The following is a 57671-nucleotide window of genomic DNA, read 5'->3' as shown; positions in this document are numbered from 1 at the left end:
ACGGTGATCCGAGAAAGTAAGGAAAAATGATTCGGATCGGATCAGTCGAGATTCCCGGTTGGTTGGCCATGTCGCCCATGGCCGGGATCAGCGACAGCCCGACTCGGACAATGGCCAGAAGATACGGCTCCGCCTTTTCTTATACTGAATTCGTATCAACAGATAGCCTCGCAGTAGGTTCAAAAAAAGCCCTTTCTCTATTAAGATTTCGTGAAGAAGAAAGACCGATCACTTTTCAGATCTTTGGCAATAAATTAGAAATTATCGTAGAGGCCGCAAAACGGATTCGAGATTTGAATCCGGATATCATAGATCTAAACATGGGCTGCCCTGCTCGAAATGTTTCCATGCGTGGTTCCGGAGTCGGATTACTTCGAAAGCCAGTATATGCAGGAAAAATAATAGAAGAAATGCGCAAAGCCTTGGATATTCCGGTAACCGCAAAGATCCGATTGGGTTGGGATGATTCCTCTCGAAATTATATGGAAGTCTCTCGCATCTTGGAAGAATCGGGAGCCATGGCTATTTCCGTTCATGGTCGCACCAGAGAAATGGGATACTCCGGAAAAGCGGATTGGGACGCAATCGCCGATGTGAAATCGGAAAGAAAGATCCCAATCTTTGGGAATGGTGATGTATCTTCTTATGAGGATGCAGTTCGCAGAAAAAAAGAATCCGGAGTAGACGGAGTCCTGGTCGGAAGAAATTCCATCGGAAATCCTTGGATCTTTTCAAATAAGATCAGAGAAGAGTTATCTTTCTCCGAGATACTATTCACCACTTTCGATCATTTACAATTGATGAGAGAGACTTTCGGTGATAAGGTAGGACTTACCCTTCTTAGAAAGCATTTAGTAAGATACCTCCAAAGCAGAGAGCAGATTCAACCGATCCGAGTGGAACTTCTTAGAATGGAAGACCCGGATCTTCTCATTAGAACATTACAAGAATTGAATCGAGAGCCGGCGCTGAGCGTTTAACTCCTTCTTCTCCCAAGAATGGGATTGACAAAGGATTTTCAAAATAGGCAGATAATGAATTTCCCGAAGGAGATTCTTGGAATGGGAATTGGCAATAAAATTCTAACCGCATTTGTATTCGCGGCAATGATCGTACTATTCGTATGTAAGAAGGAGGAAGCTCCTGTTCCTCAAATCGTAGGAACAAAATACTCAGGATTTGATCAATCGATCTATAAAAAACCAGGCACAACTAGCAAGACTGAGTTCGTTACCACAGTGTACGGAATGGAAGAAGTTACTGGTCTTGAAATAGTGAATCACGAAGGACTGGATGCAAAAGGGAACAAAACTGTAACCGAATATCTAAAACTGAAAACGGTAGATAACAAAGAAGGATATGCTCCTTCTAAAAATTTCTTCGAGGCGGTTCTGTTTGCAGTTGGTGATGGAGACCAAGCATTTGTGAAGAATTCCTTAACTTCTCCTACCAAAGGAAAATTAGAAAGAGGCATGTATTGCTTCGAGATAGAATCCAACGGAGATTTTGCTAAGGTGAACTGCTACGGTTCCATTTTGAAAAATGGAAAGTTGAATAATCTCTTAGGAATTTGGATCCAACCGAACTCCCCTACATTATCTAAAGATCCATTGCTTGGAGATAGTCTTCGAAATCTAAAAGCAGCTAGCGCAACCTTGATCGAACTCGCAAAGGCGGGTGATGATACTGCTAAGCAGGATAAATTAAAGGCAGAAGCTTCTAAAACACTTAAGACAGTTGCGGATAAGGGAGATCAGTTCTTAGAGGATGCAAATGCTCTTGCAACAGAGTTCGGTTTGTCCTTAACCGAATAAAAATTTCAAATCGATCAGAATAGAAAAAGATTTAGGCAATAAAAAACCCCACTACTAAATTGAATAGTGGGGTTTTGCATTTAAGCAGACTAAAGTCTGGAAAATTAAATTATTTTCCAACCTCTTGTGCTTTTGCAACGAGAGCGTCGCGTCCGCCAGGGAACTTAGCGTAAATTACGCATTGGCACTCTTCCCAGTTGTCTTTAGAAACATCTTTAGGATCAGAACCAGCTCCAGTAGCTTTACACTCGTAAACTCCCACTCCTTTTACAACACCTGCAGATTGAGAAACGATTACAGAAGCAGTTGCCTCGCCGTCGGATACTCCGGAAGCGGATTCAACAGTCTCACCAACCATTTTCTTAACTACGTCGGAAGCGCCTTGTAGACGAGAAGCTTCGCGGCAAGTAGACTGCATCATTGCAGGGCTTTTTTTAGCGACTGCTTTAGCAGATGCGCGAGAAGAGAACTTCATGTAGTAATAATCTTTTGGATTAGTGTCCTTAGGAGTTTTACCGTCGTTTCTTTGCTCAGGTGGTCCACCCCAACCTTCGAAAGACCATCCTCCGTCACCTACGGAAGTTGCATCTTTTTGGGCAGTATTTGCTCCGCAATAGGTTAGTAATGCAGCGGATAGCGAAATAGCGATTAGTTTCTTGATCATCATTTTCTCCTTGATCAGATGGAATTGAGGAATATATCCGATAAACGGATTCCGCAAGCTATTTTTTAATGACTACGTTTAAATTTGAATTTGGTTCGCTTACGAGGAAAAATAAATTTATTCGCAACGCACAATTGTCAATAAATTTCCTTATACTCATCTTAGTTCTGTTACTTTTAACGACGAACGACGCAATAGCGACGACGATCGCTTTTCTTCCGGGAAGTTGGGAAGGTCAGGCACCTCAATCGATTGAAGGAACGGGAGAAAAGCCTTTTGAACTCGCAAGGTTGGGTCAGTTTTACGCAACGAGAATCTATTCTGTTCAATTAAAAGAACAGATGATCAATTCTTCCGATCCGGAAATAAAAGATTTTCTAATTCCGCAGCTGCCTCGGGACAAATTCAAACAAACTTGCTACAGACTAAAAGCGGATTATGTAGTAAGAGATATGATAGAGATCCACGAGAAGATTCGGATCGATCGGTCGGTTTATGACTGTAATTTATCGAAAATGGAAGAATACTCCGTAATCGGTCGAAAGGACGTGTTCGACACGATAGAAAGGTTGACCAAAGAATCCTTTCCTTTGGTTCCAAAGAAGCAAAAGAAAGAAATACATAATAAGGAATTAGTCAGAGCAAATAAAACGCAGATCTTCGTTTTGGATGCTTCTTATTCCTACGCGCCTGAGCGAAAAGAATTTATGTCGCAATTGGAAGCGATCTCTTGGCAACCGGAAACAAAATTTAGGCTCATAGTTTTCAGTGAGAACGGATCCAAAGTTTTTCCTGAATCCTCTCGTTCAGAATTCATCAAACAATGGAAGGATTTTAAATCGGAAGGTAAATCGGATACCGAACATTTAACCAACGCATTACTTAAACTTAGAAGGGTTTTAGCGTCGGAAGATTCTCCCGGAAAGAAAAAAGAACGAACTGTTACCATTCTTACCAATGCAAAAGCGGCGAATATGATCAATGGATATGGTTCTGCTATCGAAGGCTTGCGACAACTGGGAGCGCCTGTTTCTATTTTATATTCTTCTTATTCTGGGCCTGAATCGAGAAGGGAACATAAGGAAGCAGCGAAAAGAGGTGCTCAGTTCAATGAAATCACATATTTTCAAAGAGTGGCAACTACTCGAGATTCCAAGACACTTGTATTCAAAGAAGGAAAACTTTATACTACGCCGCAGACTCCCGATTCGAAAGTAAATTTGGAAACAACGGATATGGAGAAGGTCGAATTTGCCGGAAAATATTCGGTAGGAGAATTCTTAAATCCATGGAGCCTTTCCTCGATCTATGAAGAAGTCCGAAAGGAGAAGGTGCTTACATCGGAACCGGTTCGAAGTAATTTTTCTTCGCAGTTCGCAAAGATTGTAAGTCTTACTTCGAATTCGGAATATTTTGGGAATTTCCCGAAAGCGCTTATAAAATCAGGTTCTAAGGCATTTTGGATCAGGATTCCTCTGACCACCGGATTCGGAGAAGGTAAAAAAGGTCTTTGGGCAGCCACGTTTCTTTCGTCCTCTTTTTCATCGGAGGGGGTCGAAGTAATACCGGAATCATTGGAATCCTATCCCTTCTCACCGGCAAAGACATTAGAATGCGATCCTTCGATTGCCCGAAATTATTTTCGGAACACGGAGAAATTTAAATTCGATTGTTTGGTTAGAGGAGAGATCTTGGAAGTTTCTCAGCCGTAGGCAGAAGATGGACGAATCTAGTTTTATTGCATTATCCCCTCTGACTCGAAAGATCCTGGAGAAGATGAAACAGGCTGTATCTTCGGATCTTCCTCTTTTACTCCTTGGAGAGAGCGGGACCGGAAAAAGTCATATCGGTTTTGCTTTCTACTCTCTTTGCAAAGAACGATTTCCTCAGTATCAGTCTTACGATTTTTCTATCTCAGAATCCGAAGAAGAAGTTGGCGAATTCTTTACTAAGTTAGACGGGAAAGGTGGTAGTATAATCTTTCTAGAAGGAGTTTCTAATCTAGGGCCAAATTTCCAGGTGCAACTTCTTCAAAAGATCAGAAATGAGAAAGGAAAGAATCGTTATCTTCTCTCGGACAATCCTGATTTTGCGGAGAAGGTAAAGTCAGGTCAGGTGCAGGAATCTCTTTTTGTCGAGATCCAGACTTTGCAGGTGCGACTTCCTACATTAAGAGATCGTAAAGAAGATATTCCTGCGTTTACTCGTCTTTTCTTGGAGCTGGTAGGCAAGAGATACAATCGCAAGAATATTAAGATTTCGGAAAAGCTTGGACGCTTTCTCTTGGAATATGACTATCCAGGAAATCTCCATCAGCTCAGGAACCTATTAGAAGGAATGGTCTCCATGCATAATGTAAAGACCTTGGATACAAAGCACCTTCCTCCCGAATTATTCGAGACAGGCTATAGACAGAATAGCGATCTTTCCGTTAGAACGGGAATACCTCTGAGAGATTATGAAAGAGAGATTATACGTCGTAATTTGATTTTAGTGAACGGAAATAGAGAGAAAGCGGCGAGGATCCTCGGAATTTCAGAAAGGACAATCTACAGAAAGATTACCGAGTTCGAGCTATTCGACTCGCAGGATGGAAAAACTCCTCCATCTTCCTAAAGAAGTAATAAATGGTTTCTTCCTTTTCGGAGCTTGTTTTTACTTTCTGGTTTATCTCAATCAAGAATTCATAAAGTTCCTTGATCTCCATATCGGAGAAAGAGGAACTTTCTCTTCTCAATCGTTTGAATGTGTGATTCTTTCTTGCGGGAGAATAGCTTTCAATTCCCAATAGAGAGGATTGTTCTTTCTCGCTTAACACCTTGTCGTATAAACGCAGAATGATCTTATAAATTCTCAGTTGATCCAGATGATCTTTTAATAATGTAAGAAAGATCAGAATAGAATCCTTTCCTATCTTGAATTTCGAGAACTCTCTAGAAAATCTTCCATAGTCTTTTTCGAAAAAGTAATCTACTATCTCCGACGAACTAAATTCGGAACTTTGAAAGAGAACTTCTCTTAGATCGGCGATGCCGAAAGATTTCTTTCCAAGATAGAGTTTTAGTTTTTCAAGATTTCTTAAATAAGCTCCGGCGCTCGGGCTGACTTTTAAGATGAATTCTTCTTCTGCCTCTTCGTCTAGTTTAACTTCGACTTCCTTGCAGGCTCTTAGAAACGCGTCCTTTCGTTTGTCGGGATAGATCTTGGAGGATTTAAAATAGGAAGATCCTTGCCCGAAGATAGAAAGAAGTTCCTTCGGAACATCCCAATGATCGTAATGAACGATGACTCTCACGGATTCAGGTAGATTGATCGAATAGGACTTGGGAGAATTCTTGGATTTATTCTTTCCAAGCAACGGTTTAAAGAAGGTGACTCCCGATTTGATAATGAATAATTTCTGGGCCGCGAACATATCCAGATTCGAAGCTTCACTTTGAAAATTCTCCAAATCTCCAGGTTCCGCTACAAAGACAACGATCTCATACGGATCAGCATTCTTCTTATAAGCGTTTTTATACAGGTCGCTAACCACTCCGAATTCGTAAGAATCTTGTGAAACCACAAAAAGAACTTGGGGAAGCGCCTCAATACTTGGCTTGGTCTTATGAAGAAAATCGATCAGATTCTCGTAAACGGTCGCTTCCTTCGGATTGGCCACGGAAATCATACTGGATCTGTTTCCTTCTCAGTCAAGCCTAGATCCTATTCTTTTCCTAAAGTGAATTACCAGTTTTTCCGATATATTTCTTAAGGCATCGCTTTGCCGGGAGGGAATATGAGGATCAGTGACGGCGTTCAGAGAATTTCCACACCGGAAGATTATCTTACTTATATCAAACCCATCCTGAATAAGTCGGAAGTGCCTGCGATAGAACCAATCCGCCAAAGGGATTTCTCAGATCTTGGAAAAGCTCTCCAGCTTTATGGTAAAGAAGGAGAACTATCAGGAAAAGAATCTTCTGCCAAAGGAAGATTTCTGGACTTCTACGCTTAATCTTTAAATTATTTTATATTTTTATAATATACTGACCACTATCTGCGATCAGTAAAATGCTTCTCTCGTCTTTCGAATCCTAAGATTCAATTTAGAGAAACCTTCCCCAAATCGAATGGTATAAAAAGAATTTCCGGATCGGAAATCCTAGAATATTACTATAAGACCCTTTATAAGATTTTGCGGGTGAATTCTTATCTTGGATTCCATACGCTCCCGCCTTATCAAAAGGTTTTGCTTCCAAAATATATGAGAGTATCTGTTTCTCTGTCCATTCATGGAACTCTACTTCTGAAGAATCATAATCAAAGATCTCTTTATCGGATGTGCGAATTCCTAAACCGGAGTATACGATATGAGATTTTCCGCTTAATGAGGATAACATCCGCAAGGCTTCCTCTTCGTTTAATGGTTTTTGTAAAATTTGATCCTGATAGACTACGATAGTGTCTGATGAAACGATCACCTGTTCGGTATTTGTAGGGACAGGTCCTAACTTTGAGAGAGTTACTCTCTGCAAATATTCCAGAGGCTTCTCTCCATCTCGACTCGCTTCATCTATTGGTAAGGGCGAGACTTGAAAATCGAGACCTAGAGAATGTAAGATCTCTTTTCGTCTCGGAGATTGGGACCTCAAAATCAACATATATCCAATCTAAAAGAAAAGCCTTGCCAGACACTCCTTTTCCCAGTATCAATGTCAGCACGGATTGATTCGATGAATTTCTTTTATAAGCGTTTTACGATATTCTTAAAATTTACGATCGGCATTTTTCTTTTGATAACTATAAATGCTTCCTTGTTCTCGCAAGAAGCAAGCAAGCCTCAAACAAAAGAAGGACAAGAAGCAAAGCCAGCCTCCAATCCAAATTCAGATCCCAAATCAAGAGCGTATTCCCTTCGTAAGAAGACTTGGATTTCTCTTCGATATCTTAGGACTAGCCTGCTGAACTTCGGTAAGAAGGCGGACTGGGATTCTTCACTTAGCGAATACTCTAAAGCTGAATCTTCCTTTCAGAGAGGAGAATGGGATTCTGCAGGAAATCAATTCCAAGTCTTGAAAACAAAGCTAGATCAGATTGCAGAAACTCAGGCGAAAGATGTCTTCTCTCGTTCAGAGGCATTAGAGAAGGATATCCAACCCAAAGTAGTGGATATGAAGCTGAACACTGACGCTCCCGGTAGACAGTACATTCCAGTGATGGAAAAACATCTGCAGATCTATAGAGACACTTGGCTTGCAGCTAAATTAGAAAGAGAGAATGGGAACCAAGGACAGAACTTATACTTGGCTAAGCAGGGACTTCTTCAGTTATATAAGGCTAAAATTCTTATGGAGAAAGCAAAGGAAGGTAAGCTGGAATCCGAAGAGAAATTATCCAAGAATCGCGTTTTAGAAACGGATTATTTAAGTCAGGAAGAAGTTAAATACTGGGATGACTGCTTGGAAGTTCTTAACGAACAAGAAGAGAAGAATCGATCAAAAGAAAAGCAGGCCATTCGAAATGTATACCAAGACCGAAAGGGCAAGAAACCGGAAGAATCTAAGAACCAGCCCGAATCTTCTAAGCCCTCTGCTTCCGAAAACGGTAAAAAATAAGGAAAGAGAGTGATCCTTCCGAAGTTAAGGATAGAGAACATGAAATTTTATAAGATCTTACTTCTCCTATCTATTCTAAGCACAAGTTCCTGTAGAGGATTCAATCTTCAAAACTTTAAGAAGAATACGGTCAAGGCGACTTGCGGTTGGTTAAATATTTTCTGCGATCAAGTCGTAGTGATCCCGGACCTCTCTGATTGCGATCCGTTTCACGAAGAATACGACGGATATTCTCATTACATCGATAGAGGTGTATTAAAAAACGATTATAAGATTGAAGAAGAAGCTAAGCAGGAAAAAGGACCTGAGGATCCTACTGAACCTTCTCCCAAGAAACAGGAAAAGATCAAGGCAAGGAATACCGACTACGGCCATAATATGAGAATAGATTCTAAGAAACTATTCGAGAGATATGATATCTCCGCAGGTAGAAGATCCGATAAGGACAAATCTAAACATCCTTGCAGCGTCTTGCAGAATGGCGGCAAACCTAAAGTGTATTATTCAGATCCGGATACGAAATCGAACGGGAGGGAATTTTGAAAAACGTATTTGATTTAAGCGGCAAAACAGTATTGGTCACAGGTGCAACTCGGGGCATAGGAAGACAAATCGCACAGGGATTTTTAGATGCAGGAGCAACTGTTTATGGAACAGGATCTTCTGCAGAATCTATTAAACGTTTAGAAGGCTCAGGCATTGAAGCATTTGCAGCAGATATTCGTCTGGTCGGTGCGATGGATCCGATTATCGAATCTATCGGAAAGAAACACGGTAAATTGGACGTTTTAGTCAACAATGCCGGAGTGGCTGCCAATCTTCCTGCTGCCTTTTTTAAGGAAGATGATATCCAAAATGTTGCTCAAACGAATTTTGTGGGAGTTTTTCGTTCCTGCCAGGCATATTACAAGATCCAAAAGAAAAAAGGTGGGAACATTATCAATATCGCCTCAGTCTTAGGACTAGTCGGAACGAAATTTGCCTCCGTGTATTGCGGAACCAAAGGAGCGGTGATCAATATGACTCGAGCTCTTGCGGTAGAATGGGCAGGTTCCGGTTATCGAGTCAACGCAATCTGTCCCGGATTTATAGACACCGACATGACGGATATGATCAAGGAAAGACCGGAAGTGTTACAGCAAATGAAAGCTAGAATTCCATTAGCAAGACTGGGAAAACCGGAAGACTTAGCCGGAGCCGCAATCTTTTTATCTTCGGATGCAGCAGCTTATGTAACAGGACAAGCCATAGTTGTGGATGGAGGTGTTACCTCCGGTATATGATCCTTGAATTACACCCCCAGAATCCGGAGAAGAGGATACTCGGACAGATCTCCAAGAGATTGTCCGAGGGAGGGGTGTATATATTTCCGACCGATACTGTATATGGTCTGGTCGCAGATTCTCAATCCCATGCTGGGGTAGAGAAGCTTTATAAACTAAAGAATATTTCTAAGAATCAACCTCTCTCCCTACTCTGCGGAGATATTTCTACGGCTTCTAATTATATGGAACAGCTTTCTAATGAAGCTTTTCGTTTGATGAAGAGGATTACTCCGGGGCCGTTCACTTTCGTTGTGAAAGCGAACAAGCATCTTCCTCGTGTTTCCTTTTCCAATCAAAAAGAAAAGAATATAGGGATCCGAATTCCGGATTCTAAGTATCTATTGGCTTTATTGGAGGTACATCCAAATCCTCTTACCTCAACTTCCGTTTTCTTTAAGGATGAATTTGTCATCGATGTAGACAGAATTGAAGAAGAATACGGCAGCAGAGTGGATGGCATCATAGACGGAGGAATTTTAGAGTTGGAGCTTTCTACCATTCTAGATTGTACCGATGACGGCATTTCCGTTCTTAGAGAAGGAAAAGGAATGGAACTCATTAATAATTTATAAAATAGATCCTGGAGGCGTTATGCAAAAAAGACAATTAGGAAAAATAGGTCCTTTGGTTTCCAGCCAAGGTTTAGGCTGTATGGGTATGTCCGATTTTTACGGACCAAGAGATGATTCCGAATCATTGGAAACCATTCACAGAGCTTTGGATCTGGGAATAAATTTCTTCGATACTTCCGATATGTACGGTCCACATACGAATGAACTTCTTGTGGGCAAGGCACTGAAAGGAAAAAGAGATCAGGTTGTGATCGCAACTAAGTTCGGGATCGTAAGAGATCCGAATGATCCTACGAAGAGAGGGTATAACAGCAAACCAGAATATATCAAGGCGGCTTGCGAAGGAAGCTTAAAGAGATTAGGTATTGAGCAAATCGATCTGTACTATCAGCATAGAGTCGATCCCGATACTCCTATAGAGGAAACTATCGGAGCAATGGCTCAGCTTGTAAAAGAAGGAAAGATTAAATACTTAGGACTCTCCGAAGCTGGTGAAGAAACCATTCGTCGTGCTCATAAGGTCCATCCGATTAGTGCCTTGCAAACTGAGTATTCTATTTGGACAAGAGATCCAGAAGATGGAATTCTCCAAACTTGTAGAGAACTTGGAATAGGCTTTGTAGCTTACAGTCCTTTGGGCCGTGGCTTCTTGACCGGACAGATCAAGAAGTTTGAAGATCTGGATGCTTCCGATTTTAGAAGAATGTCTCCTCGCTTTCAAGGAGAGAACTTCCAAAAGAATTTGGAACTTGTAGACAAGATCAAAGAGATAGCTGGAGAAAAATCAGTAACTCCCGGACAACTCGCACTTGCTTGGGTGCTCGCTCAAGGAGAAGATATTGTTCCCATTCCAGGAACTAAAAGAAGTTCTTATTTGGAAGAGAACGCGAAAGGCAGCGATGTTCGCTTAACAAAAGAAGAGTTAGATCGGATCAATTCCGCTGCGCCAAAAGGAGCGGCCCACGGATTGCGTTATCCTGCTGCAGCCATGAGCTCGTTAGGAAGGTAAGCTCCTATTTTTTAGATAAAGCGGTCTTCCATTCTTCTTCTTTGAAGCCGATGAGGCCGAAACCTTCTCCAAGAACGAAGGGCCGCTTTACTAAATTTCCATTTTGGGACAAGAGTTCAAATTGCTCGTCCAGACTCATCTTTGCGAGTTTATCTTTGAGTCCTAGCTCCTTATAATCTCCGCCAGAAGTATTGAAAAGTCTCTTGGAATCTCCATCCAAGTAACCGAGCATTTTCTTCAGCTCCGCCTTGGTCGGTGGAGTCTCTCGGATCGCCTTCTTTTCGAATTCTATCTTTTTGGATTCCAGATATTTGAGAGCGTTTCGGCAGGTACTGCAGTTTTTGTATTCGTATACTTTCAGTTTCAAGGCAGGTTCTCCTACGGGAATGGGTCCAGCTTGGAATTTTATGTCGTGTTTGCAAGCGGGAAGCGGAGAAAAACTTTACCTTGAAAATTAGGATTTTTGCCGATAATATCTCGTAGGACGCGCTCACTGTGCTGAATAAGAAAACTAGTCTAACCGGAAGACAAAAAGCGGCTATCTTTCTGATCGCCGTCGGATCCGAAGTATCCTCCGAGATTTTCAAACATTTACGTGAAGACGAGATCGAGCAGATCACGTTTGAGATCGCACGTCTAGATAAGATCACTCCGGAAGACAAGGAGAAGGTCCTTGTAGAATTCAACGAGCTTATGATGGCTCAGGAATTCATCTCGAACGGAGGTATTGACTTCGCTCGCGGACTTCTCGAAAAAGCTCTCGGTAACCAGAAGGCAATCGATATCATCAACCGTTTGACTTCGAGTTTGCAGGTCCGACCTTTCGACTTCATCCGAAGAACTGACCCTCAGCACTTATTGAACTTCATCCAGAACGAGCACCCTCAGACAATCGCATTAATTTTATCTTATTTGGATCCTCAGAAAGCGTCTAGCATTCTGTCGGGGTTGCCGCATACAATCCAGGCCGAGGTTGCGAAAAGGATCGCAACCATGGACCGGGTTTCGCCTGACGTTCTTCGCGAGGTAGAAAGGGTTTTGGAAAGAAAGCTCTCTACACTCGCAAGCGAGGACTATACCTCTGCCGGTGGTATCGATTCGGTGGTTGAAATCCTCAACCTTGTTGACAGGGGAACTGAAAAGACCATCATCGAAGCTCTTGAAGAAGAAGATCCGGAACTTGCAGAAGAGATCAAGAAACGGATGTTCGTATTCGAGGATATCGTTCTACTCGATGACCGAGCGATTCAAAAAGTATTGCGAGAAGTGGATAACTCAGATCTCGCAAAAGCTTTGAAATCGGTAGATACAGAAGTGCAAGAGAAGATCTTTAAGAACATGTCAAAACGTGCCGCGAACTTACTTCGAGAAGATATGGACTTCATGGGTCCTATCCGTATCAAAGACGTGGAAGACGCTCAGCAAAAAATCGTTAACATCATACGTAAACTGGAAGAGTCCGGAGACATCGTCGTTGCTCGCGCTGGCGAGGACGAACTCGTAATGTGAGGTCCCGCACTTGGACCTTCTTCGTTCCAGACAATTCTTGTTCTTTCTGTGCGCTGGGCTATTGATAGCCCAGTCCGGTTGTTTGCAGGAAGAAACTGCTGAGAGAAAAATAGATTTTTCTGAGCTTTCTTGGAAAGGGCGCTTGCTCACTAAGAAACTGGAGAATCAGGATTCTAAACCGGAAGCTAAGAACAAAAAGCAAATCCAACCAGAAGAAGAATGGATCGAGATGCCTCCGATCCCTTGGACCTTCAATACCATATTTAAAATTCCTCCGAGAAGCGGACTTCATCAAGTTGATGTAAGATCCGAGTTCAATTTGAACAAAGATGATCTGCTCTTAAAGGTCCCGGCGGGATTCTATTTTCCTGATATAGGAGAGAACTGGAAGATCGAGTTAAACGGAACAATCCTTAGGGAAGAATGGTTTCCAACGAAAGAAGGTTCCTTAACTGTAAATCGTTCTTTGAAAGGTTTAGTAATTCCTGTCAATACTGGGATCTTAAGGCCAGGAAAAAACGAGATCAAAATTCAATTTGTAGGAGAAGCGGATAGCAATCCATTTAAGCCGAACGATCATTTCGGTTTCTATCATCCTAAGAATTTCAGGATCTCCTCTTTAGAAGAAATATATAACTCCAGCTCGGAGTACTTCGATATTTTTCTGTTCGGGATCTATTTTATCTTCGGGTTCTATCATGTTCTGTTCTTTGTCACAAGAAAGCAGGACATTTATTATCTTTACTTTGGATTATTCTCCCTACTCTCTTCCGTTTACTTTTATCTAACTACGTATCATTTATATAATAAATTCATTAATTATCCGGGAGGGCCGGATACGGAATTCTTCTTTAGAGGAGAAATCTCTGCCCTGATTCCGATCGTTCCTATATTCATGCTATTCGCAAAGGATTTCTTTTATCAGCAAGAAGGAAAGTTCTGGATGATACGGATCTTTTGCTGGTTGAGCCTTGTATCTCTTCTTGCGAATTGGTTTCTTCCTTTCGAATACGTACTGCCGAACTTGCTTATATATCAGGTCTTACTTCTTCTGATGCTTTCGTATGTGATCATATTTTCGATCAACTCCATTCGTCAGAGAAAACCAGATTCTATCAAGCTTGCGATCGGGATCGGTGTTTGCGGAATATTCGGACTTTGGGATACCTTGGATGCGATGACTAAGATCGTCGGATTCCATTATCCTTTCTTTAAGATCTCGTTCTCAGTTTTTATTCTAGTGATCATCAGTCTTTTAGTTTCTCGTTATGTGAGTTTGTACAAACAATCCCAAGCATTGAACCAGGAAATTTCCAAACAGAGGGACGCTTTCTACAGATTCGTTCCTTCTGAATTTATTTCAATCTTAGATCGGGAAAGCCCAGTAGAGATCAAGATCGGCGATTCGAAAGAAAAGACTATGTCTGTTTTCTTTGCCGATCTAAGAGGTTATACGACTGTTTCCGAAAAGTTGAGTCCGGACGAGAACATCAAATATCTAAATAAGTACTTCTCCGCCTTTGAAGATATTATCTTTAAGAATGCCGGCTTTGTGGATAAATATATCGGAGATGCGATCATGGCCTTATTCTCCGATCATAGTGAAAGGGCGGAGAAGGATAATTTCAACTCTGCCGACAACGCATTGCAGTCGGCGATCGATATGGTTCGTCATGTGGAAGCCTTGAACGACGGGATCGGCATTGGCGCAGATCTAGGGATCGGAGTGAATACTGGTCCTTTGATCTTAGGAACTGTGGGAAGCGAGAGAAGGATTGATACCACTGTCGTGGGCGATACGGTAAATCTTTCCTCTCGTGTGCAAAGTCTTTCCGGATTCTATAAGGCTCGTATTTTAGTAACTCATCATACATTTCTTAGATTAAATTTGCTTTCCGAGATTAGGGCGAGAGAAATCGATACAGTCATTGTGAAAGGAAAGACCCAACCAGTGATCCTGTATGAAGTTTTTGAAGCTGATCCCCCTGAAACGGCTGATCAAAAACATGATACTAAGGGAAAGCTAAGCGAAGGAATCACCTTATATAAAGCTGGTCAGTTTCAGAGTGCTTTCTCTATCTTCAAAGAATTGTATAAACGAAGTCCTCTAGACAATATCGTGAGATTGTACGCTAAACGAACTAAGTTGGCTTTAAACCAAGCTCCTTCCAAAGATTGGGATGGGATCTTTCGATTACATAGAAAGTAAGAGCTTCCTTCTCTAATTTCTGAAATTTAAAAAATATTTTTGAAACATGTAATTTTTTCCGCTGTCTTATGTGGATAATAAATAGTTGCCAAGACTTTTCTTGAGAGTCTTTGCTTCCAGAAAGTTATAAGAATGAAGAAAAGAAGTTTGGTATTCTTACTTTTGTTTTTGCCTACTTTTCTTTTCTCGGATTCTCAAGTTCAGCTACCTAGCTTCCGGCTTCCTGATCAAAAAGGACAGATCTTTGCATCCGATTCTGCAAAAGGAAATACCTATTTCCTTTTAGGTTGCGGCTTTAAAGACGTAGTTCTCTGCAGAAAGCATGGACGAAAGATCTATTGGAAAATGCAGACTCTCCTGAAGGATGAGGACAAAGTACTCTTCTCCGGATATTTGAATCTGAAGAATGCTCCTCAAACTGTTTTCGATTATATTCTAAAAGAGAAAGATAAGGAGTACGAGAGCATTCTTTTGGACAAGGAAGGAATTCTCTCTCGAGGACTAACGGATGGGAGATCTTACTTAAGAGTGTATTCCCCAAAAGGAAATCTGATCCATACAGAATACTTTCAAACGGTAGATGATTCTAAGGTCTTGGAACTTTTCGAGTTTGTAAAAAAGGGAAGAAGGAAATGAATCGAAAGAATAGAATTTATTCCTATTTAGTTTTAATTGTCGGTTCTCATTCTCTCATAAATTGCGTGCATAAGAATCCACACGCCGCCGAGTATTTTGAGAAGTACTTTAGATACCAAGATATCATTCAAAAAGAATTTAAGGAAGATTCGACTCGCAATGTTCTTTCCGGGAATCCAGATAAGGATGCTCAGGAAAAGTTTTATAAGAAAGATGACCATCTAATCCTAGGGTTTCATCTTTCGGAGAATGGAAACGGATACAAGAAAGAACTCGCAGACTCTGCCTTTCCTGCGGGGCCTAGCAGTCCATATTCTATTTATGTGGATGCACAAGAGAACGAATTTCATTCCAAAAAAACATTCAAGATCAAAAGGACTGTGGAGATGATCTCTCCCGAAGCCAGTGTGTTCGATATGTTCCCAATGATAGATGAAACCATTCATCATCTAAAAACATCGAACGCAAAAAGCGTTGCCGAATATTCTGAATTGCAGAGTTTCTTGTGCGGCAATTTTGACTGCGATATTCGCAGAGAACACGAGATTACTTTCATTACTTATACCTTATCCGAGCGTATGAAAGAGAAATTCCCGATCACTTACAAAAAATGGCATAAGAGATTGGGCCAGCTCGCATTTAGATTTCAGCTGTTCCAACCAGGTGGCTTTGAAAAGGGTTTAGAATTCTATAACGAAGGACAAAATATTATATTGGGAATTCCTGATTCTCATAAAGGATATTGGTCTTCGCCAAAGGCATTGCACCTGAGGACATACGCTTATTTAAGCGTATACGGATTGAAAATAGACGTGAGAGGCTTAGGATACACATTCAAATTCCATAGAGCAGGAAATACGGATATAGTAACTGGAGAATTCACTAAGATTCCCGAAACAAACATTGGCGGAAGATTTTTATCCATTCTTCCTCCAAGCGCGATCAGTTTGTTCGTTCCGGGAGATATGGGCGAATATTTCGAAGACATGTTCGAGCTGCTTGTGAAAGGTTCTGATGGAAAAGGCGGCAACCGTCTAGAGACAAGGACTAAGAGAAACGGAAATCGAACTAAGGTTGTACTCACTTCTAGCTCCGAAATTTTCAGAGATAGATTTCTTCCTTTCAAATCCCAGGATGAGGAAGACGAACCTCCCTTCTTCTCTGAACTTGGCAGAGCACTTGTAAAAGACTTAAGAGGAAAATGATTTTTATATCTTCAAGTTAACTTGAAGATTGCAAAACGATTTTAGAAACTTTCTAAAACTGCTTGACTTAGCTCCTTCAACAAATAATTCTATTTGGGTTCGGCGTTATGCGCCGGAACTTTATTCTAGAACTGTGTGCGGAGGAATCATGGAATTCACCCTCTTTACTACTCAGGCGGGTCTCTACTTCTTAGTTAAGTACATCCACTTCTTAGCGGGAGTCACTTGGATCGGGTTATTGTATTATCTGAATTTTGTTCAGGGTCCTTTCTTTGCCGAGACTGATGCCGAAACGAAAAAGAACGCCACTCAAAAATTACTTCCTAGAGTACTTTGGTGGTTCCGTTGGGGAGCAATGTTTACTTTCCTTTCCGGTATTACTATGATCGCTCTTGCGTTGGGGCCTCTTGGTTACCCTCATAACTCTCAGTGGGTCGTTGTAATTCTAGTCGGTGCTGTGTTCGGGACCATCATGTGGGCAAACGTTTGGTTTGTGATTTGGCCGAATCAGAAAGTCGTTATCGCAAAAGCAAAAGGAGAAACTACTGTTGATCCTGCTCCGAATGCGAACAGAGCGTTTGTCGCTTCCAGAACGAACGTATTGCTTTCTATTCCGATGTTGTTTGCCATGGGAGCTGCTCGTAACCTTCCTTTAGCTTATAGCCCTGACGGTTTGAGAGTATTCTTAGGAATCATCGCATTGATCGCACTTCTTATCGAAGTGAATGCATTGGTTGCTGACCAAAACGGACCGACTATTAAGCCGATCAAAACAATCAAGGGAGTCATTACCAGCGGAGTGATCTTAGCTCTATTGACTTACATTCTGATGGAAGTTCTCTTAACGGTGAAAGCTGCTTAATGAGATCTCATCAAATTACTCTAAATGAGAGAAAGAAAAGCGGTATCCACCGCTTTTCTTTTTTAAGCCTGCTAGTTCTATCTTTCTTCCTTCAATTTGCTTTGAATTGTAAACCGGAGAAGCAACTTTCTCCTTTGGCAGAAGAAGGAAAGAGTATCTATATGGCGAACTGCATTGCTTGCCATAATGTGAATCCTAAGATAGACGGGGCAGTCGGACCTTCTGTAGCGAATTCTTCTTTTGCATTATTAGAAGCGAGAATGAAGGGTGAATACCCTGCAGGCTATACTCCGAAGCGTCCAAGTGCAGCAATGACTCGCTTCAATTTTAGCGAGTCTCAATTAAAGTCCTTGGAAGAATTTCTGAAGTAATCGAAAGAACTTCATCGGCGAGAGATGTTTGAATCCTCGCCGACCTTCTGTAATTAATTTCGTCCGATGGAGAGTCGGACGTTTCTCAGAATATCTATGATCTGTTTGTGGATCTTTCCGTTAGAGGCAACCACTTCGGCCTGACCAGAAAGGAAATGTTTTCCTTGGAAGTCAGTCAGCTTTCCCCCAGCTTCTGTGAGAATAACAGAACTTGCAACGGTGTCCCAGAGTTTTACACCCTTCTCCCAGATTCCATCTAATACACCTTCTGCAACCCAGCAAGTATCCAGAACAAAGGAGCCAGTCCTTCTCATGGAACGTCCACAACTGATGAACGCGGTAATATCAGAGATTACTTCGTTTAATATTTCTTTTCTGTTTGTTGGAAAACTGGATACGAGAAGGGATCGAGCCAGGGCATCCGTATTAGAAACATCTATCCTAAGTCCGTTCTTGAATGCGCCTTGGCTAAGAATGGCCGAATAACGTGTGTCGAGCTCCGGCGCGAAAACAACTCCTGCAACAGGAGTCTCTCTGTGTTCAAGACCTACGGAAACGCAATAGAGAGGGATTCCTCTCACGAAGTTCATGGATCCGTCGATCGGGTCCAAAACCCAACGGAAGGAATTGCTTCCTTCATAACGAAAATAGTCTTCAGAAATAATTGAATCGTTCGGAAAGTTTTGGCGGATGAAATCGATCAGGAATTTTCCCATCAGCTCGTCGGCCTTGGTAATTCTGTCTTTCTCTTCGGAGTCGCTAACGATTCCGAAGACTCGGATCTCTTTTTGGAGTTTTCTTGCGGATTCTAAAATGAGTCCGGATACTGATTGTACGGACTTGACTCGCTTTTTCACTTCTTCAAGCGGGAAGTCAATGGGTGGGGCTAACGATTCCATATCCGGGTCTTATGTCCTTTCCTCCCGCAATATCTTCCAAGCCATGTTTCCGGACGGAGAAATGATCCTTTCCGCCTTATGAGATCGAAGCCAAGCAAAGAAGAAGTTTCGGGCCGATTCTTCTAAGGTCATGCTGTCCGGTCTTAACAAAAGATCAACAACTTGGTGAAACGAAATAAAATCCTTTGCTATGGTCTCGACGGAGGCATCCAAGAAGCGGGCCGTTAAAGTAAGATATTCTACTGCTATCGGAGCGAAAATTTTCCCTAGGGTCCAATCTGCCGAGGTAATCCCTATAGTTTCGTGAATGATACCGACCTGCTTGGAATAATCCACCTCGTCAAAGATCTCCGAATAAGTGTGTCTTACCCCTTCATTCGCATCTCTGGAGATCTGCACCATAAAGTCCGACTCTTGGTATTTCTTAGGACTGAAATCGATCACTGCGCCTTCATGTACGGTAAGAGAGTCCAAGGGCACTACTCGAACGGAGAAATACACCCGCTTTGTATGCACGGACATTGTCTTTCCTTGGGCCGCAGGTTGAAAGATCTCCTCTTTGTTTGCGCCGCCCAGATGCATGAGATGAAAACTGGTCACCACTGCGTAGGGAGGAAGTTTATCCTTCCAGATGTCGGGAGAATTCTCTCTAAACATCTCTCCTTCCGTATAAAAAGGCTTTATTAGAAAAAGACGATCTATGTCTCTCTTGGGCCGAGGCTCAGGCAGTACTAGACAATTTGCAACTAACTCAGGAGCTAAATGTAAAAGTGATTTTAAGAATGACTCAGCCGCATGGAACTCTATCTCGAAAACGGACGTAGAAGGAAGAATATAAGTTTCCTCGAATTCCAAGAAAGACGTATGAAGATTATCCACATATAAGGATACCGGTTCGTTCTTCCCTTTGGTTGCGGTTAGTAAAAGCTTATTTAATTCTTTTATTTCATTAAGCTTCATTTTTTGTTTTGGGTAAGATCCTAACTTCGAAAGGCTTCAGTATCTTGAATCCGGCCAGACTCATTTTTCTAGAATGATTGATATAGATCTCGTAGTCCTTGGTTTTTCCTTTCCGAAAGGTCTTTTCTACATTCGGTCCGTAAAACCGGAACGGTATGTCGGCTAACCTTAGCACTCTCCTATATAAAAGCATGAGAGAGACAGGGCTTAAACTAGACCCTATGTATACGACAAAACCTTTTCCGAATTTATTGCAGGTGATTACTGGTTTTCCCTTATAGAATTTATTTTTATCTGTATATCTGGCCCAAACCTTGGCTGTTGTAGGCTCTAATATCTCACAAATCTTGGAACAAGTTCCGGGTAAGACCCTAAACCTAAACTTGACTTCTCTATTGGAAACTGCTTCGAATTTACGTACCCTTACCCCAGCCATTTCGGAGAAGGGACCTGGGATCTGAGAATCCAACATCCAAGAGTTTTTATCCTTTGCGCCGGCCCGATAACCTAGGACTAACGTTCCTCCTTTCTCTACAAACTCTTTCAAGCTTTGAACGATCTTATCATCGATCATAGAATAGAGGGGAAGGACGATGACTTCGTACTTACTAAAGTCCGTCTTTGAGATCGGAGAGAAATGAGTATTGACATTCAGTATATTCATTCCTGAAAACCAAGTAGCCATTTCAATATCATAGCCGACTTGTGCGAATGGAACGGGATTGTACTTCAGACCTGAAGAAACTGGCTGGTGTTTGAAATTACGAGAATTCTCTATGTCGTGAAGAATCGCTACATCTGCGGGAAATTGTTCCGAAGCAAAGTCTTGCGCATGAGGAAGAATTTCAGAGATTCCTTTTTGCAGCTCAAAATATCTTTCAGTAAGAGCCTTGTCATGATCTAGGATTCCATAGCAAAGCTGTTCTTGTCCATACCTTGCAGTTCTATATCTGAAGAATACGATCTGATCGGAGCCTTGAACAATTGCTTGCTTCATCCAAAGTTTGATCTGTCCGGGCGCGGGAAGATAACCTAGAAGATCATGGCCTTGAAAACCTGAGATCTGTTCCATTACCGTGAAAGACTGATTCTTTAAGCCGCGATTGTACTGATGCATTGCCGAAATAAATGGATGAGGAAAAGGCTCTGCCTGGTCTCCCCAAGTCGGATAATTATCCCAAGACACGTAGTCTAAATGAGTAAACAACTCAGACATATCGATTACCGGAAGAAAAGGGCTCGGATACAAATTTGTGGTCAATTTTCTTCCAGGAGAATGTTTACGAAGGATCTCGGCCTGCAGTTTCACGAAATCCACAACAGTATCCGAATGAAATCTATAAAAGTCCTGGATCATCGAAGGATTGTATCCCGCACTCACGTGAAGGCCAGGGATAGGAATCTCGTTCCAATCGTTAAAGATCACTCCCCAGAAAACATTTCCCCAAGTCTCGTTTAGATTTTGAACTGTCTTGTACTTGTTCTTTAACCAAACACGAAATGCTTTCAGAGAAGTATCCGAATGATCTATATCGGAACCTTCATGACCTATCTCATTGTCAACTTGCCATCCGATCACTGCAGGATGTTTGCCTAAAGCTTGGGCCATCTTGGTCACTACTTTAATGACTGCCTTTCTATAATTGGAAGAAGAGAAACATGCTTGGCGTCTAGTTCCTATACCTCTAAGAACTCCGTCTCGTACTTGAAGAATATCCGGATACTTCTTTGCTAACCAAGGAGGAAAGGTTGCAGTAGGAGTTCCTAGGATCGCATCCATTTTGTGTTTGTGGACTAAGTCTAGAATTTTCTGCCAAAAGGAAAAATTGAAATTACCTTCCTTCGGTTCTACAAGAGCCCAAGAGAATTCGGCTAAGCGAACTCGAGTCAAACCCATGTCTTTCATGATACGAATGTCTTCTTCCCAATCTTTGGAAGTCCATTGTTCGGGATAATAATCCGCTCCGAAAATCATCGGGCCCTCTCTAAGAAATAAAGTAGGACGATCTTTCATGAAGCGGGCGATCTTTCCAGAAAGAAAACCGGGAAATACGATTGAATTCGGGAAAAAATACTGTCTTTTCGATACGATTCGGAGAGAATAGATAGGAACTCATCCTACAAAGGTCGGGAAGCCTAAGCTTTCATGCAAAACCAAGATACGTATTATTATGGGATCCTTCCCGATGTTCATTTTCGTTTCTCCAGTGCAGAAATTTCTTATGCAGTGACTGCTGCGTCTAACTTGCATGATTTCGATGACACAGGTACTGAGCTTCTTGCAAGGACAATGCTGTCTGCCTTCTTCTTAGCTGACTTAGTGAAGGAAGAAACAAAGTTAAGTGTTCAAATCCGTTTCTACGACGATTCAGAAATTCATTCCGTACTCGCATACAGCACGAGAAACGGAAGAATGAAGGCAACTCTCAGACACCGTCCAGAAGAAGATGTCGAATCAGGCCAGATCTCAGAAGAGAATCTAGGCATATTAAAAGTCTTTCGTTGGAAAGACGGAGAATGTATTTATCAATCCATCGTCCCTTTTAGAAATCTAAGTTTCGAAGAGAATATTGAAAATTATCTGAGAGATTCGGAGCAGATACCTTCTTTCCTTATCGCTTATGTAAAGTTGGAAGGTCTGCATTGGAAGGTAAAAGGAATCTTACTCCAAGCGTTACCGGAAGCCAAGCAGGAACATATTGATGCAGTTAGAGAATGGGCCGGGGCTGTCGAAGCAAAGAAGAATCAGATATTCGATCAAAATGTTTCAAACGCATTAGAAGAATTAAAAGGTATTTGGAATACAAAGCTTGAGATCCTCGAAGAAGGCAGACCAGAATACAGATGCGATTGTTCCGAAGAGAAGATCAAGGAACTGATTCTAAACTTAGGAAAAGAAGAGGCAATGGATATCGCAGAGGAGCAAGGACAGATAGAGGTCACTTGCGAATTTTGTAATTCCATATATAGGTTTCCTAAGGACAGAGTACTAGAGCTATTTTAGAAGGCGGAATGCGGAAGCAATTTCAGAATCTCACATTAGAAAAACTTGAAATTCCCGCCCGAAGCATCTCCCGACTCGCTGGACAGCTTTGGAATCGAGGAAAATTTCCGATCCTTCTTCTTTCAGGAAAAATGGGTTCTGGAAAGACTACCTTCTCCTCACGATTCGTGAATTCACTACTCGATTTTCTAAAAGATAAAACGGATCGTTCGTCCTTGTTCGTGAATTCTCCCACATATACATTGATGAACGAATATCCTTTTCCGGAGATCCGAAATTCTTCCGGAGAATTTTTGACCGTTTATCATTTTGATCTATATCGTTTAGGTTCTGCAGAAGAGATATCCGATCTTGGTTTTGAAGAATACTGGGGAAGACGCGGCGTCTGTCTCATCGAATGGTGGGAAAAGGCTGAGTCGGAGCTAAAGAACTATAAATTTTTGATACGAATTTCCCTTGAAGAAGCGGACGAAGAAACCAGAAATATGGAAATGGAACTTCTTGGCTCCGAATGGAATGATCTCGATTTATCTTCCGAGTTTTTGTCCTCTTCGGAGAAATCTATATGAATAAAATCTTATTCTTAGACGCCACAAATACTTGGATCCTGATCGGATGTTATTCCAGAGATGAGGAAGGCAAGATCACAGTTCTCTCTAAATATGAAGAGTTGCATAATAGGGAATCTTCTACCGTTCTTATTACTGAGATACGCAATTGTCTGCAAAAAGCAAATTGGGAGAAACCGGATCTAATTGTAACTGCCTTAGGTCCCGGATCTTTTACTGGGATACGGATCTCTGTTGCGACTGCTCGTAATCTTGCTCAGATCTGGAATATTCCTGCAATCGGATTCGATAGTCTAGAGATCTATACCGCACACTACTATTTGGAGATCGAGACGGCAATTTCCGTTTCTATAGAAGCGAAGCAATCTAAAATATATTTCGGACTGAGAGACCAAAGAGGGTATTGTGGTACGCTAGATATTCCCCCGGATCTCATCGCAGAAAAGCTTCCTGAAGATAGATTAGGATCTTATATTACAGGATTGAAATTTACCGATTCTCCGGAATTGTATCCAGGCCAAAACATGAAGGAAACTCTTCCTTCTCCGATGGCAATTCTATTAGAAAAAGCGAATGAATTGACGAAGGCGCTTTCGAACCAGGCTGATTATTCTTATGAGCTACTGGTTCCCAATTATCTCCGTGGAACATACGCGGATGATAAACCCAAGGTATACTATACATGAAAGAAAAAAAGAAAACCGCTATATCGGTAACTAAAAAGAAAAAAACTACATCACCAAAAACGGAAACTACACTTAAGAAAGATCATTCTTCCAAAAAGAAGAAGGATCATAAAGCCTCCAAGTCTAAGAAATTCGAGATCCTTTCTACAGAAGAAAGAACTGCGAGTGCGTCCCCTTCTCCAAAAGAGAAGAAACAAAAGCCTGTTCAAAAAACAAAGGTCGCTCCTGTTGAAGTTTTGCCAGAGCCGAAAAGAAAAGAAAATCCATCTCCGAAATTTGCTAAGGAACCATTTTCTAAAAAGTTAGAAAAACCTTTTCGAAAAGACAAAGAATCTCATGTTCCAAGTCACCATTCTAAATTTTCAAATAGAAGATTTGGAGGTCAAGATTGGGAAAGAGAGAATGAACCGGGCCGCAAGCTTCTCAAATTCTTTAGAGCAAAAGCGGGCAAGGTTCTTTCTTTGCAGGAAGTCTATTCAAAGTTTATCGCTCATGCAGGACAGAAAAAAGGATATCGAAGAGAAAGATGGGAAGCTCAGGAACAAAAACGTTCTGCGGAAGAGATCTTAACCTTTTTTGAAAAAGAAGGTTTAGTCGAGATACAAAGAAAGAATATCATAGTTTGTGAAAGCCAAACCCTGCAAGGAACCATTTCCCTGAGCAAAAAAGGGGACGGCTTTGCAAAGCTTACTACAGGGACCGAAGTATTTATACCGAGCCAATACACTTCTTCTGCGATACAAGGTGACTTGGTAGAAATTCTTCCTACAGGCATTGGTCGCAAAGGAAAATTAGAAGGAGAAGTGGTCTCTATCATTCGAAGAGGAAGAGAACTCTATAGAATGAAAGTCATCGAGAAGGGTTTCAAATTCATCATCGGTTCCTTCTTGGATATGGATGGAGATCATAAAGAAGGGTTTCTTCCCCGCAAAAGCTTGTTACAGGATCTGCAAGACGAGATTTCCATCGGCGATATCATAGTAGTCACTCTGAAAGAGGATTCTGATCAGGAGAGAAATCTATACGAAGCACATTTCGTTCGATTCGAATCGGATACAAAAGAAGATACGGATCTGATGAGAATGCTAATGAAATACAATTATAATATTCTTTATCCTGAAGAAGTAAAACTAGAAGAGCTTCCTGACGAGGTTGAAGAATCCAATGTGAACAATTGGGGTTCTCGAGTAGATCTGAGAGAACTCAAATCAATTACCATAGACGGAGAATATTCTAAGGACTTTGATGACGCGATCTCTTTTATCGATGAAGGAAAGAAGATCCGCTTCTATGTGCATATCGCTGATGTGTCTCATTATGTGAGACCTGGCTCGGATCTGGATGTCGAAGCATACGGAAGAGCTACTTCCGTTTACTTGGGCAGTAGAGTTGTCCCGATGCTGCCGCCTGAGTTATCTGAAAATCTTTGTAGCCTCGTGGCTCAAAAGAATCGTTTGGCGTTCACTGTCGAAATGGAAGCGGATTGGAGCGGAAACATCTTCCATGCAAAATTCTATAAGTCGGTGATCAAGGTAGACGAGCGTTATACCTATACAAAGGCGGAGAAAGAGATCCAACAAGGAGATCCTAAGAACTGGATCTTCCAGATGATGAAGTTTGCCAATATTCTTAGAAAGAGGCGCTTGGATTCCGGAAGAGTGGATTTGAATCTGAAAGAGACCAAGGTTGTTACAGATTCCGAGCACAATGTGATCGAGATCAAACCTGTGGATCGATTGCAGGCTCATATTCTTATCGAAGAGTTCATGCTTTCTGCGAACATTAAAGTTGCAGAGTTTATTCGTAAGAAGGAGCGCCCTACTCTCTATCGTGTTCACGAACCAATGGACATAGAGAAGCTGGAAATGTTGAACTCATTCCTTCGTTTGAATGGGGTCAATACGCAACTCCATGATACGAGTTACGAATCCATTCGCTCAGTATTACGGGTATTGGAAGGAAGTCCTTCTGAGAGATTGTTTAATATCTCTCTTTTACGAAGCTTTATGCAGGCCTATTATTCGGGAGAGCAACTTGGGCATTGGGGCTTAGGCTTTAAGGACTATTGTCATTTCACTTCTCCGATCAGAAGGTATCCCGATCTTGTTTGTCACAGAGTTTTGGAAAGCATTCTTCTCTCCGAAGAAAATCCGTACGATGTAGAAGACATCAAAGTCATGGGATTGCATACCTCTCATGAAGAAAGAAAGGCTACGGATGCAGAGAGAGATTATTATAAACTCAAAGCTTGTAGATTTTTGGAGAAGACAGGTCTCAAAGAATTCACTGCTACTTTAGTTGGATTCAGATCTGCTTTTGCATTTGTAGAATTAAACAATCCTCCTGTCGAAGCTGTGATCCCAGCGATCGAATTTACGGACGAAGGAGAGCTACAAGCAGAGACAGACTTCTCTTTCTATTCAAAGAAATATACCAAACAGTATTCTTTAGGAGAAACTTTTGAAGTCGAACTAGATCGAATCGACTTTGAAGAAATTAAAATTTACGTGAAGATGAAGAAATTCCAAAAGAAAGGATAGACAAAAGTAAAACATATTCCAAAACATTCGTTACGATAAAACTCTGTTTTTCGAACAGAGTTGAGGAGTAAAAGTTGGAATCGTTTCTGGAAGAGAGAGTCTCTCGCAGTCGCTTTCTCAAATTCTTATTCAAAACCGCGGCAGTCTCCGCAATTCTCCTTCCTCAAGTTTCTTGTAAATCAGGCCCTGTTCCTAAGTTACATGGACTAAGTGATGATCAGTACTGGGCCTTTAAATCTTTGGAAGAAGTATTTCTGGAAGGAAATCCGATCCAAGGTTTCGATCTAGGCGTCGCAGCTGACAAGTATATCTACGGTCATCCTTATCCTATAGAAACGGAATCTGTTTTAAAGCTATTAGCATTCTTACCGACTTCCACGCTTGTTTCTTTCGCTCTGGACCTCTCTTTTACTTCTCTTGCAGGTCTTTCTAAAGAAGACCGTGAGAAACGACTTCTCTCTTGGAAGAGTTCTTCTCTTTCATTGAAGCGCGGGGCATACAATATCATGCGTCAGTTATCCTTCTTCCTTGTGTCCATGGAAAAAGATTATTCTAAACTAGTAGGCTACGAGGGCTAAGAAGATGGGCGGAATTCCTGCAGCAAACGATCAAATTATCACTCCGAACAAACATGCGGAGATCATACAGAAAGAAGGAATCAAAGACACTTGGAAGCTTAAGACCGAGGCAGTAGTCATCGGTTCCGGAGCTGGAGGAGCAGTGGTAGCTGCTACTCTTGCAAAGGCAGGATGGAAAGTGATCCTGATTGAAGAAGGTTCTTATTTTACTCCTGCTAAGTTCACCGGCGACGAATTCATCTCTCAGTCTCGTCTGTACAGGGATGCAGGTTTTATTATAACGGAAGAGCAAACTCTTTCTATCCTTCAGGGAAAAACAGTCGGTGGATCTACCACAGTCAACTGGCAAACTTCTCTCTATCCTCCCGACTATGTAACTAACGAGTGGGACAAGCGTTTCGGTTGGAAGAATTACGGAAGACAGGAAATGGATGCGTTCGTCTCCGAAGTTCACGAAAGGATTGGAGTGCACGAGGTACCTCCAAATCTAATAAACGCAAACAATAACACTCTGATGAAAGGTGGAAGAGCACTTGGTCTCCATCCTGAAGTATTAAAGAATAATAATAGAGGTTGTATTGGACTAGGCCGCTGCGGTTTAGGTTGTCCGATCAACGCGAAACAGTCCGCATTCTTGACTTGGATCCCGGATGCGATCGAAGCGGGTGCGACTGTAATCTCCAATATGAGAGCCCAGTACATCAAAGAAGACGGTAATATTAAAACCGTAGTCGCAGAATTCACTCCGGACGCTTACGAAAAGGCTCCAAATAAGATCATAGAAAAACTGGTGATCGATGCCCAAGTCGTAATCGTAAGCGCGGGCGCAATCGAAGGACCTGCACTTCTTCAGAGATCGGGACTCGGAAACGATTGGGTGGGAAGAAACCTGAAAGTTCACCCTACTAGCGTAAACTTCGCGATCTTTGACGATAAGATTAATATGTTCTCGGGACCTCCTCAGTCTGCAGTGATCAAGGACGGCCATAACCAAGACAATACTGGCTATGGCTATTGGCTGGAAGTTGCACCTTTCCGTCCTACATTGGCAAGCTCTCTTGTTCCTTATTATGGACAGAAGCAATTCGATGTGATGAAGAAGTATCCGAACATGAGCGGCGGTATCGTGCTTGTTCGAGACGGTGCTGACGGTGAGGCTAACGCGTCCGTAAAATGGTCCTTAGGAAGAAGAAAGGTATACTTTGAACTGACTCCTACCGATGGAAAAAACCTTTTGAAGGGATTGAAGTCACTTGCAGAAGTGCAGGTTGCCGCAGGCGCGAAAGCAATCGTATTTCCATTCCCTGATGTGACCGATCCAATTCCTGTAGATAAGAATTCTAAGTTTGATTGGATCCTGGATAAGAGTATAGAGCCCGGCAAGGTTCTAGTAGGCTCCGCTCACCCACATGGTTCTATCCAAGCCGCCGATTCTCCTGAAAGAGGAGCGGTTGACATGAACTTTCAACTCTATGGGCATAAGAATATTTTCGTAATGGATGCTTCTGTCTATCCGACAGGATTGTCCGTAAACCCGCAAATCACTACAATGAGTGTGAATTTGAGGGCTGCGAGAGCATTAGCTGCGAGAAAGGCGGAAGTTTTAGGAAATAAATAATTCCTTTTGGAAAGGCAGAAATTCCACTTTATTCGTGGAACTTCCTTCCAAAATTGGATAAATGCCTTCCATTTCTCGTAATCACCGAAGGAGAACCTGTAAACCGAACGCGGTCCGAATCGGAACAGGTATCCTCCTTCTATGTATGTTCTTTCTTTTGTCCGCACCGATTTTTGCGGATCTGAAAGACGGAAAGAAGGCTTATTCCAGAAAAGACTACGCAGAAGCCCTAAAGCAATTCCAGAAGTACAACGAAGGAAATCCAACTTCGGGAGAAGCTTGGATGTATATGGGCTATATCTACGAAAGCAAGAAGGATTATACCAAATCCATTCAGGCATTCAAGAAAGCCATTTCGTTAAACCTGCCTAAAAAAGATCTAGTGAACTCTCTTACTAAGATCATTCTTTATCATAATTACCAAAGAGAATATGGAGAAGTGATCTCCTATTCGAATCGTTTACTCAAGATCGATCCAGATCTAAGTCACATCCAAAAGATCCGGGCCGCTGCAGAAGAAAGATATTCTTCCGGAGGGACTCGCAGACCTGTATATCACGAAGAAGATTCGGAGCAGGAAAGTGTAGCAAGCCTGGAGAAGAAATTGAAACAGGATCCTCATAATAAGAGCATCCAATGGCCGCTTGCATTATCTTATTATAATGAAAAGGAATTTGCGAAATCGGAAAGATTACTTGCAAACCTGGTATCTGAAGAACCTGAAAATATTGAATTCGGATATAAGTATGGGGCTGTCTTAGTCCGTAATGGAAAATACGATGAGGCAATCGCGGTTCTAAATAAAGTAGAATCGAGAATTCCTTCTGAAAGAGAGAAGCTTTTACATTTCACTCATTTGACCCAGGCGGCCGCATATCATAAGAAAAGAGATTTTGAAGAAGCCGCCAAATATTATCGCAAGGCCTACAATAATAAGCATACAGTTCAACCGCTGATTGGTCTTACAAAGATCAAATGGCAACTCAAGGATTGCGAAGGTGCAATCAAGAACGCAGAAAAAGCATTAGAATTCGGAGAGAGAACCAGAGAGATCAAAATGTATATAGGCCTCTGCAAGATCCAACTCGGACTGAAGACAGAAGGATATGATCTTTTAAAAGAAATCGGATCTGCGATCGAAAAGGAAAATCCGGATATGAAGGATTTGCCTGAAGTATACTATGATGGGATTCTAAAGCTCGCTAGGTATTATACGAACAACGGAGAATACCAAAAGGCTCTTCGATATTTTCAATCCGTTCAACCTGACGAAGAAGAGCAGAGAGAGTATAGATTCTACTTAGGAAAGGCTTATTATTATACTGGTTCTCCGGATAAGGCAATCGCTCTTCTCGAAAAGGTAAACGATTCAGCGGGAGCATATTATTTGCTCGCGAAGTGTTTTGCAAGTAAAGGCGATGCTGATCAAGCAATGTCCTATATTAAAAAAGCGGGAAGTATCACTTCATCGTATTGGAGTGCCGCTGAAAAAGAAAAGGCTTTCCAGAAGTTTTCTAACGATGAGTCTTTTCGTAAATTTTTAGAGACTAGAGGCGGAACTAGAGATCCTAAGAAGCCGGATACAAATCATGATAGGGAAGAAGGAGAAGGTTCTTCCGACGATTGATTATTTGGATCTTTTTTCTAAGAGAGTTTTGAGATCGACTTGCCCAGGTGCCTTGGGCTCCCCTAAACAACAGTACGTAAACTGAGAACCTATCTTTTCAGGAAAGATCCTGTATTCTTTTCCTGCTTCTCCCATTAGAATTCCGCAGAAGCCGATAGGCATATTCAGCTTAGCACATTGAGAAGATATATAAGAACAAGAGTCTAAAAAGTCTTTGGCTTCCGTTTCGGATTTTGCAAGAGCAGCTACTTTGAAAATCCTTTGAAAAGGAAGTTGGGATTTGTGAGTCGCTAATACTTCTTCCATGACGGGACCTAAGTAGAATAGGAGCTCTTCTCTATTGGGTGCTGCAGAAAAATTATGAACGGAGCGGATAATCCCGAAACGACTCTCATCCAAATTCGTGAAAACCGAATTATCTTTGTCTAGTTCTAGATCTATATAATGTTTTTCTGATTCTAGCCCGTTTATGAGAGGCTGGACGCTGTCCTGATCCCAGAGGCCTACACTTTTCAAACTGGAATCTTCGGGCTGCCTGTATGTTAGTACGCAAGCAGCATTTAGTTTTTCGATTTGGTTTAGGATTTTTTCGGCATTTCCTTGCCTAGAAGAAAATTGATCTAAACGGATCTCTAAAAAATCTGCTGCAGGCTTCTTCTCTAAACCGAAAAATTCCTCTTCGTTTAAAGTTAATACGATATAGATTTTTCGATCCGAAGAAGAAGCCATGACCTTATCTTATAGACCTTTCTGTAATAGATCGTGGATAGAAACAATCCCCAATAATTTTCCTTCTTTGGAAACAATCGGGGCAACAGAAATCGGCTTTTCTCTTCTTTCCATAGATTGCAATACATCGTAGGCCATGATGCCACTCTCGAATACTGTAGGTTTCGAATTCATCATGTCTTTTGCTTTTGTATTCTTATCGAATTTTCCTTCTTTCAATATCTTGCGAATATCGAAATCAGTAATGAAGCCTAAAAGATTTCCTTCTTGGCTTACAACTCCTGTTGCACCTACAAGCTTAGTAGTGATCTCAGAAAGCACTTCATCCAAGTTTGCATCCGGATGGATCTTGGCGAGTTTCTCTCCTTTGCGCATCACATCGTCTACCTTTAAGGAAAGACGTTTTCCTAATCTACCTGCCGGATGATAGAGAGCGAAATCTTCTTTTTGGAAGTTTCTGAGCTCCATCAATGCCATAGCGATCGCATCTCCCAACATCAATGCGATGGTTGTGCTGGATGTAGGAGCGAGCTCTAACGGACAGGCTTCCTTTAAGACAGGAGTTAGAACTACTATATCGCAATCTAATGCAAGTCTAGATTGAGGATTTGCAGTGAGTCCTATAAGCTTTGCACCTATGCTCTTTATTGTTGGAAGAAGGTTGAGTAATTCTTCGCTTTCTCCGCTCTTGCCGATTGCAATGACCACATCATTCGGGGCGATGATCCCCGCATCTCCATGAGCCGCATCGGACGGATGAAGGAAATAAGAAGGAGTTCCGGTAGAAGAAAGAGTGGATGCTATCTTCTTTCCTACATCTCCAGATTTGCCTACGCCGGTGATGATGGTCTTTCCTTTAGAGGAGAAAATAAGCTCTATTGCCTTCTCCACATTCGGATCTAAATTCTCTCTGAAATGTGCAATTGCCTCTATCTCTGTATCTAAGGCTTTTTTAACTTTTTCTAATATATCGCTCAATTCTAACTCTCCTCTCCGATTTCCAACATCTCATGATCCAATTCCAATGAGATAAGTGTTTGGATCCCGGAAATAGAAACATATATCAAAGATTTGTTTCCCTTTCTTTCTACCAAGGCTCTCTTTCCCTTAAAGGGGCCGCCTGTGATTAATACAGGTTTACCGGGGAGCATCATTTCTTCTCTTTCTATTTTTATTTTATCCGGGTATTCCGTTACAAAAATTTTGATATTATCTATGTCATCATCGGGGATCGGATGGGGAGTCCCGGAAACGGACACAAAATGATGAGCGCCACTGGTCTCTAAGACCTTCAGTTTTTCGTTACGGATATCGATCCTTACGAAAACATAAGAAGAAAAAACGGGAGTCTCAACTATTTGGATCCTATCGGACCATTGCTTTCGCTCTGGAATAATGGGAAGGTAGTTTGGTATTCCTTTTTTAGATAGTTCCTTGGCCAGTTTCTTCTCCGAACGAGAAAGAGTATAAACTGCGTACCAGGATTTTTGTGACTCATTCATCTGATTCTATATGAAAGGATACCGGGATAATGATTACCTTACCTTCGGGCAGTTGAAATTTCCAGCTAGAAACAGATTTTTTAAAATGGCTCTCAAAGACAGGATACTTACAGCTTTTTACGGTCTTGATCCTTCGCGCTAAACCTTCCGGTCCGATCTCTACTTCCCAAGAGCAATCCGATTCCAATCTTTGCTCGAGCGCTGCAGGTGGGTAATGGATCTCATTCTTGAATCTTTCGATCTCTGCTTCGGGAGTGCCCGCAAGACCGCCTAACTTAGAAGAATCCAATCCTTTTCCTTCATCTTGGGGAAGGCGAAAAAACAAACTAGGGACTTGGCCTTTACTCAGCTGAAGTCGGATTTGCTCGGAGATCTCTTCTCCACTCCAAGGATTGAAAATAAGAAAGAAGAAGAAGGTGAGATGAATAAGAAAGGAAACTAAGAGAGAGGTTCTGATTTCCATTGGATCTTCTTCCGTTATTTTACAAATTAAAACGGAAACTGTTCTCTTCCCAGCTTTATTTCTTCTTGAATTACTTGCTTGCAATTGTGTAATCTGCGGTGCGATGAACGCTCCTTATGTGGAAATCGGTTCCATTCTAATTACTTGCTCCTTCGTCGGTTGGATTACAAACTATATCGCGGTTCAGATGATCTTCTTTCCTTTGAAATTTAAAGGTTGGGGAATCTTAGGATGGCAAGGAATCATTCCTAAGCATGCCGGAAAGATGGCAGGACTCATCGCAGAGATTCTTACGGATCGATTGATCAAACCGTACGATCTTTATAGAAAAATAGAACCTACCCAAATCACTGAATCTATTCGAGATAAGATCGGAGAAAAATCCTCTTCCGTTGTGAGAGATATACTCGTCGCTGAAAGTCCAGCGCTTTGGAAAATGCTTCCGCAAGAAGCAAAAGAAATCCTAGAAAAAGAGATCAGAGAAGAGATCCCAACAAAGATAGAAGAAATATACGAAGCATTCGGAAAGGATTTGGATCAAGTCTTGCGGATCAAGGATCTGATAAGAGATTCTCTATCCGGAGAGAATGCAAAAGTGCTTTCTGAGATTTTCAGAAGATGCGGTGGTCCTGAATTTCGATTTATCGTACGCTCCGGGATCTATTTCGGATTCTTGATCGGTTGTGTTCAGGTAGCATTTATCGCGTACTTGAATCAATGGTGGACCATGCCATTGATGGGAATTTTCGTAGGATACATCACGAACTGGTTGGCAATCCTCATGATCTTCTCTCCATTAGAAGTGAAGAATTTCATTCTATTCAAATACCAAGGTTTGTTCTTAAAGCGACAAGTGGATGTATCCAGAGAATTTGCTTCGGTGATTTCTTCTAGAGTATTAAATCCTGAAAATCTAATTCGAATCATATTCAAAGAGAAGGGTGGAGATCTGATTATCTCGGAACTCTTAAGCAAAACGAAGGAACTCTTGGACCAGAAGTTGAAATCCAAGATTCCATACGCCTCTCTTCTGTTAGGTTCTCAGAAATTGGACGAGATGAAGGAAAAGATCTGCGATTCTATTCTAGAGCTAGTTCCAGAAGCAGCTGAACGGATGAAGAGTTATATTGAAGGAAGGTTGGAGATAGAAAAGTTGGTGTTCGAGAACCTAAGCGTGCTTCCTCCTGTAGAGTTTGAACAATTGCTTCACTCCGTGTTTAAAGAAGATGAGGCCACCTTGATCAGCTTAGGTGCTTTCTTAGGCGGTCTTGCCGGATGCGCTCAAGCGTATCTAGTTTTTATAAAGTAGACCTGCGGTCTAAAAAATCTATTCTTTTAGGAATAAACAAAAAAGCGTATGTATAAGTAATCACTTTATATAAATTCAAAGTATATACTAGAATTTTAAAATAATGTCTTCTGAGCCAAATGTACTATGCTCAAAAAGGCAGAAACTTAGAACGGAAATATGAGAAAGAATCTTCCGATTACCGGTCGAGAAATTCAATTTAGCGAGACCGCCGTTATTATTTCTAGAACGGATTCCAAGGGCAGAATTACTTACGTTTCCAAGGACTTCGCAACCATTTCCGGATTCTCTGAAGAAGAGATGCTTGGTCAGCCTCATAATATAGTTCGCCATCCAGATATTCCTCCTGCTGTGTATCAAGATCTTTGGGACACAGTGCAAGGGGGACGCCCTTGGAACGGGATCGTGAAGAACCGTGCAAAAAGCGGGGACCACTATTGGGTGGATGCCACTGTAACTCCCGTTTTAGAGAATGGCATCATCACTGGATATATGTCTGTTCGTAAGAAAGCGGCAAGAAAGCATATAGACAAGGCGGATAAATTATTCGCGCAGATGAATCGTCAAAATCGGGTTGGCGGCTTCTTCTCCTCACTATACAAAAAATTTGCAGATCGATTTGGCTGGGCAGTTTTAGCCCTAAGCATTCTATCATTCATTCTTCTTCCTTCTTTCTATGCGTTAGCAAGATTATTCGAGTCGAGTCCGTTGGTTTCGAGTGTTGCACTTCTTTCGATCCTTATCGGGGTCTTTCTTCTAGTCCAATCCGTTCTCAAGTTGCGCGGAAAGATGAATGAAGTCCAAGAGATCGTAGTCAAGATAGTAAACGGCAATTTAAATACGGACATTCCTAGATTAGAAGGAAGCAGAAGTGTAGATCGGATCTATTCTGATATCCGTTGTATGACCATCAGCCTTTGGGGACTTTTGGTGCAGATGAAAGAGAACTATCAAAAGAATTTGAATTTGTACCAACAACTCTTTCAGTCTGCGAATTCATTCCAACAAGGTTCTCAACAGCAAGTTGTATCTGTGGAGGAAACTTCTGCTGCTTCTCAAGAGCTTTCTAAAACGATAGAAGAGATCGTTCTCACAATCAGCGAGCAAACCAGAAGTTTGTCCAATGTGAATGCGAGCATTGGGTCCATAGATATTTCTTTGGGTCAGACTTCGCATTCTATGGAAAATCTGGAAACTCAAACTGGTGATGTAGCAGGAAAGGCGAACCAAGCAAAGCAGATCTTTAACGAAGCAATTCGTTCTATGGAAGAAATCAAATCCTTCTCCAATCAGATCAATAAGATCGTAGGAATAATCACAAGCATCTCTGAAAGAACGAATATGTTGGCCTTGAATGCTTCCATTGAGTCTGCAAGGGCCGGCGAGGCAGGAAAGGGGTTCTCAGTCGTAGCAGATGAGATCTCTAAACTCGCAGAACAAACCAAACTGAGCATCAAAGACATTACGAATTTAGTAAGAAGCACATCCACTTCGGTTGAAGAAGGTGCACTGAAAGTAGGACAATCCGTAGACGTATTCAAAAATCTCCAAGACTATATTGAAGAAGTGCATGATTCAGCCTCTAGAGTGAAAACCCTTTTAGAAGAACAATCCAAGAAGTTGGGAGAGATCCGCGCGAATTCAGATCAAGTTCTCACATTAGGAAGAATGATGTCGAATTCTTCTGAACAGCAAAAGATTGCTGCGGGAGAGATCTCAGATTCGATGCATCTTATTTCGAATAGCGCTGAAAGTATAGCCGAGACTTCGGAGAATATTCGATATTCCGTAAAAGATACTTTAGAACATTCCGAAAAATTTGGCGGGATTTTAAGCCATTTTAAAACGGACTAAGTAAAAGACTTTTTCGATAAATCTGCGCCTTTCACATTTCTGCGAGAGTTCTATTCTAAAAAGCCGATACTCAAAATAGAATGGAGAATCGGTTCCTTCGTCTCGCACTCTTACTCGCCATTGTGGTCACTCTTCTTTCCTATTGGAATCATGGATGGGTTTCTTACTTAAAAGATTTCGTGGTCTTGATCCATGAAGCAGGTCACGCGATTGCCACTTTAGTTTCCGGCGGCTCCGTTCAAATGATCGAACTGCAAGGAGACGAAGCTGGGCAAACGGTTGCCTCTCCTATGACAGGAAAAAGCCCTTTCGTCTTCGTTGTATCTGCAGGTTATTTGGGATCTTGCTTGGTCGGTGGGTTTCTGATCAACAGAGGCTTCAAAGGAAATTTGGTCCGTCCTACTCTTCTTCTTTTAGGGGGAGCAGTTTTACTTCTTACATTGAAGTACACAACAGCAGGAGGGCTCGCTCAAAGAACGGGACTCATTTGGGGAATCTTTATTTTAGTGTCTTCCTTTCTTCCATTCGGTTGGGATAGGCTCATCACAGTATTCTTAGGAACAAGCGTGAGCCTTTACAGTCTTTACGATCTTTTGGACTTCACGGATAATATACAGAACACCGACGCAGGCATCTTGGCTCATTGGGCTACAGGAACTGTTCCTGGAGGAGCGGTTCCTAAATCGGTCTTGTTCTTGGGATATTTGATTGCTCTACTCTGGTCCTTTTTTAGCGTATCCATCATATTCTTTTCATTAAAACGCGCGGTTGGTCCGGTCTCTTCTCCTGTTGAAACTTCCGGTTTCGAAGAAGGAATGGTTCCGGGAATGGACACACCTTTTCCTGGTGAAGTAACACCTGAAGTAATGGAATGGTTTTTGAGTAGAGGCTTGGATCTAAATGGTAAGCCTCTCCCGCCGGAATTTACGAATATAGAGAGAGTTGATGGCTAATAGAGTTCTAGTAACCGGAGGCGCTGGCTTCATCGGTTCACATCTTTGTGAGAGACTCATTCAAGAAGGAAACGAAGTAATTTGCGTGGATAATTTCCACACCGGAAGAAAGAAGAATATAGAAAAACTTCTCTCCAATCCTCGCTTCGAATTGATCCGACATGATATTACGGAAGCGATCCGATTAGAAGTGGATCAGGTCTATAATTTTGCATGTCCAGCAAGTCCGATCCATTATCAATCCAATGCAATCAAAACGATCAAGACTAATGTTCTCGGAACTACAAACATGTTAGGTCTTGCTAAACGAGTTAAAGCTAGGATCTTACAAGCTTCTACAAGTGAAGTATACGGAAATCCTCTCGAGCATCCTCAAAAAGAAACCTATTGGGGAAATGTAAATCCGATCGGTATTCGTAGCTGTTACGACGAAGGCAAGCGAGTAGCGGAAACTCTTTGCTTCGACTATCATAGAAATCATAAAGTAGATATCAGAGTGGTTCGTATTTTTAATACGTATGGCCCTCGCATGCTTCCGGACGATGGTCGTGTAGTAAGCAATTTCGTGGTCCAAGCATTGGCAGGAAAAGACATCACTATTTATGGTGACGGTTCTCAAACGAGATCCTTTTGTTATGTCGATGATCTAGTCGAAGGGATTATCAAGATGATGAATACCCAAGATTTTAACGGCCCTGTCAACTTAGGTAATGATGGAGAATTTACCGTTAAAGAACTTGCCGAACTAGTGTTAAAAGAGACCGGCTCTTCTTCTAAGATTGTTTATAAAACACTTCCTCAGGACGATCCAAGCCGTAGAAAGCCCGATCTGACTTTAGCGAGACAAAAACTAGGTTATGAACCTAAAGTGCCTTTGTTAGAGGGAATTCGGAAAACGGTCGAATACTTTAAAAATCACTTGGATTAATCGTTCGCCAAGAAAATCTGGACCTACTTTTCCCATAAACTGGGATCGAACCGAAAAAATCCTTTCGAGTAGGCTGTATGAATATCGGAGTATTGAAAGAAGCTAAGGAAGAAACAAGGGTAGCCATTACCCCGGACGTCGTTGACGCTCTGAAAAAAATCGGCGCTTCTGTTATTGTCGAAAAAGGTGCCGGTGAAGGCGCATATTTCTCGGACGAAGATTATAAGAAAGCCGGAGCAAGCATTTCAGCAAGAGCTGATGTTATTAAGAAGGCTGATATTCTAGTAAGCATTCATTTGGCTGACGGAGCCACCCTTTCCAAGATCAAGAAAGGTTCTATCTATTTAGGTATGTTCCAGCCTGCGGTAAATCCTCAGGTTATTAAGAAGCTTGCATCTCAAGGTGTGACAGTAAGTAGCTTGGACGCGATTGCTCGTATCACTCGTGCTCAGTCCATGGACGTTCTTTCTTCTCAAGCAACAGTATCCGGATATAAAGCGGTACTCATTGCTTCCACTCATCTTACTCGATTCTTCCCAATGTTAACTACTGCAGCAGGAACAATCACTCCAGCTTCCGTATTGATCATCGGAGCAGGGGTTGCTGGATTGCAAGCGATTGCAAGTTCCCGTAGATTGGGAGCAGTCGTGGACGTATTTGATACTCGTCCCGAAGTAAAAGAGCAAGTTCAATCCTTAGGCGCGAAATTCGTAGAAGTAGAAGGTGCAACTCACTCTGCTGCTGCAGGCGGTTACGCTGTAGAGCAAACAGAAGAGTACAAAAGACGCCAACAAGAAGCTATTGAGAAATTCGCAGCAAAAGCGGATGTGATCATCACCACTGCGTTGATCCCAGGAAGAAAAGCTCCTATCATCATCACTAAAAAGATCGTGGATAGAATGAAATCCGGATCCGTTGTAGTGGACCTCGCTTCTCCAAACGGAGGAAACTGCGAGTACACTCAACACGGAAAGACTGTTCTTACTAAGAACGGAGTATCCGTAGTAGGTCACTTGAACCTGGCGGGATCTCTTCCTTCCGATGCATCCAGAATGTTCGCTAAGAACGTATTAAACTTCTTGAAACTACTTGTAAAAGAGAAGAAGATCAATCTGGATCTGAACGACGAGATCCTTTCTTCGACTACGATTTCGTATTCGGGAGAGATCCGTCACAAGTTGACTTTGGATGCCTTAGGTGGTTCCAAAGCAGTAGGGAAGAAGCCAGCGGCCAAGAAATAAGCCGAGGCTTCCGAAACAAGTTCCGATTACCCAGCCTCCTATCACGTCGCTGGGGAAATGATGCAGGGATAATAGTCTTCCTATCCCTGCCATCAAACTCAAAACCAAAAACCATTCCGGAAATCCAAACAAGAATACCAATACCAAAGCCGCAGTCATCGAATTGGATGCATGGGCAGATGGAAAGGAATGTTTCATGTCCGGATTTTGATCCACTTTTCCTGCGACAGTGACCAGAGGTCTCTTTCTGGAGATCATCTTTTTAAGAGCCAAAACGGATCTATCGTTCGCATAGGCAATCAAGCCAGCATAAGGAATTACGATCCACCAAGGATAAGGCAAGAGATGATTCCATGCCGCATACGCAAGGTAAGGAATAATTAAAAGAAGCATCATCTCTCCCCGATTGATCTGGGAAAGAATTCGATTCAAACGAGGACCGTGAATATTCTCGCGGATAAATAATGCGACTGCATAGTCTAGTCTCTCGAACAGGGATAATTTATCAGAAATTGTTTTATCCAAGCAGTGATTTCCTTAATTCGGAAATAAGTTCGGCTCTTGCAACTGTGTTTTGAGAACCGGAGATAATGTCCTTGATCTGGACCTTGTTTTCCGAGACCTCGGATTCTCCTAGAAATAATAAGAATTGATATCCTTTCTTTTCGGCGGTCTGGATTTGTTTGCCTACTTTTGCGGCTTCCAACATGGTCTCGACCCCTATTCCCTCAGATCTTAATTCTTCTGCGAGCTTCAAGACTTCTGGAAAAAGTTTTTCTTCCATGATAGGGATGAGTACTGCGTTCTTTTTGTTCAGATCTGGAACAAGCTTATGTCCTTCTAAAAAGTTTTTGAAGGTAACATCTCCCAATCCGAATCCAATTCCGGAGAGTTGGTCATTGGAGAAGAGTCCGATGAGATTATCGTAACGTCCTCCCCCGTATAAAGATCTTCTGTTTTCAGGATTTGTATCGAACACTTCGAAGATACATCCTGTATAATAATCGAAACCACGGATGATAGATGGATCGAACTCCATCTGATCTTTTACTCCCAGGCTTTCTAGATCGGAGAATAGGTTCTTTATAAATTCAACAGAGGAAGGATCTATCCCCAGCAAATCACCTACGTTGCTCAAATTGCTATCTAAGTATTTGTAAATAAGATCTAGTTGTTTGCTTGGATTGTCTAGTAAGACTTTAATTTCTTCTTCAAAGGCTTCTTTGCTGATCTTCGCCTTCTTGTCTAGAAGTTTGGAAACTGCTTGGGACTTTTCTGCCGCGAGGCCGAGAGTCTTGCCTAAGAACGAATCCAAGATCCCTCGATGAGAAACCTTGATCTGGTAGCTTCCTTTAGGAGCTCCGAATTTTTTTAAAATTGCGTCAGCAATCAGAATGATCTCTACTTCGGCTCTATACGAATTCACTCCGAATAGATCCACATTCAATTGCCAGTGTTCTCTTAAGCGTCCTTTTCCTGGTTGTTCGTATCTCCAAAGATTAGGAATAGAAAACCATCGGATAGGCTTGGCAAGATTTCGGACTTCTCCTGCTACCATTCTTGCAAGAGTGGGAGTCATCTCTGGACGGATCGCAACATGGCGTTCTCCCTTATCCACGAAATCGTAAAGTTGTCTTTGTACGATCTCTTCTCCGCTTTTTGCCTGATATAATTCGAAGGATTCTAGAATGGGTCCGTCGTATTCCTGATACCCGAATGATTGAACTGTTTCCCGCATTACGGAAAACATCCAATTTCGAAACCTCATTTCATCGGGATAAAAGTCTCTCGTGCCCTTATAAGGGGCAGTGGGTAAAAAGGATTTTTGTTTTTCCAAGCCTGTTAGACGCTCTTAATGAAGCTTAAATTCTTCTTTAATAGAGTCATATTCGCCTTGGCATCGTTGGAGCCAACTATTTCTGCACCGACAAGATAAATTTCCCCGACCTGAGAAATATGTCGGATTTTGAATGCGAATCTCAGAGGAGCCTGCATCTTAAAAGTCAGATCAGCTGTGAAGAATGGCTTATGAAGAAAAGATTCTACTAACTGGGATTCAGTGACTTCTAAAAGGATTCCACCTTCGGAAGCGTTGATTACATTCTGACGTACATCCAAATCCAAAGTATTGGAATCTTCTATCCTTTCATTGAATACTTCTTCTAGTTCGGAATATTTCTTAAGGATCGCTGGATCCAAAGTCCGATCTTTCGTCTCAGCATAACCTAGAGCAACAAGCTTAGGTCCCAGAGGATCTTTGTAATAGATCGGATACACTGCGAAGGATTGCACTTTTCCCAATCGGAAAGCTTTCATTCTATCTTCTAGAAGAAGTTCTTCTTCTAATTCTTTCTTTAGATCGAGTATATCGAATCCGTTCGCTTCTTCTTTGCTGAGAGGTTCTAAAGAGAATGCTTCTTTTGCGAAGATGATCTTGCCACTTCGCTTAGCCAATTCTTGCTCCACGCTCAACTCTCTACCGACAGGGAATACGAGTCTGGAATAAGGATACTCCGCTAAAATATTCTTATGTAGATCGGTTAATAAGATCTGTCCTGAAGTTCCCAGGACCTTAGTGGAGTCTTGCTCCTTCTTCAACATGTGAAAGCGATGAGCGACTACCTTTCCTTGTAAGCCTTCGATTCTAGGCATAATTCGCCCGTCTTTTGCGATGCGGACGTACTCAGGAGTGCAAACAATAACCCCTTCTTCTTGGTTTATGGACTCGACTTTGAACCCGATCTCCATGTGCTTGCTTAAGGTTTTGTAAACGGTGATCTCGCCTTCTTCGTTAACCTGCTCCGGATCTAGCCTCAATAGCATTTTTCCTTCCGGAGTGGTTTGAAGTATCTGTAATTCTAGTTTATAAGGATTTTCTTTTAAGAAGAGTCCGTTGTTATGTACGTACTCTTTCAGTATATATCCGACCTTTTGAGGATCTCGGATCGTATCCCAAACTCGAGGTGACTGTAGGAAGGAACGGTATTCGACTTCCATCTGCTCTCCTTTATAGCTTGCGGAAGTCGACCCTCCTGTTCTTCGCTCTGCCGTCTTCGGTAGAGTTATCCATGTCGGGTCTAGAATACCAATATGCTCTTGTTTTCAATCGAGCAGCTTGGATTCCTTTACTACGAATGTAATCGTAAACTTTCCGCGCTCTGTTCCCGCTTAGTCGGGTGTTATATTCTTTGGAAGCAATATTATCAGTATGGCCCCCAATCTCTATTTTATCGGACGGATTCTTCTTAAGATAGTCCACAATCTGATCGAGTTGTTTGCCATGAGCATCCGTTACCTCGGTCTTATTGAATTCGAAATAGAGTTTAGTACCTAAAACAACCGGTACGTCCGATTCTTTTCTCAGAAAAATTGTAATCGTTGATCCAGGTTTAAGATCTTTTCTAATTACGTTTATACTTTCGGAAATATATTTCTCTGCCTTGGCGAAAATTTCGAAGTCAGTGTCGGGAATTGTTTCGAAATGGAAATTTTTTGACAAACTGTCGTATTTTAATGTTTCGCCCTGTCTGTTCTTGGGCGTAAATACTGTAGCAAGCGCTCCAGGAACTGCTTCTTTAGTAACAGCATCTAGCACAGCAACATTAAGTCCCTTTGCGTCACCCGTTACTGAAGTAACTTTTCCTTTCTCTTCTTTTTTAATTGGAAGAAGAACATAGGTCTTATAGATCTTTTTGTTTCTCTCAACATTTCCTCTCAGATCTAGTTTGTCTTCCGTAGGATAAAATCCAGGAGAAGCAATTTCCACCTTATACAATCGTCCGGTCTTCAAAACAGTTTTGAAATTCGTAGGATTTCCTTTAGAAAGATCTCCTCCTATTCTGCGAGAAGTAATCGTTCTAGGAGGACCTACCGTATCAATGATCTTGATCGTTGCATCTAATCCGATCATGGTAGGTTCGGAGCCATCCAAAACCAATCCTTGGAAGGAAACGTCGTAAGAGTTCCTCATATTCTCAGGAACTTGAAAGCGATAGATATCGTACTGGCCCTGTCCTCCCATTCTGTTAGAAGAAATATAGGCCCAAACACCTTCTTGGTCGAAAGAAATTCCCTCGGAGTCGATCCCTTCTGATGGCTCTAAATTAAAAGGATGAGGCAGTTTCTCCAAGCTTCCTGGATCCGGTACCGGATAAGGAAGGGCTGTCTTGCCTGTAGTTAATTTATCTTCTGCATCTTCCGTATCTGCATCGCCTGGAAGATTCAAGAAGATCCTAAACAAGGAAAACTTCTTTCTATCATTCTCCCTGTTTGTAGAAAAGTAGAGTTGTTCTCCATCGGGATGAATATAAGGAAGAATCTCGCTAGATTTTGAATTTACTTCAGAACCCATATTGATCGGAGAAGACCAAGCTCCGGTTGATACATTTCGATAACTGACCCAAAGATCGTACTCTCCGAATCCACCCGGACGATCGGAAGCGAATACTAAATATTTTCCATCGGGAGATACTGTTGGCATCTTTTCATTGAAATTGGAATTGATCTCGGAGATCCCGATCAGATCGCTCCATCGTTTGGTAGAGTCATCTCTCTTTGTATAATAAATATCTAATGCATCCAATCCTTCTCTATCCGCTTTTACATTTCGTACGGAAGTAAGAAAGATCTCCAAAGGATTTCCGGACTCATCGAATCGAATAGAGAGCCCTCCCTCGAATTTATCAGTATTGAATAGCCTGGATTTCTTTTCTCCGGAAGGAAGGTCCTTCTTATTTCTTTCCCAGATATCTTGGTTCAGGTTGACCGGCTTTCTCCAATCTGCTTCTCCATCTCTCTTTTTATAATTTGCATTTTCCGAAAGCCACAGATCCGATTCACCTTCTCCTCCAGGACGATTGGATTGAAAGACCATGTATCTTCCGTCCGGGCTGATGATAGGATTGTATTCGTCATTTTGCGTATTGAGCGGGGAGCCGAAATTTCTTTCCAATAGGCTCGGAATAGGTTGCGCTTCTCTTTCCGAGGGAAGAAAGGAGATTAGTAGAATTCCGGCTAGGACAGAATATAGAAAATTGCGCGGTCTCGCGTTGCCCGGATTCTGAAGATTGGAAAAAAACATCGGCGATCCTTTACTCGGAGAAAATCCCTGGATTTTCCAGCATTTGGTTTTAGTATCGGAAGAAGGACTCTAAGTATCAAGATGGAAACTAAGCACAATTCCCTTGTTCAGAATGGAAATCCGTCCAAGATTTTGCCCGCAAAACCGATCCTATTCGGTGTTTTGAATATTACTTCGGATTCCTTTTCGGATGGAGGAAGATACTTACAAGAAGGCCAGGCCTTAGCCAAGGCAAAATCTCTATTGGAAGAAGGTGCCGACGTAATTGATATAGGCGCTCAATCTTCGAATGTGCAAGCCGCCTTGATCCCCCAAGAATTGGAATGGGAAAGAATGAAAGATCTCATTCATGAATTGAAAAAGGAGAAGGTCTTGATCTCTATAGATACATTTCGTCCTTATGTGATTCGAAAGGCCTTAGAACTCGGTGTGGATTACATCAACAATATCAGAGGCTTTGTGGACCAGGAGAGCTTGGAGCTTGTCCGGGAATTTTCTCATCTTCCTACAAAGTATATCGCAATGTTTTCTCAAGACCATGGAAATAAGGCGGATCGATCTTCCGACCTGACTCCTAAGACTGTATTATTCAGAGTGTTGGATTTCTTTCGGGAAAGAAAGGAAGCATTGCAAGCCCTGGGTTTATCCGAGGAGAAAATCATTCTGGATCCGGGTATGGGGTTTTTCTTAAGCCCTGATTTTAAGGTAAGCTTTTCGGTACTTTCTCAAATCGATAAATTGTTGGAAGAGTTTCCGAGACTGATGGTCTCCGTGACTAAGAAATCTTTTTTAGGGAATGGACTGGGAGGTGTACCAGTTGAAGAAAGAGAGATCCCGACTGTGATCGCAGAAACATATCTTTGGATGAAAGGAGTTCCCATGCTTCGCACTCATTCCCCACTTTCTTTCTTAAGAGCGATCAAGACCTGGGAATTGGCGAATACGGATTATTAACGGCCGAAGATATTTCTATCCATTGCCTCTTTTCCTTCCGGAGTTAAGGTAGGAAAGAAATCCTCTTCTGAAAATTGAACTCCTTTACTTTTCAATTTTCTAAAATACGGAAGAAGGATCGAAACATCCGCCTTTGGGTTCCTTGAGAGCAAACAGGCTTTCCAAAGTTCTAAAAATACAATCGATTCCTTTTCTGATTCTGGTGCCTTTTGGATCCATTCTAGAGCTTCTGAATAGCGTCTCTTTTCATAATAAGCATGAGCCATATAGTATTCCAGTTCGGGAACTCTTTCTCCAGTTCCAGTAAGGCTCAGTCCGAATACGATAACGTCGTCCCACTTCTCCAAAATATTGGCCATCTTCATCGTGAGCCCGCGTGCGTTCTTATGATAAGGACTTTGTTGTAGGATCTTCTCCAAATAAAAATAACTCTTTGTCCATTCTTGCTTAGTGAAGAAATAATCTGCGAGCCCTTCCCAAGCATACAGTTCTTGGCCTGGAATTGTGGAGAGTGCATCCCGGAAAATAACCAATTCTTCATCTCTGCTCGCTTCGATCAGAAAGTTCTCGAATTTCTTTCTTTCAAGAGGAGGGTTTTGCTTTAGAAACGCCTCCATGAACTTCTTCGCATCGGAGATATCATCTAGTATATAATATAAACGTAATAAATTTAGAGAAGGAACAGGATTATTTGGGAGAAGTTTCTGCGCAGACTGGAACTCTATCTCTGCGTCATCTAAAAGAGAATTACGAACGAATAGAATGCCGAGATTATTCTTGTCCGGAGCGAGAATGGCTTTTCCCCTATGAGACTTGGCAACCCATGGGCTTTGGACGGATTCGACTTTTTCCTGAGTATAATCAGTAGCGGGAAGATACACAAAGTAAGGATCGCTTTCGATCCGCTCGTGGTCTCGGATTGGATATTGGCAATAAGAGAGGAGCCCTAGAAATAAAAGGAAATTTGCAGCGTTCTTAAGAAGCTTCGGAAGCTGGGTTTTCTTGCAGATTTTTTTGAGCATAGAGCAGATACTTTAAGGCGCGTTCCGTATCTCCATGAAACAAATACATGAGCGAAAGATCAAGCGCGTCCTGTGCCTGAGGAGCTTCAAAATCCTCGGGACTTTCCTTGGACATGGTCAGCTTGTCCTTAAATTCATCCAGTTTCTTGCGAGTTAGAACTTCTAAATTATCGAAGAAGAGTTTATCTTCTTTCTTAGGATTTTGTTTTGCCGCTTTTATAGAGTCGCTGAATTGCACAAATCCTGGAGCGCTTGTTGTGACCTTTTTCAGGGTCTCGAACGATTGTTTATAGTTTCCGAGTTTAACATGAATATCCGTGAGAAGGATCTCCATTCTCGCGTCGCTTGGATTAATTTGAAGAGCGGTATTTGCTGCTTCTAAGGCCTCTTGCCATTTTTCGGTATCGAAGTAGATGGTAGCAAGTGCCGCAAAGGCAGTCTTATTTTTCGGATCTATCTTGATCGCATTTTTTAAGTAGAGTTCGGATTTCTCGGGTCTCTCTAATTGCTTATAGCAATACGCGAGGAGAAGATGGGAATTCAGATATCGTTTGTTTAATTCGAGAGAGCTCTTTAAAGCTTTTACCGCAGCATCCAAGCTTCCGAGTCGATAAAGCTCCACGCCAAGATTATAATATAGTTCGGGTGTTTTTCCCAGATCCAAGGCTTTTTGGTAGGTCTTGATCGCCTTTTCGGAGTCTCCACTTCTGGAATATAAGGCTCCTAAATTCAGATACGCTTTTTGGAATTTGGGATTCATTCCGAGGATCTCGGAGTATATCTTGGCCGCCTGGGAGATTTTGCCTTCCTTCTCAAATTTAAGCGCTTCGTTAAACTTTCTCTTGATATCGGCTTCGGCCATAAGAGGAATATCGACCGAATTCTGCAGAATACAACCTGAAAAAAACTTCAGGGAAAATTCAGAAACCTCCGAAAATAAACCATAGAGACAGAGGTCCCAAGAAATGAAACAGATAGCCGCTATCTTTGCATTGATAACAGTAACTGCATGTGCTTCTTCCGAAACTCGAAGAAGTATCAGCGCGTCCGGAGATCCATCCGAGATTTTCTTTGAGAAGGAAATTTCTCCAATGGATCAGGAGTCGAAGAAAGATCTACTCCTGGCAAAAAATTCCTCCAGCCAAAGAGGGCTAGACGATCTTTTAGCGGATAACAAGCCTGTTAAGGCAACCACTCCTCCCAGACAACAAAGCAACACTGGAGAATTCGACGAAGTTGGTTATTCTTCTTGGTATGGTTCCAAATTCCAAGGAAAGCCGACTGCAAGTGGAGAAATTTTCGATAAGACTAAATTGACTGCTGCTCATCCAAGCCTTCCTCTTGGATCTGTTGTTCGAGTGAAGAACTTAGAGAATGAAAAAGAAGTCTTAGTGAAAGTAAACGATCGTGGACCTTTTGTAAAAGATAGAATCATCGATTTATCGGAGAAAGCTGCCGACTCATTGGAATTCAAAGATGTAGGGCTTGCTCGCGTCGGTTTGACTGTAGTGAGCAGAGGCAACGGAGCAGCCGGAGAATCCGAGGATATGGAAGGCCTGGACGACGAGGATGCTTTATTAAAAGAAAATAATAAACCGGAAAAGCTGACCCCTAAGAAAGTGGTAACTACTCCTGCTACTCTCGTTAAGGGAGCTCCTAAAGGACAAACAGTTCAAGTAGGCGTCTTTAGAAATAGTCGTTTGGCGGAAGATTACAGAAAGAATCTTTCTGCGGAATACGGTGAGAAGGTTTATTTATTCGAGAGAGATGGTATGTTCGTTCTTCAAATGGGAGATTTTACGGATAGAGCTAAGGCAGATATCTTGAAATCAAAACTGAAAGAAGACGGAGTGGATTGTTTCATCCCTAAAAAATAAGAGTTCTGTCTTAGACCTTAAAATGAAAAAGCCTCCGATCTCGGAGGCTTTTTTGTCCCTTTATCAAAGTTGGATGCTCTTTGATAAGATCCAAAACTTCTGGCCCTGATTACGTAAGGTAGTTAGAGTTTAACCAGAACAAGAAATGCGGATCATCAAGGCTTGCTGCTGGCGCGGCAACCTTGGACTTTCATTCTGTTATCGCAAATTGTCTTTGCTAATTGAACGTACGCAGGAGTGCAAACTCCTACTCCTTGTCCACAACCTGCATCAGTCGCTAACAATAAAGTAAAACATTCATCATAATTCTTTAAGTCTTTAGCACACAAATCGTCGTGGTTTACCAGAAGGTTGCAATTGGAGATCGCAAACATCCCCAGCGTTAGGCTGAACAGAAGAAAAAAGAATTTAGATATCATAACCCCTCGGAGACGATTCAAAGTCGTATATGTATTGTAGCGCAAATCCTAAACAGACAAGACAACTTGTCAAAAAAAATCCGAAATAGGCCAGTCTGGAAATTAAATTCCCCCGCCATGGATGAACTCATTTAGTTCATCGTCTCCTTTCTTTTCGGCAGGTTTTTTCTCAGAAAGATTCGCTCTGGCGTAGAGCTCGTTTACTTCCTTCTGTAAAGTATCCACTTTTTCTACCAAGATGGAAAAGACTCTTGCAACTGGATCCGGCAATTCTCCGTGATCTAGCATTCTTTCTCCTTCTTTTCCGAAATCTATTTTAGATCGTACTACCTTGCCTGGAACACCTACAACAGTGCAGTCCGGAGGAACATCCCTTAGCACAACGGAACCCGCGCCAATCCTAACATTGGTTTCAATCGTGATATTTCCTAGGATTTTAGCGCCCGCACCGACTACCACATTCTCTTTTAGGGTTGGGTGTCGTTTGCCGCTTTCTTTTCCTGTTCCTCCAAGTGTGACCCCTTGTAGAATCAGGCAACCTTTGGCGATTTCAGCGGTCTCACCGATCACAACTCCCTGGCCGTGGTCGATAAAAATTCCTGGAGCTATTTTTGCTCCCGGATGAATATCTACACCGGTCAAAAACCTAGCGAATGTGTTTATCATTCTAGGAATTAAAGGAATTTGGATCCGATATAGAAAATGTGCGATGGAATGAAACCAGAGAGCATGCAGGCCAGGATAACAGAGAACAATCTCGATGTACGATTTTGCGGCAGGGTCGTTTTTTCGAATGGCTTTGATGTTCTCGAACAATTTCTTATCCCGTAAACGAAAGGACTCGGAAAGAATCGCTAAACGTTATTATGAATAAGCCTCTAAGTTAGCTTCGGTATGTAAAGGAGGAATCATTTTGAGAGTCAGTTCGATAAATATTCTAAAGGAAAACGGAACAGAGCATTGAGTAAATCAAAGTACGGATTGAATGTGCTATTATTCTTTCTGACATTCCTAACTCTCACTTTCCAAGACAATATATTCACGATTCCTTTTGAACGTGCGGAGAAGATTGTTCAAATTTTTCAGGCTCAATGGCCATACTCCGTCTCTCTTCTGTTTATTATCTTCTGTCATGAGATGGGACATTATCTGGCTGCGAGATTTTACGGGATCCGTTCTACTCTTCCGTATTTTCTTCCGGTTCCATTAGCTCCCGTGGGAACAATGGGCGCAGTGATCAAGATCCAAGAGCCCATCCGAAATAAGGTTCAATTATTTGATATAGGCGTTTGGGGTCCTGCAATGAGTTTGGTTCTGTCGATCCCCTGCCTGCTCATAGGACTCCAATATTCTAGTTTGGTTTCTTTTGCGGAGAGGACCTCAGTCCTTCTTTCTAATTCGGACCTGGTAGATATTCGCTTCGGGAATAGTATCTTTGTATATTTCGCATCTCAGCAAATTCTAGGGCCGTACGATCCCAATTTGTTTAGCGTAGAATATCATCCTCTCGCGTTCGCAGGTTGGGTCGGTCTCTTGATTACTGCGCTCAATCTTCTACCATTCGGTCAGCTGGACGGAGGACATGTTATCTACTCTTTGGTGGGTGAGAAATATAGAAGCTGGATCTATTATTTATTTTCTGCGTTTCTTCTCCTAGCGATCTGGAATTATTCGTGGATTGTTTGGGGATTACTCATCTATTACTTTATCCGAGTGGAGCATCCTTATATTCCCGATGGACCTTCTCCTTTGGATAAATACCGTAAGATTTTTGGATGGAGTATGTTACTATCTTTAGTACTTATCTTTCCGATCTCGCCGATCACCGTAGTAACTTCTACGGGAGTGCAGCCGAGTTTGGGAGAGGAACTTTGGCATAGTCTATCCAATTTATTGAGCCGATGAAAAGAATTCTAATATATCTACTTTTTCTTATCTTCTTTCTTCTAACTAGTCCAACTGCCCATGCCCAGGAAGAAACGGATATTGATATTCAACTTACTGAAAGTCCATACGGACTTTCCTATGACGGAACTAATTTCTGGTTCGCAGATAGCAAAAGAAGAGCCATTATCAAAGTAGATCCTGCCGGCAGACAAGAAGCGTACAATTTGGGGATCCCTTTTATTGCAGGATTGAATTTCGATCCGAGAGAAGGAAAAGTGTTCGTGGCTAGCAAAAGAGTCGTTCTCAAAGTGGAACCGAATACTGGCGGAGTTACGGAGAGGATCCAGGTTCCCATCGATAAGATAGGTGGCATTGCGAACTTTCAGAATTATTTATATATCTTGGACGCGGATTCGGGAAAGGTCACTGTTTATGATAAAGGAGCCCAAACTTTTTTGGGAGGCTTCTTAACGGACAGGTCCGAGCCAAAGGATATTTGCTTTGCGAGAGACAGTCTTTGGATTACCGATTCTTCGGATGGAAATGTCTATAGATATGATCCAAACAACGGAAAGATCACTGGTTCTATTCGTTCTCCTTCTAAAGATATTAGAGGAATTGCGATCATTGGAAGCCGCATTTATGTCGTGGATCGTACAAGCAGAGAGGTTAAGAAGATCTCCTTTGTAGAAACGGACCGTTTTCTTTCTTCTGGAGAGGCAACGTATTTGGTGAATGTAAAAGTCAAATATTCGTTGGATGAAGCGAGTCTTGTAGGAGGAGTCGTGGGACTTCTTCCTCCACCTACAACCGAACACCAGAGGATCAGAAATCTTAAGACCAAGGATCCAAAGTTCAGAGGGGACATGGTTATGGGGACCAGAGCCTTGTCCAAAAAATTGGGCATTGATGATCCGAAAGGCGTTCAAACATTAGAATATCATTTCGAAGCAAGGACTACCAATGTCAGGTTCTATGTTCTGGATGATTTTCTGAGAAAGAAGGAAGAAATTCCTACGGATCTCTCTCCCTTCACAAAGAACAAGGTTTCCGTAAAGGACAAGGCGGGAAATTATTTCATAGATAAGATTTTCGATGCGAGGTTATTCCGTTCGGATTGGGACGGATTGAAGAAATCTCTTTTAGATTCGGGAGTACCTATTCGCCCGGTAAGAACATTATCTTTTTCTAATCCTTCTAAACCTTCTTTCATGGACACTTTAGATCTATATATTCCTGGCTTTGGTTGGGTTCCTCTGTCTTCCATTAAACCGGAGAAAATAGAATCTTCTCGTTCTTATCAGAAGGGAGAAGATGTGGTGGATCTTTTCAGAAGCGAGGGCTGGAACAATCTTCCTTCGCCCATTCTATTTAAGGCAAAGGATTCCGATTTTTGGAAACCGATTCCTGCAGAGATAGAAGTTACCTTATTGCCGAAAGGAACGGATCTCTCTTCTAATTGAACATTTTTCTTAGAAAGAATTTTTTGTAAGCGATGACTCCTAGAGTCAAAGTCCTTCCAAACATATAAGTTGCGAGAGAAAGCCAGAGAATATGATTGCTGGCTTCTAATTTTCCCCAATATGCGATCGGAAGAAAGAAGACTATGCTACTAACGATCATGCAGTTCCTAAGCGTTTTTCCTTCGGACATTCCTAAAAAGAAGCCGTCAAAGATGAAAGCAGTTGATCCTAATAGAAGTACAGGAATGATCCAGTAACCATATTCTTGTGCTAATACAGCGACTTGTTTCGATTTACTGAATACGGCGAACATTCTCTCTGAGAATCCTAGAAATAAGAAACAGAAGATTAAAGAGATTGCGAATCCGGAAATAATCCCAAGCTTTAAGATTCTTTTCAATCCTTCGAAGTCACGATTTCCTTTCAATGTTCCGGCGATTGTCTCCGTTGCGACTGCAGCTCCATCGATCCAAAAGGCACCAACCAAGATTAACTGATGTAATATTGCATTTGCCGCTAAGACAGGAGATCCTAAGCCGGAGCTATAATTTCTAAAAAGACTGAAGGTTGTGATCAGTAAAAGTGTCCGAACCAATATATCCGAGTTTAATGACAGTAAGGATTGAAAACCGGATAAGGAGAAAATTCGGATTTTATCATACACTTCTCTGAAACGTATTCTTTCTTTTGCTAAGGGAATCAGAAAGAAAAGTAGCATAAGATATTGGCTTATCGTTGTTGCATAACCTGCTCCCGCTGCGTTCCAATTCAAATAAAGAACGAACCAAATATTCAAAAGAAAATTGGATACGTTTGCAAGAATAGTGGCAGCAAGAACGATCCCGCTCTTACTTCTTCCTAAAAACCAACCCATTAATACGAAATTGCAAAGAGTTCCCGGGGCGCTCCAAATGCGAGAGTGAAAGTAATCGTAGCCGGAAGCCTTGACTTCTTCTTCTCCTTGTAAGAAAGAAAAGCCGATCTCGCCGATGAAGTATTTCAGAAAGAGTAGAAGAAAACCTACAAAACTTGCGAGTACTAGGGAACGTATGAGTATCTGAAAAGACTCCGTGATATTTCGATTTCCTTCGGCCTGGGCGGTAAGCCCCGTCGTGCTCATTCTTAAAAAGGAAAATCCCCAAAATAAATAATCGAATAGGACATTGGATAATGCTACTCCCGCCAAAAAGGTATGAGTCTCCAGTTGTCCCAGGATAGCAGTATCCGCCAATCCGGTTAGAGGAACAGTAAGATTAGCGAGTATATTATAAAAGGTAAGTTGGAAAAACTTTTTGTCCAAGAGAGAAGGTAGCTTCCTTTTTTGTCATAAGACTAGGAAAGAACATTGCGTAGGAACTTTCCTTTTGCTATTCATGGTTTTGGCTTATTCTTCCAAGCGTTTTGAATGTCGCAAATCTTCTTTTTCATTCTTTCCGCAGTATTCGTTTATTTCGCTCATTTCTTTTTTTTAACAAAAGGAAGAAGCCATACTTTCGAAAACTGGGTTCTTTCTCTTAGTTCTTACCTTGTCATTGTTGGGATCATAGCACTTGCATCTGTAGCATTGAACATCTATAGTTTGTATCTACTCGATGTGAGTTTGCTCGTGCTCGATTTGGCATCTGCCTATTTTGTTTTTCGTTCAAGACGTTATTCTTTTACTTTTGGATGGCAGAATAAGATTTTATTTTCGTATGAGAATCTGATTTTAGCTGTCTTCCTTTCGATTACGGTATTCTTATATTTCTTCTTTCCTACAGAGTTTGTTTTGGGAGGAAGGGACCCTGGTGTGTATTCGATTTCTGCAGTCCAGATTTCCAAAACAGGAGGTTTACAAATATATGATCCTCTTTTGAAGGAAGTAAAGGAAGTTGTAGGAGATTCTATACTTTCGAGTTATCCCGGGATCTATTCTAATTTTGAACTTGGTCTTTCTAAAGAATTAGGTTCACTAACGATCCAATTCTATCATCTATTTCCTTCATACTTAGCCTTGGGTTATGATCTTGGTGGAATGCAAGGCTTGTTCAGAGTAAACTCATTCTTCGGAATTTTGTCCTTATGTTTTGTTTTCTTAATTACTAAAAGAATCTTGGGGTCTATTGGTGGCATTGTCTCTGCGGCTTTGTTTGCTTGGAACCCCGCGGAAATATGGAGTGTACGCATCCCTCTTTCTGAACCAGTGAGTCAGTTCCTGATCTTATTCTCTTTCTATTCCATCTACAAAATCATCTATAAGAAGAATGAATTCTTGTTATTCTGGCCGGGTATTCTACTCGGACTAAATTCATTCAATCGCGTAGATGGTTTAGTCTTGCTTCCTGCTTTAGCGGCATTTTCTTTTTATACATTCTTATTTGCTCCAAGATATTTTAGAAAATCCTGCCTTTTGTTTTTTGTGACATCCTTCGTTTCCGGCTTAGGCGTTCTATACGGATATTTTTATTCTAAGCCATACTTCTTGGATTTATGGAAGGAAGGGGCACTGAACAAACTTTCCTTACTGGGAATCATATCGATCGGATTTGTTTTAGCTCTATTGTTGTTAGAGAAACTTTCTTTCGTTCAAGAATTCGTTCTTAGAACTAAAACCTTCTTAACAAAGAAAAAAAGCTTTCTGAGAGTTTCTTTTTTTCTAATATTCTTTTTGCTCTTTGGGTATACGTATTTCCTGAGACCGATTCATTTTGGGATTTCTTTAGATACACAAGCTTCTTCATTCGCAGCGAACTCATTGCCGATTTTTCTTTGGTACGTTCCCTTCTTCTTATTCATTTTTGCTGTCTTCGGTTATGATAGATTGCTTTTCTTCAATCCTAGAATTGGCTATTTGCCTTGGGTATTTTCCGGCACTCTATTATTGGTCGGCTATTTGTATGATCCTAGTATTTCTCCGGATCATCTCTGGGCTTCCAGAAGATGGGTATTATTTTCGATCCCGATTGTAATTCTCTTAGGTGCGATCGGTCTTTTTTCCTTCTCTTTCTGGAAGGGAAGGCTTAGACAACTGGGGATCACTCTCCTTGTCCTTTTAAGCCTCGGTCATTCTTGGATGAGATCGAGGCTCTTTCTATTTACCCCAATGCTGGAAGGATACGCTCAGACATTCCAAAAATTCTCCGAGTCTTTGCCGGAAGAAAACTCAGTATTCTTTACTACCGAAGAAAACATTGCAGGAATATTAAGTTTTGTTTATGGAAGAAAGACATATCTACTCTCAAATACACAAGTCTTCTTGGAAAAAGCCGAAGGCTTATTAGCCAAAGGCCTTCAACCATATTTGATCCAAAGCACTGCCTATTTCGGAGATCACTCGAATTTGCAATTTCAACCTATCGCAGATTTAAAAGTAAACGGATACTATCCGATTCCTACGAAGGAAAGGTATCCGGACGTGCTTACCTTGCTAAGCCTGGACCAAAAGGTTTTTCGTATCGAGAGAAATACCAAAGGTAGCCAGTCTCAAACGGAAGTGTTTTACGAATGGAGAATGGGAGAAGGTGGATTTAAAACATATACTGGGTATTTCGGAAACGATCTAGAGATCCATTCTACCCGAAAAGAAGGCCCCTTGGTATACGGTCCCTTTATTTCCTTGCCGAAAGGAAGCTATGAGATTGTTTTTTACGGGAATGGTTTAGACCAAGCTCAATTCCAAGTCTCTGCAGATAACGGAAAGATGGAACTAACTCCATTAGAAAAATCAAATGCAACGGATCATAAAAGAATCCCATTTAAGGTTTCCGAAAAGGAAATGAGAAACTTGGAGTTTAAGGTTCTTGTTCCAGGAAAGTCCAACGTAATCGTAAGTAAACTTACCTTACAAAAAATCGAACCTTAAAGATTCTCTCGATTTTGAAATACATTGCAAGCAACCAAATCTCCGGTTACATTCACTGTTGTCCTGCACATATCTAAGATACGATCCACACCTAGAATGATACCGATTCCTTCTGTAGGAATTCCTACACCTGCTAAAATGGAGGCAAGTATAACGATCCCTAATCCCGGAGTGCTAGGTGTTCCAATAGAAGCAACAACTGTCGCGATAAGTATGAATGCAAGACTGGTTGCGGTTAATTCGATCCCATATACTTGAGAAAGAAAGACTGTCGCCACTGCCTGATACAAAGCAGTTCCATCCATGTTCACTGTGGCACCTAATGGTACGATGAACTCTGCAATCTTCTTAGAGACTCCCATCTTTTCGATCGCAGTTCTTAATGTAAAAGGAAGAACGGCTGCAGAACTAGAAGTGGAGAAGGCAAGCAATTGCACTTCCCCCGCATTTTGAAAGAACCAGATAGGACTTTTTCTTGCGAGTAGCACGAGAAGCAAAGAGTACATGACCAGGATCAATACGAGCCCACCGAGAACTGTTAGGAAGTAAACCCCCAAACTTAATAAAACCTTAATGCCTATCTTTGCAGTGATCTGTGCGATTAAACCGAATACCGCAAAGGGTGCAATCTTCATCGCCCATTCTACAAAGATCATGCTAGTCCTGAAGATTGCATGGAGAATGGGAAGCACATGGGTTGTATGCTCCTTCTCAATAGATAAAAGTGCAATTCCGACGAGTAGCGCCAAAAACACTACACCTAGCATATCTCCATTTGCAAATGTTAGGAATGGATTTCTTGGAAGAACAGAAATGATCAGCTCCGGGATCTTCTCTATAGAAACCGGATCGGAGGAGCTCATTACTTTTGCAGGGATCTGGGACCTAGGAACTCCGGCAGGATCCACGAAACGTCCGGGCTGTACGATACTTGCGAGAGCGATCCCTATAGATACGGCTAACGCAGTAGTAAAGACGAAGTATAGAAAGGTTCTTACCCCGAAATTTCTAAGGTTCTCCAACGTTTCTCCCGCATGTATCCCAAGTACGATGGAACAGAATACTAAAGGGATCATAATGATCTGCAAAAGAATTAAGAAGAAATGTCCGGGCATACCCAACCAAGCAGCGATCGGTTTAGAGTACTCAACGGCTATAAATTGATTTTCGGGGCTGAGATATAAGCCCGTAAGCAATCCGCCAACCAAACCGAGCAACACCCTAAACCAAAGCTTCTCACTGAGAAGAAGTTTCAAACGAGATAGAATATTCGGATTAGATTGAGAAGCGGACATACTTCGACAGAATAGGAGTCGTGTTCTTATTTTTCTATTGATTTTTCCCTTTTCAAAATGATAGTGAAGGCTTTAGCCATTTTTCGCCGATATCTAAACTTGAATTAGTGAGTCGGCAAACTAAAAATAAAGAATAGGCTGGAAGTCAGTTTCGTTCGCCGGTAATCGAAGCCGTCTATAGGAGTTTATGGGGTTAAATCCGATTTCTTGGGACCTGGTCCTTTTTAACTACTACTCGTTTGGAAGTTTATTGGTTACTCTAACCACTATTTTTCTAGGGATTTTCTTTTTAACACTTAAGAACAGGACGATAGCGACTACGCATTTCGGTATAGGCTTCTTGTTTTTTGGGGCCTTCGAAATAGGTTATTTCATAGCCGCGTTCTTATATCATCCGATCGCTGCGTATCACCGTTGGCTTACAGGAGGGATGGTTCTTCCTGCAATAACGCATTTTACTCAATTCCTGATCCGCTTCCCGGGAAATAGCAATCAACGTATCGCGAAATGGGTTTTGATTGCGGAACATTCGGTATCTGTAGTCACTGTTGCGCTCTTCATCTTCCTGACTTCTATTTCCGACAAGATCTATCACTTCAC

56 protein-coding genes (2 of these 56 running past the window's edge) are annotated in these 57671 nt (G+C 41.7%); 35 read left to right on the top strand and 21 right to left on the bottom strand.

Annotated elements, in window-relative coordinates:
* From gyrA to lenA, 3 genes are all read left to right on the top strand, one after another.
* Positions 1 to 30, top strand: the final stretch of a protein-coding gene (gene gyrA / locus EHO59_RS03370; RefSeq protein WP_135584732.1) for a DNA gyrase subunit A. 2484 nt of this gene lie to the left of the window's left edge; the window shows 30 of its 2514 coding nt (coding positions 2485-2514); its start codon lies off the left edge, out of view; its stop codon occupies positions 28 to 30.
* Positions 27 to 980 carry a tRNA dihydrouridine synthase gene (locus EHO59_RS03365; protein WP_135584730.1) on the top strand — a complete coding sequence of 318 codons (954 nt, stop codon included), beginning with the start codon at positions 27 to 29 and terminating at the stop codon, positions 978 to 980. Before gyrA ends, EHO59_RS03365 begins: the two co-directional genes overlap by 4 nt.
* 81 nt (positions 981 to 1061) lie before the next feature.
* Positions 1062 to 1814, top strand: a complete 753-nt coding sequence (lenA, locus tag EHO59_RS03360; protein WP_135584728.1) for a lipoprotein LenA — start codon at positions 1062 to 1064, stop codon at positions 1812 to 1814.
* 109 nt (positions 1815 to 1923) lie between these two features.
* Here the strand turns inward: lenA and EHO59_RS03355 are convergent, their stop codons facing one another.
* Positions 1924 to 2478: a lipoprotein LipL21 gene (locus tag EHO59_RS03355; RefSeq protein WP_135586463.1), complete on the bottom strand. Its 555-nt coding sequence runs from the start codon at positions 2476 to 2478 to the stop codon at positions 1924 to 1926.
* Positions 2479 to 2612: 134 nt separating this feature from the next.
* Here EHO59_RS03355 and EHO59_RS03350 point away from each other — a divergent pair, with 134 nt between their 5' ends.
* A complete protein-coding gene (locus tag EHO59_RS03350; RefSeq protein ID WP_135584726.1) occupies positions 2613 to 4190 on the top strand; it encodes an LIC10012 family protein in 1578 nt (525 codons plus the stop codon).
* Between the two features lie 7 nt (positions 4191 to 4197).
* Positions 4198 to 5094 carry an AAA-type ATPase lid domain-containing protein gene (locus EHO59_RS03345; protein WP_135584724.1) on the top strand — a complete coding sequence of 299 codons (897 nt, stop codon included), beginning with the start codon at positions 4198 to 4200 and terminating at the stop codon, positions 5092 to 5094.
* On the opposite strand, the gene holA is transcribed toward EHO59_RS03345, so the two are convergent.
* Entirely contained in the window at positions 5039 to 6148 is a 1110-nt protein-coding gene (holA, locus tag EHO59_RS03340) for a DNA polymerase III subunit delta (protein ID WP_135584723.1), read from the bottom strand. The genes EHO59_RS03345 and holA overlap by 56 nt on opposite strands.
* A 108-nt stretch (positions 6149 to 6256) precedes the next feature.
* On the opposite strand from holA, the gene EHO59_RS03335 reads away from it, so the two are divergent.
* Positions 6257 to 6475, top strand: a complete 219-nt coding sequence (locus EHO59_RS03335; protein ID WP_135584721.1) for a hypothetical protein — start codon at positions 6257 to 6259, stop codon at positions 6473 to 6475.
* A gap of 91 nt (positions 6476 to 6566) precedes the next feature.
* Here EHO59_RS03335 and EHO59_RS03330 read toward each other — a convergent pair whose 3' ends face one another.
* Positions 6567 to 7121 (bottom strand): nucleoside triphosphate pyrophosphatase, encoded by a 555-nt coding sequence (locus tag EHO59_RS03330; protein WP_135584719.1) that lies wholly within the window; start codon positions 7119 to 7121, stop codon positions 6567 to 6569.
* 72 nt (positions 7122 to 7193) lie between these two features.
* Here EHO59_RS03330 and EHO59_RS03325 point away from each other — a divergent pair, with 72 nt between their 5' ends.
* The 5 genes from EHO59_RS03325 to EHO59_RS03305 are packed head-to-tail and all read left to right on the top strand — an operon-like array spanning position 7194 to position 10981.
* Entirely contained in the window at positions 7194 to 8075 is an 882-nt protein-coding gene (locus EHO59_RS03325) for a hypothetical protein (protein ID WP_135584717.1), read from the top strand.
* 9 nt (positions 8076 to 8084) lie between these two features.
* The gene (locus EHO59_RS03320) at positions 8085 to 8618 is read left to right on the top strand and encodes a hypothetical protein (protein ID WP_246052631.1); all 534 of its coding nucleotides are present in this window, start codon (positions 8085 to 8087) and stop codon (positions 8616 to 8618) included.
* A complete protein-coding gene (locus tag EHO59_RS03315; protein WP_135584715.1) occupies positions 8615 to 9358 on the top strand; it encodes an SDR family NAD(P)-dependent oxidoreductase in 744 nt (247 codons plus the stop codon). Before EHO59_RS03320 ends, EHO59_RS03315 begins: the two co-directional genes overlap by 4 nt.
* Entirely contained in the window at positions 9355 to 9972 is a 618-nt protein-coding gene (locus EHO59_RS03310; protein WP_135584713.1) for an L-threonylcarbamoyladenylate synthase, read from the top strand. Before EHO59_RS03315 ends, EHO59_RS03310 begins: the two co-directional genes overlap by 4 nt.
* 19 nt (positions 9973 to 9991) lie before the next feature.
* Positions 9992 to 10981, top strand: a complete 990-nt coding sequence (locus tag EHO59_RS03305) for an aldo/keto reductase (RefSeq protein ID WP_135584711.1) — start codon at positions 9992 to 9994, stop codon at positions 10979 to 10981.
* Between the two features lie 4 nt (positions 10982 to 10985).
* Here EHO59_RS03305 and EHO59_RS03300 read toward each other — a convergent pair whose 3' ends face one another.
* The gene (locus tag EHO59_RS03300; RefSeq protein WP_135584709.1) at positions 10986 to 11348 is read right to left on the bottom strand and encodes an arsenate reductase family protein; all 363 of its coding nucleotides are present in this window, start codon (positions 11346 to 11348) and stop codon (positions 10986 to 10988) included.
* Between the two features lie 128 nt (positions 11349 to 11476).
* Between EHO59_RS03300 and fliG the strand changes: the two genes are divergently transcribed.
* The 6 genes from fliG to EHO59_RS03270 all read left to right on the top strand — a co-directional run bounded on the left by fliG (position 11477) and on the right by EHO59_RS03270 (position 17773).
* A complete protein-coding gene (gene fliG / locus EHO59_RS03295; RefSeq protein WP_135584707.1) occupies positions 11477 to 12490 on the top strand; it encodes a flagellar motor switch protein FliG in 1014 nt (337 codons plus the stop codon).
* A 229-nt stretch (positions 12491 to 12719) separates the two neighbouring features.
* Positions 12720 to 14699, top strand: a complete 1980-nt coding sequence (locus EHO59_RS03290; RefSeq protein ID WP_135586459.1) for an adenylate/guanylate cyclase domain-containing protein — start codon at positions 12720 to 12722, stop codon at positions 14697 to 14699.
* A gap of 132 nt (positions 14700 to 14831) precedes the next feature.
* On the top strand, positions 14832 to 15335 hold the full coding sequence (locus tag EHO59_RS03285; protein ID WP_135584706.1) for a hypothetical protein: 504 nt from the start codon (positions 14832 to 14834) through the stop codon (positions 15333 to 15335).
* On the top strand, positions 15332 to 16540 hold the full coding sequence (locus EHO59_RS03280) for an LIC10025 family lipoprotein (protein ID WP_135584704.1): 1209 nt from the start codon (positions 15332 to 15334) through the stop codon (positions 16538 to 16540). The genes EHO59_RS03285 and EHO59_RS03280 overlap by 4 nt, the downstream gene beginning before the upstream one ends.
* Before the next feature lie 148 nt (positions 16541 to 16688).
* A complete protein-coding gene (locus EHO59_RS03275; RefSeq protein ID WP_167882057.1) occupies positions 16689 to 17402 on the top strand; it encodes a urate hydroxylase PuuD in 714 nt (237 codons plus the stop codon).
* Entirely contained in the window at positions 17402 to 17773 is a 372-nt protein-coding gene (locus EHO59_RS03270; RefSeq protein ID WP_135584700.1) for a c-type cytochrome, read from the top strand. The genes EHO59_RS03275 and EHO59_RS03270 overlap by 1 nt, the downstream gene beginning before the upstream one ends.
* A gap of 53 nt (positions 17774 to 17826) precedes the next feature.
* Here the strand turns inward: EHO59_RS03270 and EHO59_RS03265 are convergent, their stop codons facing one another.
* The 3 genes from EHO59_RS03265 to EHO59_RS03255 are packed head-to-tail and all read right to left on the bottom strand — an operon-like array spanning position 17827 to position 21607.
* Positions 17827 to 18672 carry an inositol monophosphatase family protein gene (locus EHO59_RS03265; protein ID WP_135584698.1) on the bottom strand — a complete coding sequence of 282 codons (846 nt, stop codon included), beginning with the start codon at positions 18670 to 18672 and terminating at the stop codon, positions 17827 to 17829.
* 9 nt (positions 18673 to 18681) lie between these two features.
* Positions 18682 to 19632 (bottom strand): LIC_10030 family protein, encoded by a 951-nt coding sequence (locus EHO59_RS03260; RefSeq protein WP_135584696.1) that lies wholly within the window; start codon positions 19630 to 19632, stop codon positions 18682 to 18684.
* On the bottom strand, positions 19622 to 21607 hold the full coding sequence (locus tag EHO59_RS03255; RefSeq protein ID WP_135586457.1) for a beta-galactosidase: 1986 nt from the start codon (positions 21605 to 21607) through the stop codon (positions 19622 to 19624). Before EHO59_RS03255 ends, EHO59_RS03260 begins: the two co-directional genes overlap by 11 nt.
* A 171-nt stretch (positions 21608 to 21778) precedes the next feature.
* Between EHO59_RS03255 and EHO59_RS03250 the strand changes: the two genes are divergently transcribed.
* From EHO59_RS03250 to EHO59_RS03220, 7 genes are all read left to right on the top strand, one after another.
* Entirely contained in the window at positions 21779 to 22636 is an 858-nt protein-coding gene (locus tag EHO59_RS03250; protein WP_135584694.1) for an Hsp33 family molecular chaperone HslO, read from the top strand.
* A gap of 8 nt (positions 22637 to 22644) precedes the next feature.
* A complete protein-coding gene (gene tsaE / locus EHO59_RS03245) occupies positions 22645 to 23205 on the top strand; it encodes a tRNA (adenosine(37)-N6)-threonylcarbamoyltransferase complex ATPase subunit type 1 TsaE (protein WP_135584692.1) in 561 nt (186 codons plus the stop codon).
* Entirely contained in the window at positions 23202 to 23891 is a 690-nt protein-coding gene (gene tsaB / locus EHO59_RS03240; RefSeq protein WP_135584690.1) for a tRNA (adenosine(37)-N6)-threonylcarbamoyltransferase complex dimerization subunit type 1 TsaB, read from the top strand. Before tsaE ends, tsaB begins: the two co-directional genes overlap by 4 nt.
* Positions 23888 to 26431: a ribonuclease R family protein gene (locus EHO59_RS03235; protein WP_135584688.1), complete on the top strand. Its 2544-nt coding sequence runs from the start codon at positions 23888 to 23890 to the stop codon at positions 26429 to 26431. Before tsaB ends, EHO59_RS03235 begins: the two co-directional genes overlap by 4 nt.
* 74 nt (positions 26432 to 26505) lie before the next feature.
* A complete protein-coding gene (locus EHO59_RS03230) occupies positions 26506 to 27009 on the top strand; it encodes a hypothetical protein (protein WP_135584686.1) in 504 nt (167 codons plus the stop codon).
* A 4-nt stretch (positions 27010 to 27013) separates the two neighbouring features.
* Positions 27014 to 28627: a GMC family oxidoreductase gene (locus EHO59_RS03225; RefSeq protein WP_135584684.1), complete on the top strand. Its 1614-nt coding sequence runs from the start codon at positions 27014 to 27016 to the stop codon at positions 28625 to 28627.
* Positions 28628 to 28772: 145 nt separating this feature from the next.
* Positions 28773 to 30254 carry a tetratricopeptide repeat protein gene (locus tag EHO59_RS03220; RefSeq protein WP_135584682.1) on the top strand — a complete coding sequence of 494 codons (1482 nt, stop codon included), beginning with the start codon at positions 28773 to 28775 and terminating at the stop codon, positions 30252 to 30254.
* Here EHO59_RS03220 and EHO59_RS03215 read toward each other — a convergent pair whose 3' ends face one another.
* The 4 genes from EHO59_RS03215 to EHO59_RS03200 are packed head-to-tail and all read right to left on the bottom strand — an operon-like array spanning position 30255 to position 32948.
* Positions 30255 to 30983: a type I 3-dehydroquinate dehydratase gene (locus EHO59_RS03215; protein ID WP_135584680.1), complete on the bottom strand. Its 729-nt coding sequence runs from the start codon at positions 30981 to 30983 to the stop codon at positions 30255 to 30257.
* A gap of 9 nt (positions 30984 to 30992) precedes the next feature.
* Positions 30993 to 31961 (bottom strand): KpsF/GutQ family sugar-phosphate isomerase, encoded by a 969-nt coding sequence (locus EHO59_RS03210; protein ID WP_135584678.1) that lies wholly within the window; start codon positions 31959 to 31961, stop codon positions 30993 to 30995.
* 2 nt (positions 31962 to 31963) lie between these two features.
* The gene (locus EHO59_RS03205) at positions 31964 to 32485 is read right to left on the bottom strand and encodes a UpxY family transcription antiterminator (RefSeq protein WP_135584676.1); all 522 of its coding nucleotides are present in this window, start codon (positions 32483 to 32485) and stop codon (positions 31964 to 31966) included.
* The gene (locus tag EHO59_RS03200; RefSeq protein WP_135584674.1) at positions 32478 to 32948 is read right to left on the bottom strand and encodes an LIC_10042 family TonB-like protein; all 471 of its coding nucleotides are present in this window, start codon (positions 32946 to 32948) and stop codon (positions 32478 to 32480) included. The genes EHO59_RS03205 and EHO59_RS03200 overlap by 8 nt, the downstream gene beginning before the upstream one ends.
* 103 nt (positions 32949 to 33051) lie before the next feature.
* On the opposite strand from EHO59_RS03200, the gene EHO59_RS03195 reads away from it, so the two are divergent.
* The 5 genes from EHO59_RS03195 to EHO59_RS03175 all read left to right on the top strand — a co-directional run bounded on the left by EHO59_RS03195 (position 33052) and on the right by EHO59_RS03175 (position 39233).
* Positions 33052 to 34257, top strand: coding sequence for a DUF445 domain-containing protein (locus tag EHO59_RS03195; protein ID WP_135584672.1), 1206 nt, complete (start codon positions 33052 to 33054; stop codon positions 34255 to 34257).
* 159 nt (positions 34258 to 34416) lie between these two features.
* On the top strand, positions 34417 to 36111 hold the full coding sequence (locus tag EHO59_RS03190) for a methyl-accepting chemotaxis protein (RefSeq protein WP_135584670.1): 1695 nt from the start codon (positions 34417 to 34419) through the stop codon (positions 36109 to 36111).
* Between the two features lie 80 nt (positions 36112 to 36191).
* Entirely contained in the window at positions 36192 to 37064 is an 873-nt protein-coding gene (locus EHO59_RS03185; protein ID WP_135584668.1) for a M50 family metallopeptidase, read from the top strand.
* Complete coding sequence (locus tag EHO59_RS03180) at positions 37057 to 37992, top strand: UDP-glucuronic acid decarboxylase family protein (protein ID WP_425460201.1); 936 nt, start codon at positions 37057 to 37059, stop codon at positions 37990 to 37992. The genes EHO59_RS03185 and EHO59_RS03180 overlap by 8 nt, the downstream gene beginning before the upstream one ends.
* A 77-nt stretch (positions 37993 to 38069) precedes the next feature.
* Positions 38070 to 39233, top strand: a complete 1164-nt coding sequence (locus tag EHO59_RS03175) for a Re/Si-specific NAD(P)(+) transhydrogenase subunit alpha (protein ID WP_135584664.1) — start codon at positions 38070 to 38072, stop codon at positions 39231 to 39233.
* On the opposite strand, the gene EHO59_RS03170 is transcribed toward EHO59_RS03175, so the two are convergent.
* Genes EHO59_RS03170 through EHO59_RS03155 form a run of 4 tightly spaced genes read right to left on the bottom strand, consistent with a single transcriptional unit; the run spans position 39186 to position 44313 of the window.
* Positions 39186 to 39758, bottom strand: a complete 573-nt coding sequence (locus EHO59_RS03170; RefSeq protein ID WP_135584662.1) for a phosphatase PAP2 family protein — start codon at positions 39756 to 39758, stop codon at positions 39186 to 39188. The genes EHO59_RS03175 and EHO59_RS03170 overlap by 48 nt on opposite strands.
* Positions 39751 to 41070, bottom strand: coding sequence for a histidine--tRNA ligase (gene hisS / locus EHO59_RS03165; RefSeq protein WP_135584660.1), 1320 nt, complete (start codon positions 41068 to 41070; stop codon positions 39751 to 39753). Before hisS ends, EHO59_RS03170 begins: the two co-directional genes overlap by 8 nt.
* A gap of 5 nt (positions 41071 to 41075) precedes the next feature.
* Positions 41076 to 42230: a DUF1577 domain-containing protein gene (locus EHO59_RS03160; RefSeq protein ID WP_135584658.1), complete on the bottom strand. Its 1155-nt coding sequence runs from the start codon at positions 42228 to 42230 to the stop codon at positions 41076 to 41078.
* 10 nt (positions 42231 to 42240) lie between these two features.
* Positions 42241 to 44313, bottom strand: a complete 2073-nt coding sequence (locus EHO59_RS03155; protein WP_135584656.1) for an OmpA family protein — start codon at positions 44311 to 44313, stop codon at positions 42241 to 42243.
* 81 nt (positions 44314 to 44394) lie between these two features.
* Here EHO59_RS03155 and folP point away from each other — a divergent pair, with 81 nt between their 5' ends.
* Entirely contained in the window at positions 44395 to 45267 is an 873-nt protein-coding gene (folP, locus tag EHO59_RS03150; RefSeq protein ID WP_135584654.1) for a dihydropteroate synthase, read from the top strand.
* Here folP and EHO59_RS03145 read toward each other — a convergent pair.
* Together EHO59_RS03145 and EHO59_RS03140 are read right to left on the bottom strand one after the other, a co-directional pair.
* Positions 45264 to 46289 carry a tetratricopeptide repeat protein gene (locus EHO59_RS03145; protein WP_135584652.1) on the bottom strand — a complete coding sequence of 342 codons (1026 nt, stop codon included), beginning with the start codon at positions 46287 to 46289 and terminating at the stop codon, positions 45264 to 45266. The two genes, folP and EHO59_RS03145, sit on opposite strands and share 4 nt — an antisense overlap.
* Positions 46243 to 47151 (bottom strand): tetratricopeptide repeat protein, encoded by a 909-nt coding sequence (locus tag EHO59_RS03140; protein ID WP_135584650.1) that lies wholly within the window; start codon positions 47149 to 47151, stop codon positions 46243 to 46245. Before EHO59_RS03140 ends, EHO59_RS03145 begins: the two co-directional genes overlap by 47 nt.
* A gap of 103 nt (positions 47152 to 47254) precedes the next feature.
* Here EHO59_RS03140 and mpl36 point away from each other — a divergent pair, with 103 nt between their 5' ends.
* Positions 47255 to 48166, top strand: a complete 912-nt coding sequence (mpl36, locus tag EHO59_RS03135) for an RlpA family plasminogen-binding lipoprotein MPL36 (RefSeq protein WP_135584648.1) — start codon at positions 47255 to 47257, stop codon at positions 48164 to 48166.
* Positions 48167 to 48321: 155 nt separating this feature from the next.
* Here mpl36 and EHO59_RS03130 read toward each other — a convergent pair whose 3' ends face one another.
* Both EHO59_RS03130 and cysE read right to left on the bottom strand, forming a co-directional pair.
* The gene (locus EHO59_RS03130; protein ID WP_135584646.1) at positions 48322 to 48585 is read right to left on the bottom strand and encodes a hypothetical protein; all 264 of its coding nucleotides are present in this window, start codon (positions 48583 to 48585) and stop codon (positions 48322 to 48324) included.
* 102 nt (positions 48586 to 48687) lie between these two features.
* Complete coding sequence (cysE, locus tag EHO59_RS03125; RefSeq protein WP_135584644.1) at positions 48688 to 49401, bottom strand: serine O-acetyltransferase; 714 nt, start codon at positions 49399 to 49401, stop codon at positions 48688 to 48690.
* A gap of 144 nt (positions 49402 to 49545) precedes the next feature.
* Between cysE and EHO59_RS03120 the strand changes: the two genes are divergently transcribed.
* Together EHO59_RS03120 and EHO59_RS03115 are read left to right on the top strand one after the other, a co-directional pair.
* Positions 49546 to 50490: a site-2 protease family protein gene (locus EHO59_RS03120; protein ID WP_135584642.1), complete on the top strand. Its 945-nt coding sequence runs from the start codon at positions 49546 to 49548 to the stop codon at positions 50488 to 50490.
* A complete protein-coding gene (locus EHO59_RS03115; protein ID WP_135584640.1) occupies positions 50487 to 51935 on the top strand; it encodes an NHL repeat-containing protein in 1449 nt (482 codons plus the stop codon). Before EHO59_RS03120 ends, EHO59_RS03115 begins: the two co-directional genes overlap by 4 nt.
* Here EHO59_RS03115 and EHO59_RS03110 read toward each other — a convergent pair.
* Positions 51928 to 53235, bottom strand: coding sequence for an MATE family efflux transporter (locus EHO59_RS03110; protein WP_135584638.1), 1308 nt, complete (start codon positions 53233 to 53235; stop codon positions 51928 to 51930). The genes EHO59_RS03115 and EHO59_RS03110 overlap by 8 nt on opposite strands.
* 105 nt (positions 53236 to 53340) lie before the next feature.
* Between EHO59_RS03110 and EHO59_RS03105 the strand changes: the two genes are divergently transcribed.
* On the top strand, positions 53341 to 55776 hold the full coding sequence (locus EHO59_RS03105) for a hypothetical protein (protein ID WP_135584636.1): 2436 nt from the start codon (positions 53341 to 53343) through the stop codon (positions 55774 to 55776).
* Here the strand turns inward: EHO59_RS03105 and EHO59_RS03100 are convergent.
* Positions 55773 to 57071 carry a dicarboxylate/amino acid:cation symporter gene (locus EHO59_RS03100; protein ID WP_135584634.1) on the bottom strand — a complete coding sequence of 433 codons (1299 nt, stop codon included), beginning with the start codon at positions 57069 to 57071 and terminating at the stop codon, positions 55773 to 55775. The genes EHO59_RS03105 and EHO59_RS03100 overlap by 4 nt on opposite strands.
* Before the next feature lie 187 nt (positions 57072 to 57258).
* Between EHO59_RS03100 and EHO59_RS03095 the strand changes: the two genes are divergently transcribed.
* Positions 57259 to 57671 carry the 5' portion of a SpoIIE family protein phosphatase gene (locus EHO59_RS03095; RefSeq protein WP_135584632.1) on the top strand. The gene runs 2773 nt beyond the window's last position, so only the first 413 of its 3186 coding nucleotides appear in the window; it begins with the start codon at positions 57259 to 57261; its stop codon lies off the right edge, out of view.

This window comes from Leptospira semungkisensis (genome assembly GCF_004770055.1).
Lineage (GTDB): Bacteria > Spirochaetota > Leptospiria > Leptospirales > Leptospiraceae > Leptospira_B > Leptospira_B semungkisensis.
This window is presented reverse-complemented; position numbering and strand designations above follow the sequence as displayed.

Bases quoted from the DNA above. Each gene is read 5' to 3' on its own strand.
- EHO59_RS03225 (WP_135584684.1), top strand. From the start codon at position 27,014: ATGGGCGGAATTCCTGCAGCAAACGATCAAATTATCACTCCGAACAAA.
- EHO59_RS03265 (WP_135584698.1), bottom strand. From the start codon at position 18,672: ATGGAATCGTTAGCCCCACCCATTGACTTCCCGCTTGAAGAAGTGAAA.
- lenA (WP_135584728.1), top strand. From the start codon at position 1,062: ATGGGAATTGGCAATAAAATTCTAACCGCATTTGTATTCGCGGCAATG.
- EHO59_RS03145 (WP_135584652.1), bottom strand. From the start codon at position 46,289: ATGCTCAAAAAAATCTGCAAGAAAACCCAGCTTCCGAAGCTTCTTAAG.
- EHO59_RS03160 (WP_135584658.1), bottom strand. From the start codon at position 42,230: ATGGAAGTCGAATACCGTTCCTTCCTACAGTCACCTCGAGTTTGGGAT.
- EHO59_RS03155 (WP_135584656.1), bottom strand. From the start codon at position 44,313: ATGTTTTTTTCCAATCTTCAGAATCCGGGCAACGCGAGACCGCGCAAT.
- EHO59_RS03105 (WP_135584636.1), top strand. From the start codon at position 53,341: ATGTCGCAAATCTTCTTTTTCATTCTTTCCGCAGTATTCGTTTATTTC.
- EHO59_RS03205 (WP_135584676.1), bottom strand. From the start codon at position 32,485: ATGAATGAGTCACAAAAATCCTGGTACGCAGTTTATACTCTTTCTCGT.
- EHO59_RS03305 (WP_135584711.1), top strand. From the start codon at position 9,992: ATGCAAAAAAGACAATTAGGAAAAATAGGTCCTTTGGTTTCCAGCCAA.
- EHO59_RS03250 (WP_135584694.1), top strand. From the start codon at position 21,779: ATGCAAAACCAAGATACGTATTATTATGGGATCCTTCCCGATGTTCAT.
- EHO59_RS03275 (WP_167882057.1), top strand. From the start codon at position 16,689: ATGGAATTCACCCTCTTTACTACTCAGGCGGGTCTCTACTTCTTAGTT.
- EHO59_RS03140 (WP_135584650.1), bottom strand. From the start codon at position 47,151: ATGGCCGAAGCCGATATCAAGAGAAAGTTTAACGAAGCGCTTAAATTT.
- EHO59_RS03175 (WP_135584664.1), top strand. From the start codon at position 38,070: ATGAATATCGGAGTATTGAAAGAAGCTAAGGAAGAAACAAGGGTAGCC.
- EHO59_RS03260 (WP_135584696.1), bottom strand. From the start codon at position 19,632: ATGAAGCTTAATGAAATAAAAGAATTAAATAAGCTTTTACTAACCGCA.
- EHO59_RS03235 (WP_135584688.1), top strand. From the start codon at position 23,888: ATGAAAGAAAAAAAGAAAACCGCTATATCGGTAACTAAAAAGAAAAAA.
- EHO59_RS03325 (WP_135584717.1), top strand. From the start codon at position 7,194: ATGAATTTCTTTTATAAGCGTTTTACGATATTCTTAAAATTTACGATC.
- EHO59_RS03115 (WP_135584640.1), top strand. From the start codon at position 50,487: ATGAAAAGAATTCTAATATATCTACTTTTTCTTATCTTCTTTCTTCTA.
- EHO59_RS03185 (WP_135584668.1), top strand. From the start codon at position 36,192: ATGGAGAATCGGTTCCTTCGTCTCGCACTCTTACTCGCCATTGTGGTC.
- EHO59_RS03220 (WP_135584682.1), top strand. From the start codon at position 28,773: ATGTTCTTTCTTTTGTCCGCACCGATTTTTGCGGATCTGAAAGACGGA.
- EHO59_RS03200 (WP_135584674.1), bottom strand. From the start codon at position 32,948: ATGGAAATCAGAACCTCTCTCTTAGTTTCCTTTCTTATTCATCTCACC.
- EHO59_RS03355 (WP_135586463.1), bottom strand. From the start codon at position 2,478: ATGATCAAGAAACTAATCGCTATTTCGCTATCCGCTGCATTACTAACC.
- EHO59_RS03255 (WP_135586457.1), bottom strand. From the start codon at position 21,607: ATGATTTTCGGAGCGGATTATTATCCCGAACAATGGACTTCCAAAGAT.
- EHO59_RS03195 (WP_135584672.1), top strand. From the start codon at position 33,052: ATGAACGCTCCTTATGTGGAAATCGGTTCCATTCTAATTACTTGCTCC.
- EHO59_RS03335 (WP_135584721.1), top strand. From the start codon at position 6,257: ATGAGGATCAGTGACGGCGTTCAGAGAATTTCCACACCGGAAGATTAT.
- tsaB (WP_135584690.1), top strand. From the start codon at position 23,202: ATGAATAAAATCTTATTCTTAGACGCCACAAATACTTGGATCCTGATC.
- EHO59_RS03215 (WP_135584680.1), bottom strand. From the start codon at position 30,983: ATGGCTTCTTCTTCGGATCGAAAAATCTATATCGTATTAACTTTAAAC.
- EHO59_RS03190 (WP_135584670.1), top strand. From the start codon at position 34,417: ATGAGAAAGAATCTTCCGATTACCGGTCGAGAAATTCAATTTAGCGAG.
- EHO59_RS03365 (WP_135584730.1), top strand. From the start codon at position 27: ATGATTCGGATCGGATCAGTCGAGATTCCCGGTTGGTTGGCCATGTCG.
- EHO59_RS03270 (WP_135584700.1), top strand. From the start codon at position 17,402: ATGAGATCTCATCAAATTACTCTAAATGAGAGAAAGAAAAGCGGTATC.
- EHO59_RS03285 (WP_135584706.1), top strand. From the start codon at position 14,832: ATGAAGAAAAGAAGTTTGGTATTCTTACTTTTGTTTTTGCCTACTTTT.
- EHO59_RS03290 (WP_135586459.1), top strand. From the start codon at position 12,720: ATGCCTCCGATCCCTTGGACCTTCAATACCATATTTAAAATTCCTCCG.
- tsaE (WP_135584692.1), top strand. From the start codon at position 22,645: ATGCGGAAGCAATTTCAGAATCTCACATTAGAAAAACTTGAAATTCCC.
- EHO59_RS03180 (WP_425460201.1), top strand. From the start codon at position 37,057: ATGGCTAATAGAGTTCTAGTAACCGGAGGCGCTGGCTTCATCGGTTCA.
- EHO59_RS03100 (WP_135584634.1), bottom strand. From the start codon at position 57,071: ATGTCCGCTTCTCAATCTAATCCGAATATTCTATCTCGTTTGAAACTT.
- EHO59_RS03280 (WP_135584704.1), top strand. From the start codon at position 15,332: ATGAATCGAAAGAATAGAATTTATTCCTATTTAGTTTTAATTGTCGGT.
- EHO59_RS03345 (WP_135584724.1), top strand. From the start codon at position 4,198: ATGGACGAATCTAGTTTTATTGCATTATCCCCTCTGACTCGAAAGATC.
- mpl36 (WP_135584648.1), top strand. From the start codon at position 47,255: ATGAAACAGATAGCCGCTATCTTTGCATTGATAACAGTAACTGCATGT.
- folP (WP_135584654.1), top strand. From the start codon at position 44,395: ATGGAAACTAAGCACAATTCCCTTGTTCAGAATGGAAATCCGTCCAAG.
- EHO59_RS03310 (WP_135584713.1), top strand. From the start codon at position 9,355: ATGATCCTTGAATTACACCCCCAGAATCCGGAGAAGAGGATACTCGGA.
- holA (WP_135584723.1), bottom strand. From the start codon at position 6,148: ATGATTTCCGTGGCCAATCCGAAGGAAGCGACCGTTTACGAGAATCTG.
- EHO59_RS03330 (WP_135584719.1), bottom strand. From the start codon at position 7,121: ATGTTGATTTTGAGGTCCCAATCTCCGAGACGAAAAGAGATCTTACAT.
- EHO59_RS03130 (WP_135584646.1), bottom strand. From the start codon at position 48,585: ATGATATCTAAATTCTTTTTTCTTCTGTTCAGCCTAACGCTGGGGATG.